Source organism: Ectobacillus ponti, assembly GCF_024294785.1.
GTDB lineage: Bacteria > Bacillota > Bacilli > Bacillales > Bacillaceae_G > Ectobacillus > Ectobacillus ponti.
Genome location: NZ_JANCLT010000011.1, coordinates 55,711 through 113,381, shown reverse-complemented (window position 1 = coordinate 113,381; position 57,671 = coordinate 55,711). Strand labels below are relative to the sequence as shown.

51 protein-coding genes, 5 tRNA genes, 1 other RNA gene, 3 pseudogenes and 1 riboswitch (2 of these 61 only partly in view) are annotated in these 57,671 nt (G+C 52.7%); of the genes and pseudogenes, 11 read left to right on the top strand and 49 right to left on the bottom strand.

Annotated elements, in window-relative coordinates; translation table 11 throughout:
- From NK662_RS18130 to NK662_RS18100, 7 genes are all read right to left on the bottom strand, one after another.
- On the bottom strand, positions 1 to 884 hold the 5' portion of the coding sequence (locus NK662_RS18130; protein ID WP_254760356.1) for a Cj0069 family protein. Its footprint begins 166 nt before the window's first position; 884 of the gene's 1,050 nt are visible here — the first part of the coding sequence; its start codon is at positions 882 to 884; the stop codon falls past the left edge of the window.
- A 206-nt stretch (positions 885 to 1,090) separates the two neighbouring features.
- Entirely contained in the window at positions 1,091 to 1,765 is a 675-nt protein-coding gene (locus NK662_RS18125; protein WP_254760355.1) for an ABC transporter ATP-binding protein, read from the bottom strand.
- Entirely contained in the window at positions 1,762 to 2,823 is a 1,062-nt protein-coding gene (locus tag NK662_RS18120; protein WP_254760354.1) for an FtsX-like permease family protein, read from the bottom strand. Before NK662_RS18120 ends, NK662_RS18125 begins: the two co-directional genes overlap by 4 nt.
- A gap of 92 nt (positions 2,824 to 2,915) precedes the next feature.
- The gene (locus tag NK662_RS18115) at positions 2,916 to 4,295 is read right to left on the bottom strand and encodes a sensor histidine kinase (RefSeq protein ID WP_254760353.1); all 1,380 of its coding nucleotides are present in this window, start codon (positions 4,293 to 4,295) and stop codon (positions 2,916 to 2,918) included.
- Positions 4,292 to 4,966, bottom strand: a complete 675-nt coding sequence (locus NK662_RS18110) for a response regulator transcription factor (protein ID WP_254760352.1) — start codon at positions 4,964 to 4,966, stop codon at positions 4,292 to 4,294. Before NK662_RS18110 ends, NK662_RS18115 begins: the two co-directional genes overlap by 4 nt.
- A gap of 115 nt (positions 4,967 to 5,081) precedes the next feature.
- Positions 5,082 to 5,822, bottom strand: coding sequence for a hypothetical protein (locus NK662_RS18105; protein WP_254760351.1), 741 nt, complete (start codon positions 5,820 to 5,822; stop codon positions 5,082 to 5,084).
- Positions 5,823 to 6,194: 372 nt separating this feature from the next.
- A complete protein-coding gene (locus NK662_RS18100) occupies positions 6,195 to 6,608 on the bottom strand; it encodes a VOC family protein (protein WP_254760350.1) in 414 nt (137 codons plus the stop codon).
- Positions 6,609 to 7,079: 471 nt separating this feature from the next.
- Here NK662_RS18100 and katG point away from each other — a divergent pair, with 471 nt between their 5' ends.
- The 3 genes from katG to NK662_RS18085 all read left to right on the top strand — a co-directional run bounded on the left by katG (position 7,080) and on the right by NK662_RS18085 (position 12,531).
- A complete protein-coding gene (gene katG, locus NK662_RS18095) occupies positions 7,080 to 9,263 on the top strand; it encodes a catalase/peroxidase HPI (protein WP_279665095.1) in 2,184 nt (727 codons plus the stop codon).
- 779 nt (positions 9,264 to 10,042) lie between these two features.
- A riboswitch (Lysine riboswitch) is annotated at positions 10,043 to 10,232 on the top strand.
- A 101-nt stretch (positions 10,233 to 10,333) separates the two neighbouring features.
- Positions 10,334 to 11,791, top strand: a complete 1,458-nt coding sequence (locus NK662_RS18090; RefSeq protein WP_254760349.1) for an amino acid permease — start codon at positions 10,334 to 10,336, stop codon at positions 11,789 to 11,791.
- A gap of 176 nt (positions 11,792 to 11,967) precedes the next feature.
- Positions 11,968 to 12,531: an FAD-dependent oxidoreductase gene (locus tag NK662_RS18085; RefSeq protein WP_254760348.1), complete on the top strand. Its 564-nt coding sequence runs from the start codon at positions 11,968 to 11,970 to the stop codon at positions 12,529 to 12,531.
- 43 nt (positions 12,532 to 12,574) lie between these two features.
- Here NK662_RS18085 and NK662_RS18080 read toward each other — a convergent pair whose 3' ends face one another.
- Positions 12,575 to 13,624 carry an LLM class flavin-dependent oxidoreductase gene (locus tag NK662_RS18080; protein WP_254760347.1) on the bottom strand — a complete coding sequence of 350 codons (1,050 nt, stop codon included), beginning with the start codon at positions 13,622 to 13,624 and terminating at the stop codon, positions 12,575 to 12,577.
- A gap of 139 nt (positions 13,625 to 13,763) precedes the next feature.
- On the opposite strand from NK662_RS18080, the gene NK662_RS18075 reads away from it, so the two are divergent.
- Positions 13,764 to 13,991, top strand: coding sequence for a hypothetical protein (locus NK662_RS18075; RefSeq protein ID WP_254760346.1), 228 nt, complete (start codon positions 13,764 to 13,766; stop codon positions 13,989 to 13,991).
- Between the two features lie 63 nt (positions 13,992 to 14,054).
- On the opposite strand, the gene NK662_RS18070 is transcribed toward NK662_RS18075, so the two are convergent.
- The gene (locus NK662_RS18070) at positions 14,055 to 15,845 is read right to left on the bottom strand and encodes a M3 family oligoendopeptidase (RefSeq protein ID WP_254760345.1); all 1,791 of its coding nucleotides are present in this window, start codon (positions 15,843 to 15,845) and stop codon (positions 14,055 to 14,057) included.
- A 106-nt stretch (positions 15,846 to 15,951) separates the two neighbouring features.
- Here NK662_RS18070 and NK662_RS18065 point away from each other — a divergent pair, with 106 nt between their 5' ends.
- On the top strand, positions 15,952 to 16,965 hold the full coding sequence (locus NK662_RS18065) for a Gfo/Idh/MocA family protein (RefSeq protein WP_254760344.1): 1,014 nt from the start codon (positions 15,952 to 15,954) through the stop codon (positions 16,963 to 16,965).
- 13 nt (positions 16,966 to 16,978) lie between these two features.
- On the opposite strand, the gene NK662_RS18060 is transcribed toward NK662_RS18065, so the two are convergent.
- The 33 genes and pseudogenes from NK662_RS18060 to eutS form a co-directional block, all read right to left on the bottom strand.
- Positions 16,979 to 17,536 carry a GNAT family N-acetyltransferase gene (locus tag NK662_RS18060; protein ID WP_254760343.1) on the bottom strand — a complete coding sequence of 186 codons (558 nt, stop codon included), beginning with the start codon at positions 17,534 to 17,536 and terminating at the stop codon, positions 16,979 to 16,981.
- 86 nt (positions 17,537 to 17,622) lie between these two features.
- On the bottom strand, positions 17,623 to 18,495 hold the full coding sequence (locus NK662_RS18055; RefSeq protein ID WP_254760342.1) for a DUF1028 domain-containing protein: 873 nt from the start codon (positions 18,493 to 18,495) through the stop codon (positions 17,623 to 17,625).
- A 39-nt stretch (positions 18,496 to 18,534) separates the two neighbouring features.
- On the bottom strand, positions 18,535 to 19,851 hold the full coding sequence (locus NK662_RS18050) for a Na+/H+ antiporter NhaC family protein (RefSeq protein ID WP_254760341.1): 1,317 nt from the start codon (positions 19,849 to 19,851) through the stop codon (positions 18,535 to 18,537).
- 9 nt (positions 19,852 to 19,860) lie between these two features.
- On the bottom strand, positions 19,861 to 20,256 hold the full coding sequence (locus NK662_RS18045; RefSeq protein ID WP_254760340.1) for a DUF2243 domain-containing protein: 396 nt from the start codon (positions 20,254 to 20,256) through the stop codon (positions 19,861 to 19,863).
- A 106-nt stretch (positions 20,257 to 20,362) separates the two neighbouring features.
- A complete protein-coding gene (locus NK662_RS18040; RefSeq protein WP_254760339.1) occupies positions 20,363 to 20,899 on the bottom strand; it encodes a hypothetical protein in 537 nt (178 codons plus the stop codon).
- A gap of 215 nt (positions 20,900 to 21,114) precedes the next feature.
- On the bottom strand, positions 21,115 to 22,830 hold the full coding sequence (gene cysI / locus NK662_RS18035) for an assimilatory sulfite reductase (NADPH) hemoprotein subunit (protein WP_254760338.1): 1,716 nt from the start codon (positions 22,828 to 22,830) through the stop codon (positions 21,115 to 21,117).
- Between the two features lie 26 nt (positions 22,831 to 22,856).
- Entirely contained in the window at positions 22,857 to 24,677 is a 1,821-nt protein-coding gene (locus tag NK662_RS18030) for an assimilatory sulfite reductase (NADPH) flavoprotein subunit (RefSeq protein ID WP_254760337.1), read from the bottom strand.
- A 364-nt stretch (positions 24,678 to 25,041) separates the two neighbouring features.
- Positions 25,042 to 25,866, bottom strand: a complete 825-nt coding sequence (locus NK662_RS18025; protein WP_438503639.1) for a squalene/phytoene synthase family protein — start codon at positions 25,864 to 25,866, stop codon at positions 25,042 to 25,044.
- A 77-nt stretch (positions 25,867 to 25,943) separates the two neighbouring features.
- The gene (locus NK662_RS18020) at positions 25,944 to 26,303 is read right to left on the bottom strand and encodes a VOC family protein (protein ID WP_254760335.1); all 360 of its coding nucleotides are present in this window, start codon (positions 26,301 to 26,303) and stop codon (positions 25,944 to 25,946) included.
- A 496-nt stretch (positions 26,304 to 26,799) separates the two neighbouring features.
- A pseudogene (locus NK662_RS24375) lies at positions 26,800 to 27,186 on the bottom strand (DUF7674 family protein).
- A gap of 754 nt (positions 27,187 to 27,940) precedes the next feature.
- Positions 27,941 to 29,425, bottom strand: coding sequence for a GIY-YIG nuclease family protein (locus NK662_RS18010; RefSeq protein ID WP_254760333.1), 1,485 nt, complete (start codon positions 29,423 to 29,425; stop codon positions 27,941 to 27,943).
- A 609-nt stretch (positions 29,426 to 30,034) separates the two neighbouring features.
- Positions 30,035 to 30,274, bottom strand: a pseudogene (locus tag NK662_RS18005) (nucleotidyltransferase domain-containing protein); the annotation flags it as partial.
- 260 nt (positions 30,275 to 30,534) lie between these two features.
- A tRNA-Ser gene (locus tag NK662_RS18000) sits at positions 30,535 to 30,625 on the bottom strand.
- An 83-nt stretch (positions 30,626 to 30,708) separates the two neighbouring features.
- A tRNA-Gly gene (locus tag NK662_RS17995) sits at positions 30,709 to 30,782 on the bottom strand.
- A gap of 24 nt (positions 30,783 to 30,806) precedes the next feature.
- Positions 30,807 to 30,892, bottom strand: a tRNA-Leu gene (locus tag NK662_RS17990).
- Between the two features lie 50 nt (positions 30,893 to 30,942).
- Positions 30,943 to 31,316: RNase P RNA component class B (gene rnpB / locus NK662_RS17985), an RNA gene on the bottom strand.
- A 19-nt stretch (positions 31,317 to 31,335) separates the two neighbouring features.
- Positions 31,336 to 31,418, bottom strand: a tRNA-Leu gene (locus tag NK662_RS17980).
- Positions 31,419 to 31,423: 5 nt separating this feature from the next.
- A tRNA-Ser gene (locus NK662_RS17975) sits at positions 31,424 to 31,514 on the bottom strand.
- Positions 31,515 to 31,606: 92 nt separating this feature from the next.
- Complete coding sequence (locus NK662_RS17970) at positions 31,607 to 31,753, bottom strand: hypothetical protein (RefSeq protein WP_254760331.1); 147 nt, start codon at positions 31,751 to 31,753, stop codon at positions 31,607 to 31,609.
- A gap of 89 nt (positions 31,754 to 31,842) precedes the next feature.
- Positions 31,843 to 33,435 (bottom strand): long-chain-fatty-acid--CoA ligase, encoded by a 1,593-nt coding sequence (locus tag NK662_RS17965; RefSeq protein ID WP_254760330.1) that lies wholly within the window; start codon positions 33,433 to 33,435, stop codon positions 31,843 to 31,845.
- 149 nt (positions 33,436 to 33,584) lie between these two features.
- Positions 33,585 to 34,523 carry a malate dehydrogenase gene (mdh, locus tag NK662_RS17960; RefSeq protein ID WP_254760329.1) on the bottom strand — a complete coding sequence of 313 codons (939 nt, stop codon included), beginning with the start codon at positions 34,521 to 34,523 and terminating at the stop codon, positions 33,585 to 33,587.
- 15 nt (positions 34,524 to 34,538) lie between these two features.
- Complete coding sequence (locus NK662_RS17955; RefSeq protein WP_254760328.1) at positions 34,539 to 36,134, bottom strand: amino acid permease; 1,596 nt, start codon at positions 36,132 to 36,134, stop codon at positions 34,539 to 34,541.
- A gap of 67 nt (positions 36,135 to 36,201) precedes the next feature.
- A pseudogene (locus tag NK662_RS17950) lies at positions 36,202 to 36,465 on the bottom strand (BMC domain-containing protein); the annotation flags it as partial.
- A 5-nt stretch (positions 36,466 to 36,470) separates the two neighbouring features.
- Positions 36,471 to 36,743 carry a EutN/CcmL family microcompartment protein gene (locus tag NK662_RS17945; RefSeq protein WP_254760327.1) on the bottom strand — a complete coding sequence of 91 codons (273 nt, stop codon included), beginning with the start codon at positions 36,741 to 36,743 and terminating at the stop codon, positions 36,471 to 36,473.
- Between the two features lie 590 nt (positions 36,744 to 37,333).
- Positions 37,334 to 38,038 (bottom strand): phosphate propanoyltransferase, encoded by a 705-nt coding sequence (gene pduL / locus NK662_RS17940; RefSeq protein WP_254760326.1) that lies wholly within the window; start codon positions 38,036 to 38,038, stop codon positions 37,334 to 37,336.
- 10 nt (positions 38,039 to 38,048) lie between these two features.
- Positions 38,049 to 38,336 carry an ethanolamine utilization microcompartment protein EutM gene (gene eutM / locus NK662_RS17935; protein WP_254760325.1) on the bottom strand — a complete coding sequence of 96 codons (288 nt, stop codon included), beginning with the start codon at positions 38,334 to 38,336 and terminating at the stop codon, positions 38,049 to 38,051.
- 17 nt (positions 38,337 to 38,353) lie between these two features.
- Positions 38,354 to 39,859 (bottom strand): aldehyde dehydrogenase family protein, encoded by a 1,506-nt coding sequence (locus tag NK662_RS17930; RefSeq protein ID WP_254760324.1) that lies wholly within the window; start codon positions 39,857 to 39,859, stop codon positions 38,354 to 38,356.
- Positions 39,860 to 39,874: 15 nt separating this feature from the next.
- Complete coding sequence (gene eutL, locus NK662_RS17925; protein WP_254760323.1) at positions 39,875 to 40,525, bottom strand: ethanolamine utilization microcompartment protein EutL; 651 nt, start codon at positions 40,523 to 40,525, stop codon at positions 39,875 to 39,877.
- 16 nt (positions 40,526 to 40,541) lie between these two features.
- Positions 40,542 to 41,420: an ethanolamine ammonia-lyase subunit EutC gene (gene eutC, locus NK662_RS17920; RefSeq protein WP_254760322.1), complete on the bottom strand. Its 879-nt coding sequence runs from the start codon at positions 41,418 to 41,420 to the stop codon at positions 40,542 to 40,544.
- Positions 41,417 to 42,802: an ethanolamine ammonia-lyase subunit EutB gene (locus NK662_RS17915; RefSeq protein WP_254760321.1), complete on the bottom strand. Its 1,386-nt coding sequence runs from the start codon at positions 42,800 to 42,802 to the stop codon at positions 41,417 to 41,419. Before NK662_RS17915 ends, eutC begins: the two co-directional genes overlap by 4 nt.
- A gap of 12 nt (positions 42,803 to 42,814) precedes the next feature.
- Positions 42,815 to 44,218, bottom strand: a complete 1,404-nt coding sequence (locus NK662_RS17910; protein ID WP_254760320.1) for an ethanolamine ammonia-lyase reactivating factor EutA — start codon at positions 44,216 to 44,218, stop codon at positions 42,815 to 42,817.
- Between the two features lie 73 nt (positions 44,219 to 44,291).
- Entirely contained in the window at positions 44,292 to 44,789 is a 498-nt protein-coding gene (locus NK662_RS17905; protein ID WP_254760319.1) for a EutP/PduV family microcompartment system protein, read from the bottom strand.
- Between the two features lie 11 nt (positions 44,790 to 44,800).
- Positions 44,801 to 45,142: an ethanolamine utilization microcompartment protein EutS gene (gene eutS, locus NK662_RS17900; RefSeq protein WP_254760318.1), complete on the bottom strand. Its 342-nt coding sequence runs from the start codon at positions 45,140 to 45,142 to the stop codon at positions 44,801 to 44,803.
- A gap of 240 nt (positions 45,143 to 45,382) precedes the next feature.
- On the opposite strand from eutS, the gene NK662_RS17895 reads away from it, so the two are divergent.
- Together NK662_RS17895 and NK662_RS17890 are read left to right on the top strand one after the other, a co-directional pair.
- Positions 45,383 to 46,003, top strand: coding sequence for a P-loop nucleotide/nucleoside kinase family protein (locus NK662_RS17895; RefSeq protein WP_254760317.1), 621 nt, complete (start codon positions 45,383 to 45,385; stop codon positions 46,001 to 46,003).
- A gap of 63 nt (positions 46,004 to 46,066) precedes the next feature.
- Positions 46,067 to 47,578 carry an HD domain-containing phosphohydrolase gene (locus NK662_RS17890; protein WP_254760316.1) on the top strand — a complete coding sequence of 504 codons (1,512 nt, stop codon included), beginning with the start codon at positions 46,067 to 46,069 and terminating at the stop codon, positions 47,576 to 47,578.
- Between the two features lie 18 nt (positions 47,579 to 47,596).
- Here the strand turns inward: NK662_RS17890 and NK662_RS17885 are convergent, their stop codons facing one another.
- Positions 47,597 to 48,841, bottom strand: a complete 1,245-nt coding sequence (locus NK662_RS17885; RefSeq protein WP_254760315.1) for an aminopeptidase P family protein — start codon at positions 48,839 to 48,841, stop codon at positions 47,597 to 47,599.
- 365 nt (positions 48,842 to 49,206) lie between these two features.
- Between NK662_RS17885 and NK662_RS17880 the strand changes: the two genes are divergently transcribed.
- Positions 49,207 to 50,283: a phosphodiester glycosidase family protein gene (locus tag NK662_RS17880; RefSeq protein ID WP_254760314.1), complete on the top strand. Its 1,077-nt coding sequence runs from the start codon at positions 49,207 to 49,209 to the stop codon at positions 50,281 to 50,283.
- Between the two features lie 43 nt (positions 50,284 to 50,326).
- On the opposite strand, the gene NK662_RS17875 is transcribed toward NK662_RS17880, so the two are convergent.
- Both NK662_RS17875 and NK662_RS17870 read right to left on the bottom strand, forming a co-directional pair.
- On the bottom strand, positions 50,327 to 51,304 hold the full coding sequence (locus NK662_RS17875; protein ID WP_254760382.1) for an aldo/keto reductase: 978 nt from the start codon (positions 51,302 to 51,304) through the stop codon (positions 50,327 to 50,329).
- 79 nt (positions 51,305 to 51,383) lie between these two features.
- Positions 51,384 to 52,025 carry a peptidylprolyl isomerase gene (locus NK662_RS17870; protein ID WP_254760313.1) on the bottom strand — a complete coding sequence of 214 codons (642 nt, stop codon included), beginning with the start codon at positions 52,023 to 52,025 and terminating at the stop codon, positions 51,384 to 51,386.
- 127 nt (positions 52,026 to 52,152) lie between these two features.
- On the opposite strand from NK662_RS17870, the gene NK662_RS17865 reads away from it, so the two are divergent.
- Positions 52,153 to 52,929 carry a formate/nitrite transporter family protein gene (locus NK662_RS17865; protein ID WP_254760312.1) on the top strand — a complete coding sequence of 259 codons (777 nt, stop codon included), beginning with the start codon at positions 52,153 to 52,155 and terminating at the stop codon, positions 52,927 to 52,929.
- A gap of 33 nt (positions 52,930 to 52,962) precedes the next feature.
- On the opposite strand, the gene NK662_RS17860 is transcribed toward NK662_RS17865, so the two are convergent.
- Both NK662_RS17860 and NK662_RS17855 read right to left on the bottom strand, forming a co-directional pair.
- On the bottom strand, positions 52,963 to 53,409 hold the full coding sequence (locus NK662_RS17860; RefSeq protein WP_254760311.1) for a DUF6376 family protein: 447 nt from the start codon (positions 53,407 to 53,409) through the stop codon (positions 52,963 to 52,965).
- A gap of 200 nt (positions 53,410 to 53,609) precedes the next feature.
- Positions 53,610 to 54,281, bottom strand: coding sequence for a phosphatase PAP2 family protein (locus tag NK662_RS17855; protein WP_254760310.1), 672 nt, complete (start codon positions 54,279 to 54,281; stop codon positions 53,610 to 53,612).
- Positions 54,282 to 54,450: 169 nt separating this feature from the next.
- Between NK662_RS17855 and NK662_RS17850 the strand changes: the two genes are divergently transcribed.
- Positions 54,451 to 55,458 carry an LLM class flavin-dependent oxidoreductase gene (locus tag NK662_RS17850; RefSeq protein WP_254760309.1) on the top strand — a complete coding sequence of 336 codons (1,008 nt, stop codon included), beginning with the start codon at positions 54,451 to 54,453 and terminating at the stop codon, positions 55,456 to 55,458.
- A 32-nt stretch (positions 55,459 to 55,490) separates the two neighbouring features.
- Here NK662_RS17850 and NK662_RS17845 read toward each other — a convergent pair whose 3' ends face one another.
- Entirely contained in the window at positions 55,491 to 55,961 is a 471-nt protein-coding gene (locus NK662_RS17845) for a GNAT family N-acetyltransferase (RefSeq protein WP_254760308.1), read from the bottom strand.
- A 104-nt stretch (positions 55,962 to 56,065) separates the two neighbouring features.
- Here NK662_RS17845 and pepT point away from each other — a divergent pair, with 104 nt between their 5' ends.
- A complete protein-coding gene (gene pepT, locus NK662_RS17840; RefSeq protein WP_254760307.1) occupies positions 56,066 to 57,298 on the top strand; it encodes a peptidase T in 1,233 nt (410 codons plus the stop codon).
- Positions 57,299 to 57,338: 40 nt separating this feature from the next.
- On the opposite strand, the gene NK662_RS17835 is transcribed toward pepT, so the two are convergent.
- Positions 57,339 to 57,671, bottom strand: partial view of an alpha/beta fold hydrolase gene (locus tag NK662_RS17835; RefSeq protein ID WP_254760306.1) — the end only. 546 nt of this gene lie beyond the right edge of the window; 333 of the gene's 879 nt are visible here — the last part of the coding sequence; its start codon lies off the right edge, out of view; its stop codon occupies positions 57,339 to 57,341.

The following is a 57,671-nucleotide window of genomic DNA, read 5'->3' as shown; positions in this document are numbered from 1 at the left end:
CAGATCAACGGCAGGTCGTAGCCGCCAAGCTGGGCTGTAACCGCGGGCAGTGCCGCCAAGAAGGATTGTACGAGGTCACTCCACTCTTCCGGGGAATCATACCGGTATTGCGCACCGGAAAACAGGGTGGCGGAAAAGGCGTCAGCGCTGTCCGCCGGCTTCTTATGGACTACGTTTACCGGCTTGTCATGAATCATGAAGATGCGGATTTCCCCCTCTTTGATCCGCGGCAAAAAGCGCATATCCACCAGCATGCCGTTCGCGCCGGTCACATATTGGGTGCAAAACTCCAGAAACCCGCCAAGGGTGTGCTCCTCTGTATGGTTATCCTTCGCCTCTGTGCATCGGATGCGGGCATCCGGACGCACTTTGCCGGTTTCATCAACAGCCTCTGTATCCAGCAGCTGCACGCGCCAAATTCCTTCCCCCGTCGAGCCGCGGTTTTGCTTCAGCACCCGTTCCCCGGCCGCCAGCGATTTCGGGAATTGCTCCTGCAGCTCCTGCACATTGTAATAGGCATATGTGTCAGCCGGCACCAGCGGCGTGTTCCGCAGCTTCACCAAGGCATCCTTTGCCCCGTAGTTAATCATTACATCCGGGTGGGCCATGCCGATGACACCCTTGTCGCTCAGCCTGCGGAGCATGTCGAAATACATTGCCTCCTCCTTCAGGTTGCCGGGGTTAATCCGGCTGATATAGGCATCGGCTGTATCTGCCACCTTTTCGTAGATGCTGTCCCGCTGCTCATCTGTATAAAAAATAACCTCTGCACTCCAACCGCGTGCCTCCAAGGAACGAACCATCGGCAGTGTATCCGGCCGATAGCCATCCGGCCCTTTGTCCGTGCCTTCTCTTACCTCAAACAAAACAACATGCTTCTTCATTCCGCCACCTCTTTGCCTTTTTATGGAATATCCTCATATCCTCATTTTAAGCCTCGAACGCCATGTAAGCTGAGGCAGGTGTGAAGGTTCTTTGAGCAAATGATGAACGAATTGCGTCAAGCCATGCTGTATTGGGGCGGCCAGTATCATGGGCCTATAGCAAAGAAAATCAAAAAACGGAAGAGGACCACCTCTCCCGTTTCTGCTCATCCGTACAGCGTTCCATCCTTCAGTGTGACAATCCGGTCAAACAAATCCAGCACGCGTTCATCATGCGTGACCACGACAGCCGATTTCCCCCGCTCCCGCACTTCCTTCGCCAGCAGGTTCACGACATCCCGGCCCCGCTTGGAATCCAGGCTGGCGGTTGGTTCATCCGCCAGGATCATCTGCGGGTCATTCATGAACGCCCGGGCAATTGCCACACGCTGCCGCTGCCCGCCGGAAAGCTGCTCCGGGTAGTGCTGCTGTCTTCCGGCCAGGCCGAGGTCCCAGAGCAACGCTTCCGCTTTTTCCTCCGCCTGCTGCCCCTTTGTGCCGGCCAGACGGTTCACCAGCAGAAGCTGATCCCGGACCGTTAAATAAGGAACGAGATTGGAGGATTGAAAAATGAAGCCCATTTGCTCTAATCGAATTTTGGTTAATTCCTTTTCCGGCATCTGCGAGAGATCCCGGCCATTCAGCAGAATCCGCCCGCTTGTCGGCGACAGCAGGGCACCGGCGATGGACAAAAAGGTGCTTTTGCCGGACCCCGACGGACCGACAACCGCAACAAGCTCGCCAGTTCCTACAGACAAGGAAACGTCATGCAGTGCCGTGACTGCCGCTTCTCCCGTTCCGTACACCTTACTGATGTTTTCCAGTACCAATGTTTCCATCATGCAGCCCTCCCAATAGCCTCGATTGCATCAATGCGGGCAATCTGCAGCAGTGATAATGATGTACCAAGTCCGGATACAAGCAGCAGCAGGGATGCGTATTGCCCAATTGCGGTGCTGCTGAGAACAAATGGCATGCCCGCCGGAAGCAGTTCCTGTGCGCCGAATGTGAGCAGAAGCGCAATTACCAAAGCGGCTATAGCCAACAGCAGCGCCTGCCCGACAACGCTTTTGGCAAGATAAGAGGTTGTCGCACCGATTGCTTTCAGGACGCCGAACTGGCCCGTTTTTTGCAGGGTCAGCACATAGAAGAAGCCGGCCTGCACGAAAGCGGCAATGACAACAAGAAACAGCGTCATCATGGTCAACGAGCCCTGCTCTTCCTTATATCCCGGAATGTGCCGTACAAGCTCGTCCTTGCTGAAGAGCGCCGTACCGGCTGGCTTCTCCAGCTTGTCCGTCGTCAGCGCGATTGCCTGCATCGACTTTGTTCCATTCGGCAAGAGCTTCTGCAGCTGCTCCAAGCTGACATACACAACCGGAGTATGGCTGAACATCCTTTTGTCTGTAAACCCTGTTATGACGAAGGTTTGCTTGAAATCCTTGCTCTCCAATACATCTCCTATGCGGATTCCCTTCTCCTCAAACGCTTGGCTTACCACAACTTCATTCTCCTTGGCGGGACGGCTTCCTTTTACAAGATTCGGGGCCAAAAAGCCCGTGTTGTCAATTCCAAAGAGCGTCACATCCATCTTTGCGCTTCCTTTCTCCAAAGAAAGCATCATATAGGAAAACGGCGTTGCCTGTTCTCTGCCCACCTGCTGTTGTACATCAGCGAGCAGATCTTCCGATAAAACAGAGCGTCCGATTTTTCCTTCCGCATCCTGCTGCAGGAGGAAAGCGCGCCCCTCCATGGTTTGCACGGCTGAAGCATTATCTGCCGCCAAGCCATTTGCCAGGCCCGACACCATGAATGTCAGCCAGGCAACTAAAATCATAATAGCCGCAATGAGGGTATAGCGCAGCTTGGCATGCCGCAATTCACGCAGTGCGAGAAACATAATATCCTCTCCCTTTTCTTCTTTTTCATATCTGCCTTCCTTGGCACACCCTTATCGTACAGGGGAAATATGAACAGAAGATGAACAGCAGATTACAGCTGCGGCAGGATGACGGTGAACCTTGTGCCTTCGCCCGGTTTACTTTGCACCGTGATGCTTCCGCCGTGCAAAGCAATAATTTTCTGTGTAATGGCAAGCCCCAGGCCGCTTCCTCCCTTTGCCCGATTGCGCGATGCATCCGCCTTATAGTACGGCTCAAAAATCCGCTTCAAATCCTCCTCCGCAATCCCAATTCCGGTATCCGAAAACTCCAATTGCACTTCCCTGTGCCCCGCAACCGCGCAGATGGAAATGCTACCGCCCGGCTCCGTGAACTTGATGCTGTTTATCAGCAGGTTTGTCCAAGCCTGATGCAGCAGCTCCTTATTTCCACGCAGCAGCACCGGCGCCGCATCCAGCTCGATGGCCAGTTCCTTTTCCCGCCACTGCCATTCCGTCGCCCTTACAATGCCCTGCAGCTGCTCCGCCAAATGAAACGGCTGCTGATCCACGATATGCTCTTCCTGATCCAGCGAGGCCAACAGAAGCATTTGCTTGCTTAAGAGTGACATGCGTCTGCTTTCCTCCTCAATGATATGCAGATACTGCTGTTGCTGCCCGTGAGATACGGGCTGTGACCGCAGCACCTGCGCATAGCCCTGAATGGAGGTCAGCGGCGACTGAATTTCATGAGAAACATTGGATATGAATTCCTGGCGCATTTGCTCCAGCCGGTTCAGCGCCTCCGCCATATGCGAGAAATGGCGGGCCAGTTCGCCAATTTCGTCCCGGCGGTTCACCGCCAGTTCAATATCATATTCGCCGGATGCAATTTTCTTTGTTGCCTTCGTAAAAATCCGTATCGGTTTCACAATATACCGGGTGCTGATGGTGACAAGCAGCATGCTGAGCAGCACAGTCCCGGCGAGCAAGATGGAAAAGAAAATGCGCATTTCCCAAAACTGCTTTTCAATGTCCGGCCGCAGGAACAGGGCATAGGTGGTTCCTTCGATGGTCACAGGAACGCCAATGGTATTGGCCAAGCTGTCTTCAAAGAAGCCGGTAACAAACCAGCGCTCGGAAAATTGGCGGATGCCGTGATACACTTGTCCGTGTTTCACCTGCTCCACAACACGGGAGCTGATGTGCTGTTCGCGGAACGGCGAGCCGTAAAAGTGACGGTCCGCTCCTTTGCCTTCTATGTACAGCTGATACCCTAAAGCGGCAACCTGCCGGAAATGGGCTTCCGCCTGCTGCCGGGGCAAGGCTTCCATGTATGCTTGCACATGCAGGGCCATGTCCGTAATTTTCCGGTCATTATAGGGCTTCAAATATGTTTGATAGAAGAGGTTGCCGAGCAGAAAAGCAAAGATGCTGCTGAGCACCATAATTCCAAGAGTGACAGCGACAAATCGGATATACAGCGTCCTCATCCCTTTGTCTCCAGCTTATAGCCCACACCGCGCACGGTGGAAATGGAAAAATCATCTGTCCGTTTGGCAAACCGGTCTCGCAGCCGTTTGATATGCACATCGACGGTCCGCTCGTCTCCTTCAAAGTCAAGCCCCCACACGAGTTCAATGAGCTGTCCGCGTGAAAAGCTGCGCCCGGGATAGCTGGCAAGCTGAAACAGAAGCTCGAATTCCTTCAGCGGCAGAAACAGCACCTGCCCCTGGCAGCGGACCTCGTAGCTTTTCCGGTCAATGACAGTTTGCCCGAGTGTAATGACGTCAGAGCTCGCCGTCTGATAGCGCCGCAGCAGCGCCTTTACCCGAAACAGCAGCTCCCTTGGCTCAAACGGCTTCACCAGGTAATCGTCCGTGCCGGCCGCAAAGCCTTTTTCTTTATCTGCCAGTGCCTCCTTTGCCGTCAGTAACAGGATTGGGATATCGTACTGGCGGCGGATGTCCCGGCATACTTCATAGCCATCCTTATGCGGCATGACAATGTCCACAATTGCCATATGAACCGGCTGCGCTTCCAGAAGGTTCATGGCTGCTTCCCCGTCTGCCGCTTCCTGCACCTGATAGCCTCCCAGCTGCAAATGGTGCCGGACAAGCCCGCGAATATACGGGTCATCGTCAGCGACTAAAATCGAAATCATATATGTATGCCTCCCTCAAGCTCTAAATACAAACCATTATACAGAAGAAGGCATTTTTCCGTAAATGCCCGTTGCACAGGAAGAGGGGGCCCTGTTCTTCAATGATGCCTTTGTGCTATCGTGAGCGCCGCACATATCCGCGTTCAAGCTCATAGTCGTGTTGGCGTTCCCGTTTTCTGCCGAGCGTCTGCATAGGCTTCCCGCGCCCACCCTCCTCTTCTGTTGGATGCTGTAGGTGCTGCAACGCACATATAAAGGTATTTCTGATTTCCCGTTCTATTGTCTCCATTGCCAAAATGTCCTGAACAGACAGCGTTCGCCCTGCCAACAGCCTTTTGATTTTCACGGCAGCCGGGATTGTCAGTATGCCATTTCCGAAAAGGTCTGGATATTGCGCTGCCACTTCCCGATACGCAGCGTGGCCAAATGCTTTCCTGGCATGGCGCAAAATTGCATACTCCCCCCTCTTTTGTTCATACCGCTGCTGCTCCCCTCTCATCTCTTCCTCATATCGGGCTTCAAACTCAGCAAGCGGGAAGAGATAACCAGCTTGCCTCAGCTGCGACTGCAAGTCAGCAATCCAGCGTTTGAGCGTGCTTTTCTTCCTAAAATGAAAAACCCCCGTTTGTTCAAGCTCCTGCTCCGCCTGATTGATGCGTCGTACGATGCCCTTCCATACACCCCCAGTGGCGTCATGGAGGCTATGATGCGGAATCCACTTTTCCTGTTGCTCCTCCAGCAGTGCCAGTGTGACCTGGCAGCCCAACAGCCGGTCCGCTTGTTGTACGGCTTCCATCTCAGGTTTTGTCAGGCACTGCCGCTCCATAGCAATTTGTGCATCATCTGTTTGTTTCATTTTCTTCCCCTCCTCATACCCATCCATATGATGATGAAATATGAGATATTCCGCTGATGCACGACAACATTCTCCAGGCGAAGAAACAGCACACCGAACAGCACATGTGCCAGCGCTTGTTTGGTGTGCTGATTTCGACACGGAATTGCCGCAATTCCTTGGATTTGTATTAAGAAATTCGCAAGAAATCTCTTTTATAATGAATATCAGGCGAGATGGCATGCGTGGCCATCACAGGCATCAAGCGCAGGCGGGGCTGATGCCAACAGGACGGACCAAAACAAAAGGGTCATATAGTCCATCTAACATGCGAAAGCTTGTATTTTTCAGTTTTTGATTGTACACAAGCTCTGATTGGCTTCATAAGCCATCTTAGCTCCTCGGCATTTTGCTCATATCCATATACAATGCGTTCCACCGGTGGCCGTCTAAATCAGTAAAGCCGCAGCCGTACATCCATCCTTGTATCTCTGAAGGAGCACCATAGATTGTGCCGCCAGCTTCTGCTGCATGTTTTGCTATTGTATCTACTTCTTCTCTGCTTTCCGCATCAAAGGACAGCAAGACTTCCGTGGCTTGCTTTGTATTTACAATTTCATGTCTGGTAAAGCTCCGGAAGATAGACTCGGAAAAAAGCATGACAGTGGTATGATGATCCCCGATGCTCAATTGAACCTGATGGCTGTTGCCATGCTGCTCATTCACCAAAAATCCAATCTTGCTGTAAAATTCTTTTGATTTGTTGAGGTCTTTTACCGGCAAGTTAATCCAAAATTGTTTTGGCATTGTAATTTCCCCCTTTTTTCATAGTAATCCGATTTGCATGGCTGCCCGGATATTCCTAATTGATATATCCATTGCTTATGTACCGCTCTAAGATGAATTGTAATGATACTACATGACATAACACACATACATGAGCATGTCCAGCCGAATTGCATTCAAGCTTTAACCGTTCCGGCAGTTCGTGCGAAGCTCTGTATAATTGCAGGACATAAAATATGCATGTATTTGCCGGAGCCCCATACTCTTCAAATGAAGGGCCATTTTTCTCCATTATACCTGCTTTGAAGCAGGAACAAAGGCCTGCCCCGGCGAACATATTTTTAGTTGTATGATTTGAAGCATAATTCTTTCTTTTTAATCAATACTTTATTATAGTGATAATAAAGTAATAATTGTTTTCGTCAGCATGTATATTCCTGCGGCTGATTGAACAATTGTTGGTTTAATTTCATAGATGGGGGAGAACCGCACATGGATCTGAAAAACCTAGGTAACATTGATAAGTGCCCGGTTATGCATGGCAGCTTAACCAAAAACCAGTCCGTTGCCACGACAAACAAAGACTGGTGGCCGAACCAGCTGAACTTAAGTATCCTGCATCAGCACGACAAGAAATCCAACCCGATGGGCGAAGAATTTGACTATGCAGAGGAATTTAAAAAGTTAGATTATCAAGCTTTGAAGCAAGATTTATATAATCTGATGACAGACAGCCAGGACTGGTGGCCTGCCGATTACGGCCACTACGGCCCATTCTTCATCCGCATGGCTTGGCATTCTGCCGGTACATATCGTACAGGAGACGGCCGCGGCGGTGCCGGATCCGGCACACAGCGCTTTGCTCCGCTGAACAGCTGGCCTGACAACGGCAACCTGGACAAGGCGCGCCGTCTGCTTTGGCCGATCAAGCAAAAGTACGGCAACAAAATTTCTTGGGCTGACCTGTTCATCCTGGCAGGCAATGCTGCGATTGAATCCATGGGCGGCAAAACAGCCGGCTTCGGCGGCGGACGTGCAGACGTTTGGCATCCGGAAGAAGACATCTACTGGGGCAAGGAAACAGAATGGCTGGGCGACAATCGCTACACCGGTGACCGCGACCTGGAGAACCCGCTTGCTGCGGTGCAAATGGGCCTCATTTATGTAAACCCGGAAGGTCCTAACGGCAATCCGGATCCGCTTGCCAGTGCGCGCGATATCCGTGAGACATTCGCCCGCATGGGAATGAATGATGAGGAAACCGTTGCCTTGACAGCCGGCGGCCATACGTTCGGCAAGGCGCACGGCGCAGGCGATGCAGCGCATGTCGGCCCGGAGCCGGAGCGCGCTCCTCTTGAGGCAATGGGCTTGGGCTGGCTGAGCACACACGGCTCCGGCAAAGGCCGCGACACGATTACAAGCGGGATTGAAGGTGCTTGGACTGCGAACCCAACACAGTGGGATAACGGCTATTTCGACCTGCTGTTCGGCTATGAGTGGGAGCTGACAAAGAGCCCGGCCGGCGCACATCAGTGGGTTCCGGTAAACCCTGCCCAGGAGCATCTGGCACCAGATGCAGAGGATGCATCTGTCCGTGTTACAACCATGATGACAACTGCAGACATGGCCATGCGCGTGGATCCAGTCTATGAAAAGATTTCCCGCCGCTTCCATGAGAACCCGGAAGAGTTTGCGGATGCCTTCGCACGCGCGTGGTTCAAGCTGACACACCGCGATATGGGTCCGGTTACGCGCTACCTGGGTCCTGAGGTTCCAGCTGAAGCGTTCATCTGGCAGGATCCGATTCCGGCTGCCGGCTATGAGCTGACAAAGGAAGAAGCAGAAAAGATGAAGGCATTAATTCTGGACTCCGGTCTGACAATCAGCGAGCTTGTGACAACTGCCTGGGCTTCTGCAAGCACATTCCGCGGCTCTGATAAGCGCGGCGGCGCAAACGGTGCCCGTATCCGCCTGGCTCCGCAGAAGGATTGGGAAGCGAACCAGCCTGAGCAGCTCGCAAAGGTTCTGGACGTACTGGAGAGCATTCAAGGCCACCTGGAAAAGAAAGTGAGCCTGGCTGACCTGATCGTGCTCGGCGGCACAGCTGCGGTTGAACAAGCTGCCCGCGACGCCGGCTTTAACGTGACAGTTCCGTTTGTTGGCGGACGCGGCGATGCCACACAAGAGCAAACAGACATTGACAGCTTTGCAGTGCTGGAGCCGATTGCTGATGGTTTCCGCAATTATCAAAAGAAGCAATACACGGTAGCGGCAGAAGAGCTGCTGGTGGACAAAGCGCAGCTGCTTGGCCTGACCGCACCGGAAATGACTGTGCTTGTTGGCGGTCTGCGTGTTCTCGGCGCAAACCACGGTGGCACAAAGCATGGCGTATTCACAGACCGTGTGGGCACACTGACAAACGATTTCTTCGTGAACCTGGTGGATATGAACACAGCATGGGCTCCTGCAGGTGATGGCGTATATGAAGGTCACAACCGCAAGACAGGCGAAGTTGTGCGCACGGCAACTCGCGTTGATCTTGTATTCGGCTCCAACTCCGTTCTGCGTGCTATCACGGAAGTATATGCACAGGACGATAACAAAGAGAAGTTTGTGCGTGATTTCATCGCAGCTTGGGTGAAGGTCATGAACGCAGACCGTTTCGACCTGAAATAATCAATGCGGTAATATAGAAGGACAGATGACAGCAGGTATTTCCTCTTGTGCATCTGTCCTTCTTTTACATGCTCTGCTTCTGTATATTGGTCATTCTTTCATCTTGCCGCTACCATCACTCTCTGTTATTCTAATTATGTAAATATTATGGAATCAATTGAGAAAAGGAGCATCAGCATGGACTTCCTTTATTTCTTTCAGCACTCCTCCACCTCCTATGTCCATCCATATTCTCAAGCATACATGCACCTGCAGGAGCGGGCTGGCATGATGTCCTTGTTCATTTTGCCAATGCTTCTGTTCATCGGGGGGATGGCTCACAAATGGTACGACCACCAACAAGAACATAAAGGAGAGAAGCACCTATGATGAAAGAGCTTTTGTTGTCTGTTGAAGCACTATTCCGCCTATCGCTTGTCGGCATGCTTGAGGCGTGGGGATGGGTGAAGGATCATGTTTAGGAAAACAAGAAAGCGCTAACATACACATGGCTGCACAGAAGAGCAAGCATGCTTCCTGTGCAGCCATGGTCCTGCCTTATTGTTTTTCCGGAATACTGATGGATGCCTGAAAAGAAGACGATAACAGCCGCGGAAACATGAATGTATATCTCCCCTTATATATAAAATCGCTTACTGTTCCAATCATGGAAATATTTTATAAGGAACGCATTTATTACCTCAATACTCTCCCAAATAAATATATTGCGAAAATTTATGACATTCTTTATAATTCATTGTAACCTATAAAATTTTATACAAGATAAATCCTCATCCATCCGATGAGGTAGAGGTCGCGGCTTTTATGAGTAAGACGGACGAGATGCAGTGTACATCCCTGACTCTGCCCAAAAGGAAAAGCCGCCGAAGTCCATCTTCTTCCCTGAGAGTATGGGCTGGGGCTGTCTCCGAACAGGAACAGAACTGTCACATCTGCAGAATCCAGCAGATGTGGTGTGCTATCTTACGGAAGTGATGCGGGAGATATGGAACAGCCATCGATCTCTTCGATGGCTGTTTGTGTTTTCCGTCCCCCTTCCGCTACAATTTATAAACAGGAGTGTTATTGGTATGGGACATGCAGTACACAAAGCATCAGAGCCGGCTTTGGCTGAGAATGAACTGAAGCGGCAATTGAAGCCGCGGCACCTCACTATGATTTCCCTCGGGGGGACGATTGGAACCGGGCTTTTCCTTGCCAGCGGAGGCGCCATCCACACAGCAGGACCCGGTGGAACGCTTGTATCTTATATTGCCATTGGCGTTATGGTATATTTCCTGATGACCAGCCTTGCAGAAATGGCATCCTTTATGCCTGTAGCAGGTTCCTTCAGCACATATGCCACGAAATTTATTGATCCGGCGCTTGGCTTTGCGCTTGGCTGGAACTATTGGTACAACTGGGCGATCACCATTGCGGCTGAATTATCAGCGGTCACCATGGTAATGAAATTTTGGTTCCCAAACAGTTCTTCCCTGCTGTGGAGCGTCCTGTTCCTGCTGATTATGTTCGGCTTGAACTACTTGTCGGTACAAGGATTCGGGGAAGCGGAATACTGGTTTTCCCTGGTGAAGGTTGTAACCGTGATTATCTTTTTGATTGCAGGAGCTCTTATGATTTTTGGCATTATCGGAGGACATGCAGTCGGCTTTACTAATTTCACAGTCGGTGATGCCCCCTTCCATGGCGGGCTGATGGCAACACTTGGCGTCTTCATGGCTGCCGGCTTCTCGTTCCAAGGAACGGAGCTTCTGGGTGTTGCCGCGGGTGAGACAGATGACCCGCGCCGCAGCATTCCGCGTGCGGTCCGTCAGGTGTTCTGGCGCATTCTGTTATTCTATGTGCTGGCCATTCTCGTAATTTCTCTGTTGATTCCGTACACGAATGAAAACCTCGCGAACAGCGACATTACAGTCAGCCCGTTCACGCTTGTCTTTAGTAAGATGGGCGTTGCGTTTGCCGCGTCTGTCATGAATGCCGTCATTCTGACAGCCGTTCTCTCTGCGGGCAACTCCGGCATGTACGCATCCACGCGTATGCTGTGGGATTTGGCGCGTGAAGGCAAAGCGCCGCGCTTCCTGGCAAAGCTCGACAAACGCGGCATTCCGTTGAATGCGCTGGTTGTCACGGCTTTAGTCGGCGCACTGGCATTTCTGGCTTCCCTCTTTGGCGACGGCGCTGTGTACAACTGGCTGCTGAATGCATCCGGCATGTCCGGCTTCATCGCATGGCTTGGCATCGCCATCAGCCACTACCGCTTCCGTAAAGCGTATGTGGCCCAAGGATATGACCTGAAAGACCTTCCGTATCGGGCAGCCTGGTTCCCGTTCGGTCCCATTTTCGCATTCGTCCTTTGTACGGTTGTTGTCTTTGGGCAAAACTATGCTGCTTTCATCGGCGATACAATTGACTGGAAGAGCGTGCTTGTGTCCTATATCGGCCTGCCTGTGTTTCTTGTCACCTGGCTCGGCTATAAAATCATAAAGAAAACAAAGGTGCTTCCACTTGAAGAGTGTGAGCTGCAATAATAAAAAAGTCCCGAACCTTCGGGATTTTTTTATTTGGATTCCACAGGCAAGCTGTATACATTGACTGTGGAAATCTGTGGCAATACAATAAGGATAGGAAGATGCTATAGCAATCCTATACATCTCATAGTTGATATAGCAACATTTCTGAACATCATAAAAGGGGGTTTTATAAGATGTATGACGTCATGATTGTAGGAGCAGGTCCTGCCGGTGCAAGTGCTGCACTGTTCACGGCGAAAGCGGGCAAGAAAACGCTTGTCATCGACAGCGGCAAAAGCTTGACGAAGCGGGCATGGGTGGAAAATCATTACGGTGTAAAGGAAATTACCGGACCGGAGCTGCTGGATTTGGGGAAAGAGCAGGCTGCCAAGTTTGGAGCGGAAATTGTACAAGCACAAGCTTTGGATGTCAGCAAAACGGAAGAGGGCTTTCAGGTTGCATACGAAGGCGGAACCGCAGCAGCCAAGCATGTAATCCTGGCAACCGGACTCGGATTGGATCTCGCTGAAAAGCTCGGTGTTCAAACAAAGCCGGGCACAGAGCCGCGCATTCAAACCGTGATTGCCGCGGATGCGGAGGGCAAAACAAATGTAGACGGCGTTTGGGCAGCGGGAACGGTTGCCGGCGTCAGTGTCCACACGATTATTACCGCAGGCCATGGCGCAGCTGTCGCCATTAATGTCATTAGTGCCTTAAACGGCGCACGCTACGTCGACCATGATGTACTGAAGGGATAAAGAAAACAGGTGACAGTCCACTGGGACTTGTCACCTGTTTTCTTTACTGCGTCGCTTCCCACTTCGCCACTTCTTCGCGGACACGCGGCGCTACTTCTCTCCCTAATAGTTCAATGGCACTCATCACCTCTTCGTGCGGCATGGTGCCCACCGGTACGTGCAGCATGAAGCGCGTAATGCCGACATTCTTGCGCAGATGAATAATTTTCTGGGCAACTGTCTCAGGGTCCCCTACATACAAGGCTCCTTCAAAGCTGCGGGCGGCGTCATAAGAGGCACGGCTGTAATGGCCCCAGCCCCGCTCCCGTCCGAGCACATTCATCACCTGCTGCGTCGGCAGGAAGAACTTATCGGCCGCGGTTTCCGTATCCTTGGCGATGAAGCCGTGGGAATGGGAAGCAACCGGCAGCTTGGATACGTCATGGCCAGCCTTTGCTGCGGCACGCTTATACAATTGCACGAGCGGCGCAAATTGGGTTGGGCGTCCGCCGATAATGGCCAATACGAGCGGCAACCCGAGTGCACCGGCACGAATCACAGACTGTGTGTTGCCCCCGCTGCCGATCCAGATGGGCAGCGGATATTGTACCGGCCGCGGATAAATGCCCCGGTTGTGGATGGCCGGACGATGCTTTCCGCTCCATGTCACTTTTTCGGATTTTTGCAGCGTCAGCAGCAAGTCCAGCTTTTCATCAAACAGCTCCTCATAGTCCTGCAGGTTGTAGCCAAACAAGGGAAAGGACTCGATGAAGGATCCGCGTCCGGCCATAATTTCGGCGCGCCCGTTTGAAATACCGTCAAGCGTTGCGAAATCCTGGAACACACGGACCGGGTCAGCGGAAGACAGAACCGTTACCGCACTTGTCAGGCGGATATGCTTTGTCTGCGGCGCAGCCGCGGCCAATACAACCGCCGGAGATGAAGCGGCAAAGTCCTCGCGGTGATGCTCCCCGACTCCAAACACGTCCAAACCGACCTGATCGGCCAAAATGATTTCCTCCACCACCTCGCGCAGCCGTTGTGCATGGCTGATGACTTCGCCGGTATGCGGGTCCGGTGTTGTTTCCACAAATGTGCTGATGCCAATTTCCATATGTGTATCCTCCTCTTAGTCTCAGTCTTTTTACTATACCTTCTGTATGTATGAAACTACAAATATTCCGCTTTTCCCGCATATAAAAAATGCGGACAATAGGCTGTATATTCCTGTATGCTAGAGAGGAAGAGAGTTTTTGCGTGGATACAAGGATTCCTCCATTCTGCACAGCTGGCTGCTGCCGATGCTCTTTGCCATCGGAACAGCGATACCGGTCATCCTGCTGCTTGTACTGATGGCCTATCTTGGATTTGGCGGCATGCTGCTGAAGAAAAGCCGCAGAATCGGAAAAGCAGTGCAACTGGCCGCAGGTGTGTTTCTCTTCCTGCTGGGAATCTACGACTCTGCCATGTATTGGTCATAAGAAAAGCACCCCTCATTGCCGGGGTGCTCTGCATCTCAATTGTTTACATAATATAATTATCGCTTAACTCTTCTGCTGTACACGTTGCTCCGTCAACAGCAGGAATTCCTCCACATCCTTCAAGCACATCGCAACGGCGCTTTCCCAGAAGTCTGTCCCGGTCAAATCAACGCCCAGGTGCTTGGCCGCCAAATCCTCCACAGTCATGGAGCCTGTATCCTCCAGCAGGTTCATGTACTTCGCTTCAAACACAGCCCCTTCCTCCAGAGCACGTGCATAGATGCCAAGCGAGAACAGGTAGCCGAAGGTATACGGGAAGTTATAGAACGGAACGCCCGTAATAAAGAAATGCAGCTTGGAAGCCCAAAACAGCGGGTGATACTCAGCAAGACCATCGCCGTAGGCTTCCTGCTGCGCCGCTTGCATCAGCTCGTTCAAGCGATTTAGGCTGACGATGCCGTTCAAGCGCTCCTCGTAAAATCTTGTTTCAAAGAGGAAGCGGGCATGGATGTTCATCAGCAGCGCCACACTTCTTTGCACCTTATCCTCCAAGAGCGCCAGACGCTCCTCGTCTGTCTTCGCCTGCTTCACGCTCGCGTCCGCAACAATCATTTCAGCAAAGGTGGAGGCTGTTTCCGCCACATTCATCGCATAGTTGCGGTTTAACGGGTGTGTTTCCTTCAGCGCATAGGAATGGAATGCGTGCCCCAGTTCATGCGCCAGTGTGGATACATTGGACGGCGTGCCGGAATAGGTCATGAAAATACGGGATTGCCCGCTTTCCGGAAATGAGGTGCAAAAGCCGCCCGGCGCCTTATATGCCCGGTCCTCCGCTTCAATCCAACGGTCGGCAAAGGCTTTCTTTGTAAAAGCAGCCAGTTCCGGGCCGAATTTTTCAAACTGCTGGATAATAAACTCCGCTCCCTGCTGATAGCTCATCGTTTCTGTCGCTGCGGAAACAGGTGCATCCAAGTCGTACCAGGTCAGCTTGTCAACTCCCAAAAGCTGCGCCTTCCGTTCCATATACCGCACGAGCAGGTCCTTCTGGCTGCTGATGATGCGCCACATGCTGTCGAGTGTTTTCTTTTGCATGCGGTTGATATCGAGCGGCTCCTTCAGCACATCCTCCCAGCCCCGCTTGTCATAGACACTGAGACGGAAGCCGGCCAGGTGATTCAAGGTTCTGGCGAACAACGGCGCTTTTTCGCCCCATGCCTTTTCCCAGGCGCGGAAGGCTTCCTCCCGGACAGCCCGGTCTGCGTGGGACAGCAGGTTTTGTGCCTGTCCTACAGAGTACGAGCTCCCGCCCACCTCGATCTGAATGGAAGCAACGAGGTCATCATACATTTGCCCCCATCCCTGATAGCCATCCACAGACAACTGATTGAGCAGTGCCTCCTGCTCTGCCGGCAGCAGCTCCTGCGCCCGTTCTCTCCGTTCGCGGATGACGAACTCCAGCTGCCCAAGCTCTTCATTTGCAAATAAGGCTTCAAATGCCGCTTCATCGAGCAAAAGCAGCTTTTCATTCAGCTGCGCAAGCACGTTTTGAATGGAGGCGCTCATGCCGTTTACAACAGCCCGCAGTTCTCCCGCCTTCTGGTCCCGTGTATCCTGTGCCCGCAAGCAGCTGACAAACGCGCCTGCCTGGCGCAGCTTTGCGGTGGAGTGGGCAAATACACGATAAATATGTACGAGCTCCTCCTGCTCCGTGCTCCAGGCGGCAACAGCTTGATTCAGCTCTTCAATGCTTGTCTTTGTTTCCTCCAGATGCTGACGGAAGGCTTCCGACTCGCTCCCCCCTGCAAAAAATACTTCCAAATCCCATGTGTCCCGGTAAGATACTGACAAATACAACCCCTCCCTTTCGTGTAGACTTCTCCATTGTAAAGGAGATTTCCTTGTTTTTCTAGATACAGGCTTGTACGATAAGAGCATATACAGAAAGCAAAGGAGAATGAGTATGGTACATTTGGCATTGCTTGGTGCTTGGCATGTCCACACAGAGGGCTTTGTAGAGGAGGCACTGGCAACGGGATTGGCAGAGCTGTGTGTTGTTTGGGATGAAGATGAGGGCCGCGGCAAAGCCTTTGCCAAGCGGTTTGGTGTACCGTTTGAGGGCAGTCTCGATAAGGCCCTCCATGATTATCATGCGGAGGCGGTTATGGTGGAGTGCGCAACCACCAGACATACAGAGGTCATTCTGCAGGCTGCGGCAGCCGGGAAACACATTTTCACGGATAAAGCGCTCGCACTGACGGTTGCGGAATGTCTGCAGATTCAGGAAGCTGTTGAAGCCAACAACGTGAAATTTGCTGTTTCGCTGGAATCAAAAGGAATCGGGGCGTATCGCTACGCCAAACAGCTTGTAGATGAAGGAAAGCTTGGGACCGTTACCTCTGCCTACTTCCGGCGCGTGCACCAGGCGGCATTGGACCGGAATATGCTGCCGGCCTATTGGTTTCATACAGACGAAACCGGAGGCGGTGTTACCTTGGACTTAGGCTGCCATGGCCTGTATCTGCTTCCCTATTTCTGCGGCCAGCCCAAGCAGGTGACCTGTATCATGAACGAGCTGTACGGGACCGGGGGCGACGAAAATTCGACCACTGTCATGGAATTTGAAACAGGAGCCATTGGTACATCCCACACGTCCTTTGTGGCCTATAGGCTGGATAATTTGCTCGAGATTGTCGGTACGGAAGGCATTCTCGTCATTTCCGGCACAAGCGACTCCGGCTTTCGGGTTCTGCTGCAATCTAAGCATGTTCCTGGCCATGAAGAGCTGCAGCCTGTTTCGTCCACTTCTCTTCTGCCGGATGAAGACATGCCCAGTGCCCAATTTATCAAGTGGGTGGCTTCCCAGACAGAAGACAGCTTGCCTGATTTTGATATAGAGGCGGCCATCGGACTGACCCGGCTGATTCGGTGCGCCTATCAATCCGCAAGGGAGCAGCGGACTGTGCCATACGAATGAACAGCCATCCGCCTCACTCAACAAGAAACTCCTGATACAGCCTGTTCTTGTCATGGATGCGCACCCTCATCCTGCCGGGCGGAGCAGGCTCCAGAAGACGCAGGTACATGGCGGGGCGTTCAGGCGAAGGGCTGTGCACAGGGTCGATACGAAAGTCAAACCGATGCCAAAACGCAACCGCCTGCCCGCTCCCCGCTTCAAGCACCACTTTGCCGATGCCCATTTCCCGCAGCCGCATCAGAAGGTGCCGCACGAGGGCTGACCCGATTCCCTGTCCTTGTGCGGACACAAATATGTCTGTAATCCGGATAGCTTCCTCTTGCCGGATATAGCTTCCTGTCTGTACATCCTTATAGGAAATGGCATCCTGCAGCTGCAGGAGAAAGCGGACATAGCCGTCATCCTTTTGTCCATGTATAGAAATATAGTGAGCTTCGTCGCTGAACTTTGCTTCAAAATGGTAGCCGGTTAACTCGGAAAATTCCGCTGCCAGCCGCTGAAACAGCTTCCGGCCGAGTCTGTGCGACAAACCGGAAGCTCTGCTTAAGTCCGGCCAAATGATTGTCTTCATCTCCATCGCCCCCTTCTATATGTATACAAGCTTGTACAGAATACTTGCCGGTTTGCCAAAAGAAAAAAGGGAGCGATGCCCCCTTTTTACCGAAGTTCTCCCTTTCTCATATACATCAGCACTTCCGCATCAATCACCGGTTCTTCATGCCAGCGGTCATCGAAGTTCTCACGCATGGCATAGGCATGGAAGGCCTGCTTCATTTGCGGCGTGTATGCCGGCTCACTGTCGCGGCCCAGCAAATTTTCTTCTATTAAATACTGGCGCAGCTCCGCCAATACCTCTCCTTGGATCGGCAGCAGGGTGGCCTCTTCGGTCGGGAAGTACAGCTTGTGCAGACCATACAGCCGTTGCAGCTCCTGGATCGGCTCCGGATGGTCATCTACACGCAAGTCCAAGGCCACATCGTTGTAGCCGCCGTAGCCGCCGCGTTCCTTCACAATGTAAATGGCGGCAGATTGCTTGCCGCGCGAATCGCCGCCTGCTGCCTGGGCGCTGTCCAATGCGCCGATCAGCCGCTGTGCCAGCGCGCCTTCAGAGGAAAGGAAGGAATCTGCCATACTCTCTACTGTCTTGCTGCTGACCAGAATGTTGCCCTGGCAGGAATAGTTTTGACCGTTCACATGCCCGGCCCATGAGAAGCAGCCCTTTCCTGTATAGGCCGCTGTGTTCCCTTGCGCATCCAGAATCGCAAATTGCCGCAGGTCGCGGTTTTCATCATGGCGCACGAGAAATTCCACAACCTCTTCCGGATGATAGCCTTCCTGCAGCAGAGACAAGCCCTTTGGCCCAAAGCTTGTATTGGCCCAGGATTGCGTGGCGATGCCGCCTACATTGGCTCTGGCCCATGGCACAACAGAGCCGACAGCCAGAAATTTCGATTGTACTGCGATGCCAATTTCCTTCGTTGCCGGGTCAAAACCGACGATGGAGAAGGTGGCTACTAATGGGTCTCTCATATGTAAAATCTCCTCTCAGTATGCAACTCTCCTATTCATTCAACATGCTTGCTGGTTTTTCCTGTCGTTTTCTGCAGATTTCCGCAGCATTGCGGCACATACAGTCAGCAGCGGCAGCAGCCAAAGAAAGATGGCATGCGGCACGTACTGCCAGAGCGGGACGCCCAAAACGGTGCTGCACATCACTGCCAGCACACTCCATGGAATCATGCCGGGAAACAGCATCGCTGAATTTGCCATCACTTCCGCCAAGCGCTGCTTGCCGTAGGATGCCTCCCACTGCTGCAAAAAGGACCGGCCTGTCAAAATAATCGGCAGGGTCTGATTGGCAGCCAATAGGGAAATGCCAAGGGCCGCCATCATGGTTCTCCAGGTGCTGCCAAACAGCGAGCGCGATCCTCTCATCCAGCGCTCCAGCAGCGGCTGGACGATGCGGTGCTTTTCCAACAGTTCATTATAGGCACCGGCCAATGCTAAAAACAAGAGCAGCCCGTACATATGCTGCAAGCCGCCGGCCCCCTCCGTCCCGAACAGAAAAGCACGTCCCAGCTGCATCGGCGATATTCCATTTCCAAAGGCAATGCAGGCTGCCGAGAGGATACTGATGAGAAACGCATAGACAATGCTGAACCGGAGCAGGACAGCCCCGAGCAGCAGTGCCGGCGGCAGAAAGGCAAGCAGTGACAGCTTTCCTGCCGTATGGCCGGGTAGAAGCGGCACGTGCACCTGCCCCATGTCAGCCCATCCATAATAGAGCATGGCAGCCATCACTCCTGCTGCGGTTGTTGGAAGCAGCGCGCGCCATTGCTTGCCGGCCGGAAGCTGCAGGGTGTTCGACAGCAGCTGATAGGCGCTGGAAAACGGCGAGGTGCGGTCCCCGACAAACGCACCGGAAACGAGGGCTCCGGCTGCCAGCTCCAACGGGATATGAAGAGCGGCGGCACTGCTGATGATGGGAATCCCGACCGTGCTCAGCGTGCCGACACAAGTGCCCAACAGCAGCGAAACAACCATCGCGATGCAGAACGCGCTCAGCAGGAAATGCTCCGGCGTCAGGATGTTTAAAGAAATCTGCACCATTTGCGCAATCGTCCCGGACAGCTTCCAGGAAGGAAGAAGGAAGCTGACGAGAAACAAAATGAGAATGACAATTTTGGCGCGGCCTATCCCTTCTTTACTCGTACGCCATATGTCCCGCAGCCCCTGTCCGGTTCGTTTTACTAAGAATACGAGATACAGGAAGCCCGGCAGAAATCCGATGACAAGCTGGATTGCCAAAAAGACGGATGCGAGAATGCCCGCCAATGTAATCAGCAGCAATACAGCCCGTTGAGAACCACTTACATGATTTTGCATTCTGTCACCTCAGGCTGAGACATGTGCGGAAGACTTGAAATTTCGCTCCCGCCAAATGCCGTATACAAGCAAAGCAATGCCGAAGACCACAAAAATCGGCTCCAGCCAGTCTGCTTCCGGCCCGTTCGTAATGCGGTGCAGGTGAAAGAACCAATGAAATACAACAATATCAAAGCTGAGAAACAGCCCGGAGGCCACTATAAATCCATGGAAAAAGGACGCGGAAAAGAAGTATTTGAACACCACTAAGAATCCGAACAGCAGCACAAGTCCTGAACAAACAGCTCCAATCCGCTCTCCCGCTGTTTCAAGCTGCACCCCCATTGCATAGGCCTTTATGCTATGAAAATAAAAGTCTGCCAGTCCATATCCGGCAAACAAGCCAAGAAATCTTGATTTACTCATTTGCTTCCCCCTCTATGTATGTCCTACCCATTATACTACAATGGGGTACATAGTAGAGAATGATAAAAAACTGCCCCTCCTGATTGAGCGGCAGTCTTACATCCTACTATAGTTCGCGGCTTCCGTTCTCTTTCTTTTTCCATTCTTGATAAAACGATTCGAAGGCGATCCGGTTTGATACCTCCTCCGCCAGCATTCGGAAGAACAGGTCAGGTATTTGCCCGGCCTCCTGTACCTTATGCTCCAGCCAGCGATATTCCTGTTCTGTGTAGCCTTGCTTTTCCGGGCGCTGCAGCACACGGGTGTAATATTTGTTGCGGACAGACATGTCCAGTGAAGATTGTCGGGAAAGGGAATGCCGGGCGGAGAAGCGGACAATCCGGGAATCCAGAAGGGTGATGGCGTTCTCTTTGTACATCTTGAGCACCTTTTCCATGGATGACAAGCGGGAAAAGGTGCGGTTTGCCAGGCAGCGCCAGCGCATTTCAATGGACAGGCCATCTCTTGGATAGACATGGGTGGAGAGCATCTCCTGCCCCCGTTTGTATTGCGTGTAGACAATATGCTGGGGAAATTCCTGCAGATAACGGAACATCTCCTCAGACTGATACGGGCGATCCAACTCATAAATCGGGTAATTCATCAGGCGCACCTCCATTTTACGCTCTTGTGCTTCTACATATATGCAGCAGACAACGGGCGCATGAGGGGGAGCATAATAAATAAACACCAGAAGGCTTCTGATGTCTACAGTTTGCTCAACGAGTATCTTATTAGGACTGTAAAAGAGCATTCTTCCTGACATTTCCTGATTTCTATAAAAAAGAGCCCCCTTTTTGCAGGGAGCTCCCGTATACATTATTCGTGGAAGTTTGTTCCATCCGTTGTTGCTTGAATGATGCCGGCGCGGATGACGAAGTCACCGAAGTGCTCGCCTTCCTGGCGCTCGACCGCATAGCGGGACAACAGTGTACGCAGTTCGCTTAGAATGTCCGCTTCGCCGATGTTCTCACGGTACATCTTACTGAGGCGGCTGCCGTCAAAGGCAGCACCGAGGTACATATTGTACTTGCCAGGCGCTTTTCCGATAAAGCCGATTTCCGCCAGGGCGTGGCGGGCGCAGCCGTTCGGGCAGCCTGTCATACGGATGGTAATCTCTTGATTCCGCAAACCGTTTTCGTCCACAATTTCTTCAATCTTGTTCATCAGAACCGGCAGATAGCGCTCAGCCTCAGCCATTGCCAGGCCGCATGTCGGCAGCGCCACGCATGCAAGAGAGCTGCGGCGAATCGCAGAATGATGCTTGCCGTCCGTCAGGCCGTGCTGCTCCATCAGCCTGCTGATTTCTTCCTTCGTTTCAGGAGAGACGTTGGCAATGACAAGGTTTTGGTTTGCTGTCAAACGGAAATCCCCTGTATGGATTTTTGCGATTTCACGCAAGCCTGTCATTAATTTGTAGTCCTCATAATCCGTTACACGTCCACCTTCCACAAACAGCGTGAAGTGGGATGTTCCTTGCACACCTTCCACCCAGCCGTAGCGGTCGCCGTTATGCTCGAAGCGGTACGGCTTTGCTTCCTCCAGCTTCCAGCCGAGGCGGTTCTCCAGCTCTTCCTTGACAACGCCAAGGCCCAGGCGGTCCACTGTGTACTTGAAGCGTGCGTTTTTCCGGGCGGAGCGGTTGCCGTAGTCGCGCTGAATGGTAATAATCTTTTCCGCCAGCTCCTGAATTTGCTCCGGCTTGCAGAAGCCGATGACCTTTGCCACCTGCGGGTAAGTTGCCTTATCGCCATGGGACATTCCCATGCCACCGCCGATTGCCACGTTGAAGCCGACAAGCTTATCGTCTTCCACAATGGCAATGAGGCCGAGGTCCTGGGAGAAGACATCAATATCATTGGACGGCGGAACCGCGATCCCGATTTTGAATTTACGCGGCAGGTACAGCGGGCCGTACATCGGCTCGGTTTCCACATCCGGCGTGCCGGCTACGCGCTCTTCGTCAAGCCACAGCTCATGGTACGCTCTTGTGCGCGGCAGCAGATAATCGCTCAGCTGCTTGGACCACTCAAACACTTCTGTATGAATTTCAGATTGATATGGATTCGGATTGCACATTACGTTACGGTTTACATCGCCGCATGCCGCAATGGTATCCAGCATGGAAGCATGAATGCTTTGAATCGTCTTTTTCATGTTCCACTTTAAAATGCCGTGCATCTGGAAGGCTTGGCGCGTTGTCAGCTTCAGCGTGCCGTTGCCGTATTTTTGCGCCAGGTCATCCATGACCAGCCACTGCTCCGGCGTTGAAACACCGCCTGGCGTGCGGACACGCAGCATGAATTGATACGCAGGCTCCAATTTCTGCTTTTGGCGCTCATTGCGCAGGTCACGGTCATCCTGCAGATAGCTGCCGTGGAATTTCATCAGACGGTTATCGTCATCGGAAATGCCGGAGCTGAGCGGCTCCAGCATGGATTCCTTCAGGGTGCCGCGCAGGTATTCGCTCTCTTCCTTAATGCGTTCTACATCGCTTGGCGGTCCTTCCGGGGCTGTCAAAATTTGTTTCAGCATATGCAAAGACTCCCTTCACTCCAAAATCAATATACGTCACGCTGATAGCGTTTTTGCTTTTTCATATCGGACAGGTACGCTTCTGCCGCTTCACGGCTCATGCCGCCTTCCGTTTCCAGAATGGAAATCAGCGTTTCATGCACATCGTGCGCCATGCGCTTGGCATCGCCGCAGATGTAGAAATACGCGCCCTCCTGCAGCCATGCATACAGCTCCTTGCGGTTGGCCTGCATGCGGTGCTGCACATATACCTTCTCCTCTGTATCGCGGGAGAATGCCACGTCCATTTTGGTCAGGACGCCGTCCTGCATCCACTTTTGCCATTCTGTCTGATACAGGAAGTCTGTCACGAAATGCTGATCGCCAAAGAACATCCATGCTTTTCCTTCTGCACCTGTTTCTTCACGCTCCTGCATAAAGGAACGGAACGGCGCAACGCCTGTGCCAGGACCCACCATGATGATTGGTGTTTCCGGATTTTCCGGCAGCTTGAAGTGGTTGTTCGGCTGAATGAAAATCGGCAGTGTATCGCCTTCCTGCAGACGCTCTGCACAAAGAACGGAGCATACACCCTTGCGCTCACGGCCATGAGCATCGTAGCGGACGGCGCCGATGGTCAAATGCACTTCATCCGGGTTCGCAGCCAGGCTGCTCGCGATGGAATACAAGCGCGGCGGCAGCTTGCGGAGCAGACCCAGCAGCTCCTGCGGCTTCACGTTCCAAGGTCCGAACTCGCGGACCACATCCAGCAGGTCGCGGCCTGCTGTGTAGGCTTTCACAGCTTCTCTGTCGGAAGCCACAAGCTCCTTCAAGGCTTCGCTGCCTGTCAGGCCGGCAATTTTATCAAGCAATGCTTTTGTGATAACGGTAATTTCAAAGTCTAAGAGCAGCGCCTCGCGAAGTGGGCGGACGTCGCCTTCCTTATTCACCGTAACCTGTTCCTCCGGATTCCATTTCAGCTCTGTCAGCAGGGCATCCACCAATTCCGGATCGTTTTCCGGGAAGATGCCAAGTGCGTCGCCCGGCTGGAATGTCAAGCCGGATCCTTCCAGGGACAGCTCCAAATGACGCGTTTCCTTGCTGGAGCCGCGGCCGTTCAGATTGAAGTTGGCCAATACCTCCGCGCGGAACGGGTTCTTGCGGGAATATACCGGCTCTGCTGTTTGTACAGGAGTGGCTTGCGTTGCAGCGGCAACAAGAGCGGCTGTCTCGGCTTGCGCTTCGCTCAGGCTGCTGATGACGCCGTTCAGCCAGGCTGCAGCCGGCTCTTCGAAGTCAAGGTCGCAGTCCACACGAGGCTGCAGGCGTGTTGCGCCAAGCTCTGCCAGACGCACATCAAACTCCTTGCCCGTTTGGCAGAAGAACTCATAGGAGCTGTCGCCAAGGGACAGTACGGAGTAGCGAAGCTCTTCCAGCTTCGGCGCACGCTTGCTGTGCAGGAACTCATGGAAGGAGAGCGCATTGTCCGGCGGCTCGCCTTCGCCATGCGTGCTCGCTACAATCAAAAGATTTTGCACTTTCTTTAAGCTGTTTGGCTTAAAGCTGCTCATGGAAGACACGGTAACCTGGAAGCCTTGCGCCTCCAATGTTTTCGCCGCCTTCTCTGATAGACGCTGGGCATTGCCTGTCTGGGAACCATACAGAATGGTTACTTCTTTGGAAACAGGCGCAGCCTGCGGAGCGGCTGGTGCCTGAGCCGGAGCGGCTGCACCGGCGGCCAGGGATGCACCTGCTGCCAGATATCCACTCAGCCATACCTTTTGTACATCCGTCAAGGTCGGGAGAAGACGGTTAAGGAGCTCTGTTTGCTCCTGATTAAACGGGCTGTTCATGACCTGAAGTTGCAACGATATCCACCTCACATATTTCTAATCATTTCGACAAGTTTCTTTGTCTTTCATAAAAATTCACTAATCTCATCGTATACCCATTATTCCAATGGGTCAAATTATTTTTCATGATTTCAATCATTATAAATACTTATAATCGCACATAACAAAATTCAGTTCCCAATGGACTGCCTTCCAATCCATTCAGCGCAGCAGCGGAGAATTTCCGGATGAAAAAAGCGGTGCATGCCACACCCCGCACAGTCTGCTCTCTGTCGGGGCGCGGCATGCACCGCTTTACATACTGAAAGATATTGTGTTGCACCTATCCACGGCTGCTCCTCACTCCATCTGAGCAGGAAACATGCGGAGGATGCGCCATTCAGCGCGACTCCCCCAAAACTTGATTGACAACCTCGTGCACAGCTGCACGGCTCATCTTTTCCTTCCCTGCCACGAGCGCATCCAAAGTGGCGTGCGCAAGAGCCAATGGGATTTGGCAGAAGTGCAGAACAGGCCCCGGTTGTAAGTCTTCTATGTATAAATCCGCCAGTGACAGGTTATGCCGGGCATATTGCAGCATGTCATCATACTCCCAGCCTTCTGGAAAGAAAGTCACCCCGCGCTCACTGTCTTCCTTGCTGTTGCGCAGGATATTGACGGCCTGCAGTCCCCGTCCAAATGCCACTGCCAGCAATTGGTCCGTCTTCGTGCCATCATACCATGCCCAGATGTCGGAAAGCATCAACCCGACCAGGCCTGCCACGTAGAACGTATACTGATTGAGGTCTTCTTCGGTTTGAATCTGCCAGCCTTTCAAAGACCAATCCGCCATTCCCCCGGCCATGAGCGCTGTGGCCTCAAGCACCTGCGGCAGCACCGGCTGCGGACACAGTTCAATCCAATCGTACAAGCGCACTGTAACCTCTGGGAGAAGCTGTTTCCACGGCTCGATGACAGACAGAAACTCTTCCCTGCCGGAGTTCATGCGCAGCTGCGAACGAATGGCTTGCAGCACATCATGCTTCACTTGAGGCTGCAAGTAAGGATGGTCTTCAATTTCATCAATTGCCCGCATGCACAAATAGGCTGCTGCGACAGTCTCTTGCAGCCCGGCTGGCAAGTAGCTGATGGGGATGAAGAAGGTTCGGCTTGTTTCTTGTAATACTCGCATTGCATCTCTGTACAGTTCAGGCTGTGCCTTCATATATACTCCACATCCTTTTTACCATAATGTAACCTTTCCTCTTTCCTGCCATTCTGCACCAAGGATGGACTTCAGTCTTATTTTCCCACCAAAACAAAGACATTTCCATCCGGTGCCTGCATGACAGCGGCATGGCCACCCAAAGCATTCGGGAACGGAGGACGAATCCAATGAACTGCAGCATGGGAGCTCAGCGCTTTGTAAGTCTCCCGAACATCTTCCACAACAATCTCAGTCTCGGCAAAATTCAAATGTGGATTATTCTTTAATACCAGCTCTGAGCTGCCATCCGGAAACCTCATTCCAATCAGCTTCCACTGTTCTTCTTCGTCCTGAAAGGCCTCCCAAGACCTTGCCAGCCCAAGTGATTCATAGAACCTTGCCGCTTCCTCAATGTTCTCTGTATAAATTGCCACGCATTCTATTCTTCTCCACACCGGCCGCTCCCCCCTTTTTTCAGCAGGATGCTTTCATAAAAGCTGTATGTCCCTCGCTTTGGCTGGCTTCACCACAGCCTCTTCCCCGCATTCTTCCACACGAGTTGTATGGCATGTCCCATCCTTTCCATCTCAACGTTGCCTCTATCCCCTGTCACTGGGCATGCTGCACTGAGACAAGAAGAATGGTACGGCAGCCAAACATGAGAGTCCTTCCTGCTTTGTCATCCCGGCCTGCTTTATAGTTTACACGATTTTGGCATAGGCTGTCATAAATTCCTCGTAAATAAAGCTTCGGCGCCATCCTTTTTCCCGTAAACATACAAAAAGCCCTGAACAGGGCTTCTGATTGGGGTGCTGCCTATGGCAAAATGCAGGTACACCTCCCAGAAGGACGACTTGCATTCTTGGTTTGATAAGAAAAATGAATTCAAGTGGGGCGGTTTCAATTAACATAACATTCGTTCTGGGAAGTTGAACCGCAAGCGAAATACTCTCACTTTCTTTTCTTTTGTTTTTTTGCAAGTGAGTTCCAAAAATCAATAAGTGCTTCCCACTGCTTCAAACTCTCGGGTTCAAGAAGACAAACAAACTCTTCCAGTTTAATGTTTTTCTGTAATGCTGCATTTTGTATATCCTCTAACAAACCAACCGTTGCGGCTTCTTTTACAAATTCATCTCCATCAACATGCAGTCACTCAATTATGTCAAACACGGCGGGCAACTCTTGAATCTGCCTTATTGCATACAATTCGACAATATGGCTTGCAAAATCACACAAATCTATATAAAGTAGTTGCTCTTCGCCGTAAGAATAATTCTCTTTCAGATACCTATCCCATCGTTCTTTGTAGGAAGGACAGGCTGATAATAACAAGCCCATGACTTCTTGTTTTTGGATCATCGACTTATCACCTTCCGATAGCCCTCTATTTTGAAATGAACAGCAAACCCCTCCCAAACAGAGGGGAAGCGTTGCTTATCTGGAAAACCACTTCATGATGCGTTTAAAAGCGAGGAACAGCAGAAGAACAAATATAATTAGAATCACAATGCCAATCGGATTGATATTGAGCATCCCTTCATCCCCCTTCAAAATGAACAGCAAACCCCTCCTGTTTGGAGAGGCTACCTTACGAATTTCCGAACCAAAAGACCGCTGACAAGCGTTATTGCTACAACAATAGCGACTTTTACAAGAAGGCGATAATCCGATTCAGGCACTACATAGTCTGCGATAACAGTCGTTACCCCTGCAATAGCGGCTACGATAATGGCTTGCGTAGAAGTACGTCTCTCCCTCATTTGTACCATTCCCTTCGACATGCCTTTTCCTTATTGTACCATCCCAAGAAAGCGATGTGTTGTTCTTTTTGGCTGTATATTCCATTCATGGTTAGTTGACATAACGCAACATTATCAGCATTGAATTCTCCCTCAAAATGCAATAACGGCAGGGATTAAGGATTCCTGCCGTTATTATCATCTATACACCTTTTGATACACACTTAATATCACTGCGTCTGGCAGCAAAGACTATTTCTGCAACATGCATAGAACCCTGCATACCTTTTGTGTTCACAGGACCTGTATTGCTACCTCTGCACCTAGTTGCCGCAATGTCGGTATAGGCCTTTTTATGCAATTTGTATTAGGCTAAGGCTTTGACGGTATTCTCCAGCCATCATTGTGGTGGTGAATTCTACCGCAGGGTCAATGTCCTGCACCACCTGCTGCAATTCCTCCACGTCGATTGCAAAGAATTCCTTGCGGAGGTTGATTTTGTTTACGCGCCGGTCTTCAAGAATCTCGTGCAGCTTCTGTTCCAGCCCCACCGCGTCTTCACTGAAAATCATCGCGTGGACATCAAACTTAAACGGCACAGAGGCATCGCCCAGCTCATCTACCCGGTCTTGGGGGTTAAGTCGTCGGGTCATGCCGACTTTAAACATCTGTTCGCCAAAGGAACCCAAGTTGGAGATCACATACACGTAGCCGGCTTTGCCGTTGGCACGTTTGACAATCTCTTCTTTTTTGCTCTCAAGTTGCTGGACCTGCCGGTTGAGTTCAGCCAGTTTCGCCTCCAATGCAGCAACTTTGCTGCTGTCGCTTTCATTTCGTAAGAGTTCCTCATTTTTCTGAATCTCGTTGAGGTACTTTTCTTCTTCTTTTTCAATCTTCTTGCGTTCCTGCTCCAGAATGCGCTGCTCTTCCTGCTCTTGACGAATTTGCTCGCGAATTCGTCGCTGCTCTTCCTTCTCAAGTTCCTTTTGCACATAATAGCTGTATTCGATTTGTACTGCATTCAGGAACAATGGCTCCAATTCGGTCAGGAAGCGTGTTACGGTTGGCAGAATGCTAGCGTTGCCAGCTGCGCAAATCGCCGTGTACTTGGCAATTAAGGCTTTCGCCTGCTCCACAGCCTTGTCGACGTTCGTATAGTTCAGCGTGTAGAGCAAGTTCTGGAGCTCCGCTTGCAGCGCGATGACCATGAGCTGATAAATGGCCTTGTTGGCTTTTGTGGTATACCGCGTCTCATAGGTTTCCAAGAGCTTCTTCAGTTCCTTTTGATTTGCAGTCATATCCTTTTTCAACTGCTTGGAATCTTTGTGATGAAGGTGCAATTCTGTTAGAAGACCCAGCACACCATCACCCAGTGATTCTTCCAGTACAGCAAGTTCTTTCTCAATCAAACTATAATTCACCGCCTCTGGGAAGCGCACCAAGAGTGTTTTAATGCCAACAGCCTCTGTTTTCCATTTGTTGGCATCCTTCTCAAGCTTTTTCAGTTCTTTGGCCGTCTTTTCTACGGCACGCTCCAGTTCCTCATGCACCCGCACAAGTTCGCCATGCTGAGATAGGAGTGTTTCCGCTTTGTGCTGTGCCTCGCGAATGATGGTGTCCGCTTGCTGTTTTGCGTCCGCCAATGCTGTGTCTCCTTCGCGCTTAGCTGCTTCCAACACCTCATCACGTTCTCCTTGCAGTGATAGTCGGGCATCCTGCACTGTATTGTCATACAGCGCCTGCAGATCGGCTGTTTTCTGTTCTAGTGCTGTTAGTTCTCCCTGCTTGCGGCGCAGTGTTTCCTCAACCCTCAGCAGTTCTTTAATTCGCTTAAACATGTAACCCTCTCCCTATTTCAGATATTACACTTTGTTTATTATATCACGGAACGTTACTCCTAAATATGAGAAAAAAAGGAATATCCAGAGAAGTTTCTCTGTTTAAATTAGAAAAAACAGCGGGAATACAGCCTGTTGCTAGCGGCTAAACTTTTCGAAAATCCTCCGAATAATTGTAATATTAATACAATCATTTCACGTTGTTGAAAAATAAAGTTGTCCATAAAAAACCCTAAAAGTTCGGTGGATTTGAGTCAATAAGCTGGACACGACAACGTACATGGGAAGATGCTGTTTACGATTTTTGCTGGGATTGCTTAGTTTGAAATGGATTTAACTTCCAAGCGGACAAAAGAGGGAATTGAAGCTGCCCAAGAGACGTGGGAAGTACCCTGACCAGCCGACAAATGAAGAGAAAACTTAGTATGCGTGTATCTCATTGAGCTAGGAATGAGCCAAGCGGATGCTGCGGAGAAAATGGGAACCTCTAGGATGACACTGTAGACAAACACGACAAAAAATGCTGAAATAGCTAAATGCGAGATGGTTCATCCAGCTTTGCATCTAGCTACAACAACGTTGGCATTGCCTCGTGGCAGAAAGAGTTCTCTAGCATCTGCTGTAAGTCACCTTGCCTACCGTATCAATATGCTCCACTAGCTTGGGGTTTTCGATGTCATGATAATTCAAGACATCAAAGAAGTAAGGAAGGGGATACTCTTCATCCAAAAGATCATGCAGACCATATAGTGTGCTCTTTGTAATTCCCTTGCCAACGAGGGTAAGGTCTACATCAGAACCATTCTTATAATTTCCCATAGCCCTGCTTCCAAAGATGATAGCAGCTTGTACGTCTTTTTGTAAGTCTCAAATCCTTGCCTCCATCTTACATCCTTCAGCGGATCCATACAATTGTTTCCTTTCACCCGTCAAAGCTTGTGTACGTCTACAGGGTTTACGCCACAAAACGCAAACGAACCATGTTCAGGACTTTGTAGACAGAAAGTGCCCTCTGCAGCTATGCAAGCAGCTTGAAGTGTATGCGCATAGGTTTGCTGCAGTTTACTCACTCTATACCTTCCCATGGAAGCTTCTTTCTCATATATGTATGGCAGAGAAGAAGGGATTCGAACCCTCGCGCCGGTATCCCGACCTACTCCCTTAGCAGGGGAGCCCCTTGAGCCGCTTGGGTACTTCTCTGTGTGGCTCCGCAGATAGGATTCGAAGCTACTCTCGGTTAACAAATGATTGCTCTACCGCTGAGCTATCGCGGAATAAATTGTTGGAGCGGGTGATGGGAATCGAACCCACGACCAGAGCTTGGGAAGCTCTTGTTTTACCACTAAACTACACCCGCATGATGAGCTGCACCGCCATGAACTGGTGCGGATGAAGGGACTCGAACCCCCACGGTGTTGCCACCACTAGCACCTGAAGCTAGCGCGTCTGCCATTCCGCCACATCCGCATACACCTACCTGTATATTTCTTGCTATTATATCACAACCCAATCAGCTTTCGTAAGCCGCGTTCTGTTCATCCTGTGCTGCAAATGGACGTATCCTCGCACAATGGATGGAGAATCATCTATCTCATGGCGTCTGCCATGGCGCCGGTGCGGTTCTGTTTCCCTGCCGGCGCTTCCCTGACCAATATTTAGGTTTCTCGCTCGTGGGGTTTACCTCGTTCCACCTCCGCCGTTTCCAGCAGAGCTTCGTCACTGTGGCACTTTCAGGGTATTCGAGCCATATCCCAAGGGACGTAGGCTGTTTCCCCGCCGTCAGCCAAAGGCTGCCCCGGCTTTCACCGGGCACGAACACTACAAGCATCACAGCTTGTGCGAGCACGGACTTTCCTCACGGAGCAAGGGCTCCGCGCGATTCTCTCGGGCTGATTGAGGTTGGATACAAATGCGGCTGAGAGGACTCGAACCTCCACGGTCGTGAAACCGCCAGCCCCTCAAGCTGGTGCGTCTGCCATTCCGCCACAACCGCATGTCTGGCGGAGAGCGAGGGATTCGAACCCTCGATACGCTTGTGACGTATACACGATTTCCAATCGTGCTCCTTCGGCCTCTCGGACAGCTCTCCATTGTGTATGTGCCTTCCCTGCGTACTGCAACAGCAGTTCGTCTCACACATTCTTATCATACATCTCAAATCGCATTTTTTAAATATACATTTTATGGAAGAAAAGGTACAGCATTGGTTACAAGCTGCCGCACCCATCCCAAAACAGCCGTGCCAGGGTATGCCTCCACAAGCAGGATTGAAATCAGCTGCGGGTTAGCAGCCGGGTGCTCTGTTTTGCCATTGCGTAACAGGAGCATGATGTGCCTAGCTCGACATAAACCGTGAGCCTCACAAAAAAGACCTGATGCATGCTGCTTCATCAGGTCTCTTGCCGCCATGCGCCCGTTTAGTTCACCAGGCGTCCGGTCATCCCTTGCTCCTGCCAGTACTCATTGCGCAGATGCACCTTTTGAATTTTGCCCGAAGCCGTTTTTGGCAGCTCTTCAATGAAGGTGACTCCGGTCACCGCCTTGAAGTGGGCGAGCTTTTCTCGTGAAAAGGCAATGATTTCTTCTTCGGTTACGGTTTGGTTCTCCCGCAGCACGACATAGGCATGCGGCGTTTCGCCCCATTTTTCATGCGGCACCGCAATCACGGCAGCCTCCAGTACAGCCGGGTGCTCGTACAGGGAACCCTCTACCTCAATAGAAGAAATGTTTTCGCCGCCGCTGATGATGATGTCCTTCTTGCGGTCAACGATGTCAATATAGCCGTCCTCATCGATGGTTCCCATGTCCCCTGTATGCAGCCAGCCGTCCCGTATGGCATCCATCGTGGATTCAGGATTTTTCCAGTATCCGAGCATCACGCCGTGGCTGCGTGTGACAACTTCGCCGATGTCTTTGCCGTTATGGGCCACTTCTTCCCCGTTTTCATCCACAACCCGCACGTCACAGCCGATCAGCGGATAGCCGGCTTTTGCCTTGATGCGTGCCTGGTCGGCTGCCGGCAGGTCTGCAAACTGGGACCGGACAGTGGAAACGAGGCTGAGAGGTGTGGACTCCGTCATGCCGTACACCTGGATGAATTCCCATCCCAGCTCCTCCTCTACCCGTGTGACAAAGCTGGCCGGCGGCGCGGAGCCCGCGATGACAACCCGGACAGGCTGTCCGAGCAGCGGGTGGTGCTTCTCGTGATATTGCAGCAGTGTGTTGAGCACAGTCGGCGCCATATGCAAAACGGTGACACCATGCCTTTGCATCGCATGGAAAATGGACGCTGGCGTCGCTTTGCGCAGACACACATGCGACGCGCCGTTGGCGGTGTAATAAAACGGCGACCCCCAGCCGTTGACATGGAACATTGGCAGTACATGCAAATATACATCCCGATCATTGACACGCAGGTGATGCATGGCGCTCATGGCATGCAGATAATTATTTCGGTGCGTCAGCATGACACCTTTTGGGTTTCCTGTTGTGCCGCTTGTGTACAGCAGGCTGCATACATCATTTTCATCCAAGTCGGCGCGGTCGAATGCCGTGTACGGATAACCGGCAAGCCAGCTGTTGTAATCGGTTTCATTTGTTTCCTCACTGCAGTAGTGCACAAGGATATGCTGCACTGTCTTCAGCTTGTCTTTCACAGGCTGGATCAAGTGGTACAAATCCTCGTCCACCAGCAGCACCTTCGATTCGCTGTGATTCAGGATAAACACATAGTCATCCGGCTTTAAGCGGATGTTGAGCGGCACCATTACGGCACCAAGCTGAAATACGCCATAGAAGCCTTCCAGCATCTCAACCGTATTGGGCGCCAAATAAGCTACACGGTCGCCCTTTTGCACGCCAAGATCCCGCAGGCCATAGGAAAGGCGGTTCACCCGTTCGTTCAGCTCGCGGTAGGTGAACATCCGCTCCTCATCATAGACGGCCGGCTTATCTCCATACAGCGCAACAGCCCGATCCAAAAATTGCGGCAACACTAAAGGTACGTTCATGAAATCCCCTCCAGATTCACGATAGAATGTGTTGAATATTGCATATATTCTTGTCGAGATATGGAAGTTCCTCTGTGAAGTGAAGAAATATATGTGAAAACTGAATATGTATGCAAAAGGGATGCCCCGTACCAGGCATCCCTTTTGCTTCAATTCACAAGCCGCAGCACGTCCCGGACAGACTGTGCCGAACGGTGCAGCGCTTCTTGTTCTGCTTCTGTCAGCGGCAGCTCCAAAATCTTTTCAATGCCGTTTCCGCCCAGAATGGTTGGCACCCCCATATACAAGCCAGAAAGCCCGTATTCCCCCTCTAGATATGCGATAGCCGGCAAAATCCGTTTTTTATCTTTCAGGATTGCTTCTGCCATTTCCACAAGCGCGGCAGCCGGCGCGTAATAGGCGCTGCCATTGCCCAGCAGGCTGACGATTTCGCCGCCGCCCTTGCGTGTCCGTTCGACAATGGCCTGCAGCCGCGCCGGCTGCAGCAGCTTTTCCAGCGGAATGCCGCCCGCATAGGAATAGCGGATGAGCGGCACCATTTCATCACCATGCCCGCCCAGGACAAATCCGGAGATATCCTCCACCGCCACGCCGAGCTCTTCCGCGACAAAGGTGTTGAAGCGCGCCGTGTCCAATACGCCGGACTGCCCCATGACACGGTGCTTGGGAAATCCCGTTTTGCGAAAGCAGACATAGGTCATGGCGTCGACGGGATTGCTGAGTACGAGGATGCAGCTATCCGGGGCAAACGTGCTAACCTGCTTGGCGACAGATTCCATAATCGCGGCGTTGGTGCTGACCAGATCGTCCCGGCTCATCCCGGGCTTGCGGGCCACCCCGGCCGTGATGAGCACCATGTCGGCCCCCTTGATATCCTCATAGCGTGCTGTTCCCGTGATACGGGCATGAAAGTGCCCAAGAGGCGCTGTCTGCTGCAGGTCGAGCGCTTTTCCCTTTGCCGGGTTTTCCAATTCAGGAATATCCAGCAGTACGATGTCTCCCAATTCCTTTTGCGCCAGCAGCAGCGCAGCGGTGGCGCCGGTGTGCCCGGCGCCGATGACCGCAATCTTTCTACGCGTAAACATCATGACATCCCCCTGCTTTCAGCTTGATGCCCCGCTTTTTCCAGTCAGCCGTTCGTTGATTTCCTTGTAGGTGCCGAGATGCGGGCCGGCAAACGTGTGGCGGGCGCGGACCAAGTACAGAATGACGAACAAAATTGTTACGGTGACAAACGCTTTTCCGGTCGTATAGGTCAGTGTATAGGAATCCGTCAGCTGCACATCGCTTGGCGCAATGATGAGCAGCACATCAAGGAACACAATCCAGGCAGCAGCCACGAGGTTGACAAACATGCTCCAGCCTCCGAGCGACCACGGCCCATCGTCCTCCTTCGTCCAAATTTTGCGGAACTGTGCCCGCAACTTCAGGACAATTGGAATGAGATAAGAGGTATGCAGCCCCATGACGCTCAGCGAAGTTACAACTGCGTATACATTGTTGAAAATGCCGCACAGAAACGCCAGTACGACGGTGATCCAAATCGCATACGCCGGTGTGCGGAATTTTTCATGCACCTTGCCCCACAGCCGGGACAATGGCAGGCCGCCGTCACGGGCAAACGCATAAATCATCCGGGATGCGGAGGTGACGCCGGAGAGGCCGCAGAACCACATGGCGAAGGTCACCATCCAGAGAATGACCTTGCCGAAGGTGCCGCCGACTGCCTGCTCCATCACGACAATGAAGGCATTTCCCTGGCCGTCTGCTACGGCATTCGCATCCGTAATGGACATGGTCGCCAACGCCAGCAATACAAAGCCAAAAATACCAGAAATGGCGACGGACAGATATACGCCCCAAGGCGCCCGTACCTTGGCATCAATCGTCTCCTCGCTCGTATGGGCAGAGGCATCGTAGCCGGTAATGGTCCATTGCGCCTGCAGCAGGCCGAGCAGAAAAGCAAACCAATAAGGGGTCGTGCTGTTTGTTGCCGTGGAAAAGCTCGTATCAAACAAATAATCTACACTGTGGTTCGGCCCGTAGTACACGAGCACCCCAATAATGAAGCCGACGCCGAGCATATGATAGATGGCGGATACCTGTGTCAGACGGGAAACAAGATGAATGCCGAAATGATTCAAAAGTGCATGACTTGCGAGGATGACTGCGTACACAGTGAGAAGCTCTGTCTTTGTCGGATTTTCAAACAAGAGAGAAGAAGCAAAGCCGGCGCAGCCAAAGTCAATGCCGGCCACAATCGTAATTTGCCCCACCATATTGAACCAGGCGGAGAACCAGCCCGCCCCTTTGCCGCCAAGAATAGACGCCCAGTGGTAAATGGCTCCTGAAGTCGGGATGGCGGATGTCAGCTCTGCAATGGCAGCGGACAGAAACAAGCAAAAAATAATGACAAGCGGCCAGCCCATGCCGATGATGGCCGGTCCGCCCTGATTGAAGCCGAAGCCATACAGCGTGACACCGCCTGTTAAAATGGAAATCACCGAAAAGGAAATGGCGAAGTTCGAGAACCCGCCCATATCCCGCAGCAGCTCCTGCTTATAGCCGAAGGAGGCCAGGTCATGCTCCGGCCCGGCATGCTTTTCCAGCCGGTATTGCCGGACGCTGCGGTTTGCTTTCAACAGAATCGCCGCCATCACAAACAGGCAGACAACCAGAATGAGAATTCCCAATGCCATGTTCTCACGCTCCTACTCTCTCAAATGCCAGGCATATTTCCATAGACTCCCATTCATCTTATTGTTTGGACAAAACACGGTGGACGTCACTGTCCGGCCGCGGAATGACATGGGAGGACAACAGTTCGCCAACCCGCTTTGCCGCTTCCCGGCCTGCTTCCACTGCCGCCTGCACCGCCCCCACATCACCTTCCACCAGCACGGTCACCAGTGCGGCATCTACCTTTTCCTGGCGGAGCAGCCGGACATCCGCTGCCTTCAGCATGGCGTCTGCCGCTTCAATCGAACCGATCAGCCCCCGTGTTTCAATCATGCCAATGGCCTCTCCCACATTCCTCACCCCCTTTCATGCTCGATGCTGTCAACAATGCCAATAATGACTGCATCGACAGGTGTTTGCTGAAAATCGTATACAACACGTGCCCCGCTGCCGCAGGTGATGATGACTTTATCACCCACGCCCGCACCAATCCGGTCAGCGGCAATCAAAGGCGACGCCAGTGCTGCTCCCTCCGTATCCTCGGGCTGCACAAAGAGAAACTTTAATCCGGTTAATCCCTCCTCCTTGCGTGTGGCCCACACCTTTCCAATCACGGTTCCCAGCTGCATGGCATCACCCTCCGTTTCCTTCTGTTTGCAGCACAATTCCTTTGCTCCGGGCCGCTTCGCGCGCCAGCGGCGTCACAATTGTGCCCGGCTGCAGGAGAAGGCTCGTGGATGTTATATGCTGAATATCCGCTTCTGTGACAAGCTTGCCAGGGAAAGCGGCAGGACCAGCTGCAGCGGGAGCCGTCAGAAGCTCCACCAGTCCAGGTGCAGCCAACACGGAAACGCCAAAGCGCTCCAGCTGCTCCTTTTGCTGCCGGATATACAGCTGATACGGAGACCATGGCCCATTGCCGACAACCCAGCGCAGGGAGGGCGACAGAGAAAGAGTAACCGGAACGGCTTGCAGGAGCGCCTGCGCAAGCAGGTGGCTGGTGCGTGTATCCGTCAATCCGAGAGCGCCGCGCACCAGCAAATCCTGCTGCACCTCCCAAAACAGAACATGGTGGACCTCCTCGCCCAGCGTGTGAACAGCATGGGCGGCCGCTGTTTGCACCTGCCACTCCCCCTGCAGCTCCGTGGTTTGCCGTTCCGCTTCCTCTTCGGTCATATGTGACGGATACACAAACAGGAGAGACGGCCTGGGCGGCGGACTATTTTCCCCCGCCAGCTGCTGCATAATCGAGAGAACAATCTGTGTAATCAGCTCTTGATTCAGCGGGTCCACCCCCTTTCCTGCGGAGGATGCCGCGGCCGGTTCCGGCGACGCCGGCCGCGTTCGCCTCGTCAGTATCAATATGCATCTCCAGCTGATACCGCGGCGAGACGCGCACTCTTACATGCTGAAACAGCAGCGGCCGTTCACCCTGCACCTCCACCTGCACCAATTCCCCATTTTGAACTTGGAAAGTCTGTGCATCCTGCGGTGACATATGAATGTGCCGCTGCGCCACGATACATCCTTCCTTGATGAACAAGCTGCCGGCCGGGCCAATGATGGTAACAGCTGCAGAGCCCTTGGTGTCTCCGGATTCCCGGACGGGCGGGGCAACCCCCAGCCGCAGCGCATCCGTCCGGCTGATTTCCACCTGTGTCTCCCTCCGGCAAGGGCCGAGCACCCTTACCCGTTCGATGCAGCCGCGCGGCCCGGCCAGCAGCACCGTTTCCGCCGCGGCAAACTGTCCGGGCTGCGACAGCTCCCGCTTCTTCTTCAGCTCATGGCCGCTGCCAAATAAGATGGACAGATGCTGCTGCGACAGATGAACATGGCGGGCGGAGACAGCGATGGGGATGGTGTGCGTCTGCAGCCGCAGCAGCACTTCACGAACGATTTGCTCCGTAATGGGAGGCTTTTGCATGTCGCATCACCTACGATTCGATTTTGGGCAGAATGCTTTCCAGCTCGTTGTGCGGCCGCGGAATGACGTGCACCGACAGCAGCTCCCCCACCCGCTGGGCTGCTGCAGCCCCGGCTTCTGTCGCAGCCTTGACTGCGCCGACATCCCCGCGCACCAGCACGGTCACAAGGCCGCCCCCAACATGGACTTTGCCCACCAGATGCACATTCGCCGCTTTCACCATGGCATCCGCAGCCTCCACAGAGGCGACTAATCCCCGCGTTTCAATCATACCGAGTGCGGTCAGCTCTCTTGACATACATACTCCCCCTTATGTTAGTTCGATTGGACAGCCGCAAGTGCCTGCGCAACAAGACGGCTTACATGTTCATGGTCTAATCGCTCAAGTCCGGCAGCTTGTTTCAGCACCTGCTGGACAATCTCTTCCACTTTCACTTCAGGTAAGGCGGCTTGTTGCTCTTCAGCCCCAATTGAAAGCTCCTTCATGCCATACGCCAGCCGTTTGATGTTTAAGAGATGATGGCTCGACAGGTTATCTGAAGTCATATTGCCGCCGAAGGTACCGCAGCCAAGCGTGAATGACGGCTTTAATCCGGTTGTTGCCCCGACAGCCCCCAAAGCCGACGGCGTGTTTACGACAATCCGGGAGACCGGACACTGCTGCGCAAACTCCCGGGCTACGCGTTCGTCGCTTGTATGAAGCGCAAGGGTGTGGCCATTCCCGCCGTGATGCAGCAGCATTTTGCTGAGCTCCAGCGCCTCCTCCCAGCCATTTACTGTGTAAAAAGCGAGAATGGGAGACAGCTTTTCCAGCGAAAATGGATACTCCTTGCCGACCATGCTTTCTTCAGCAAGCAAGAGACGTGTCCCAGCAGGAACAGCGATTTGCGCGAGTGCCGCAATATCCCGGGCGCTTTTGCCGACAATGGCCGGATTGAGCTTGCCGGGAGCCGGCGAGATGACACGGGCAAGCCGTTGCTTCTCCTCGGCATTCACAAAATAAGCGCACTGCTGCTTGAATGCATGGATGACTTGCTCCTGTATATACCGATCCACAATGACTGCCTGCTCGGATGCGCAGATGGTGCCATGGTCAAAGGTTTTGCTCATCACAATGCGCTCTACCGCCGGGCCTGGCTGGGCGGTGCGGTCGATGTAGACAGGAACATTGCCCGGGCCGACGCCATAAGCCGGCTTGCCGGAGCTGTAGGCCGCACGGACAAGCGCGCTGCCGCCGGTGGCCACCACGAGATGGACGTCAGGATGCTTCATGAGCCCCTCGGCGGCAATCATGGTCGGCTTGGAAATCCAGCTGATCAGCCCTTCCGGCGCACCGGCAGCCACGGCAGCTTCCGCGCAGATTTCTGCGGCACGCACCGTGCAGCGGGCCGCATTCGGATGCGGGCTGATGACGATGCTGTTTTGCGCTTTCAGCGCAATCATGCTTTTGAAAATAGCCGTAGAGGTGGGATTGGTTGTCGGCACCATTGCCGCAATGACGCCAAACGGGCTGCCGTATTCCATCACCTTGGCATGTTTGTCCTCCCGCAGCAGGCCGACGGTGCGTTCATGGCGGATGGATTCGTAGACATCCCGGGCGGCCACCTCATTTTTCAAGGCTTTATGGGCCACTACCCCCATGCCTGTTTCCTCTACGGCCAGCACAGCCAGCTCCTGTGCCGCCTGCAGGGCCGCTTCGGATATAGCCCGCACCACTTCATCCACCCGCTGCTGCGAGAAGGTCTGAAACGTCTCCTGCGCCGCCTTTGCCTGCCGCACGGCATCACGCATCTCCTGCAGCGATTGCAAATCAAAATCCATGGCAGTCTCTCCCTTCTAGTACACGATTGGGTTTTGTGCCAGCCGGCATATGGTATCGCGGAAGGCATCCGCCGCCGCCCGGCAAGCCGCCTGTGTCCCTGTCAGGAGCCCTCCGCCAAAGTTTGTTTCAGACGGCGGCCCGAAAAACTGCACCAACTGGACATCTGCTGCTTTCAGCGCAGCATCCAATCCATATATGGACTCAAGCGGCGGGGCAATCAAGTATGCCAGAGGCTCGCCTTCCGGAATACCGGCCGTTTGTGATAAATAGCTGCCGGTGCGGGCGACCACATGAGCGTACAGTGCATGGGAACCGTCCGGCACGATGGCTTCAAAATAGGCATTCTGTTCAATGGTTCGGCAGGCAGCCGCAAGGCCGCTTTTCACCTCGTCAGGCGTCGGTCCGGCCAATATACCGATGCACTCGCCTGATAAGGGTCCGGAGGCATGGGCTGCTCCAGCATAGAAGGAGCGGGCATAGACAACCTCCACTTCCGCTTGCTTTGTTGCTTCGTCGAAGGCCGTGTAGCCTACATCGTCAATCGTGGTGGTCAGTATGCCAAGGCTCCGCTGATGAGGCTTCAACTCCAGCTTGGCAGCCAAGGCTGCGTCCACATTGGGGATGACCCGCACTGCCAGCACCTGGGCACGAATCGGCTGCAGCATGTCTCCTCCCTCCTTTCTACTTTGTCAGATGCACCCCGCTCGCCTGCTGCAGCAGGATGCGCTGCACCACAGTCCCTAAATACGCGCCGGCCTCGACAGGCGGAATGCCGCCGGCGTGAATATTGGACACCACCATCCGGTCGGCCTCAATCGTCCCTTTTCTTGGCCGATAGCACAGATAGGCGCTCAGTGATTCCGCAGAGACAAGGCCGGGACGCTCACCAATGAAGTAGACGACAACCTCAGGCTCCAGCAAATCGCCGACTTGGTCCATGACAGCCACGCGGCCGCGATGGATGAAAAAGGGTGTTCCGCTTTGCAGCCCCAAATGCGCCAGAGATTGCCTGAAGGCCAGATACACATCCTCGAGGTTGCTTTCCACCGCAGCGGCGCTCAGCCCGTCGGAAGCAATGATTTGCACCTGCGGCCGGTTCCGGCAGCGCGTCCGCAGCAAAGCCGCGTCCTCTTCCTGCAGCAAGCGCCCCAAGTCCGGCCTGAGAATGTAGGTTTCCTTATCCGTTACCCGCGTCCGTACAGTGAACAGCTCCAGGCGCTCCAGCAGTTCCCGTGACACCTCACTGTACACCGCATCCACAGCAGCTGCATGATCCAGCCGAAATTGCAGCCATGCATCCGTTTTGGGGCGATAGCCGCTTCTGCCAACCGCGATGCGGGCCGGTGTGGACGAAAGCATATCAGAAAGAATGGTTTTGCCATCAGCAACAGAAGCATGGTGTGCCGGCTTCGGCAGCGCTTCTGCTTCTCTCGTGTCCGGCTGTGCCAGTGGAGGAGACGGGCGGTCATGCTCCCAAATGCGGACCATGTCTGCCTGCGGCGGCTCCTGCAGCTGCCGCAGCACTTCTGCTGTGATTGCGGAGACAAGCTCTGTTTTCATAGGGCCCCTCCTGTTGCAGATTTTGTAAAGAAGGATGGATCGCCGGCATACCGGCTGAGACGGCCGTTTTCAAAAATGCCGATCTCCTCCAGCCACTCCTGAAAGCACGGGGCCGGTTTGCGGCCGAGCGTCTCACGCAGGGCGGCCACATCGTGATAGCTGAGAGATTGATAGTTCAGCATGCAGTCATCTCCCATCGGGGTGGCGATGACGAAATTGACGCCGGCTGCCGCCAGCAGCACCCCCAAATCCTCAATATCATTCTGATCTGCGGCAATATGGTTGGTATAGCACACATCGACCCCCATTGGGATGCCGTGCATTTTCCCCATGAAATGATCTTCCAGGCCGGCCCGGATGACCTGCTTGCCGTTATACAGATATTCCGGCCCTATGAAGCCTACAACCGTGTTTAAGATGAAGGGGTTGTACCGCTTCGCAAAGCCATAGTTCCGTGACTCCAGCGTTACCTGGTCGATGCCGTGATGGGCCTCCGCTGAGAGCTCCGAGCCCTGTCCCGTTTCGAAATAGAGGCAGTGCGGACCGGTTCCGGTGCCGAGCTTTTTGGCCATATCGTATGCCTCATCAAGTAAAGCCGCGTTAATACCGAAGGACCGGTTGGCGGCTTCGGTTCCAGCAATGCTTTGGAAAATAAGATCAGCCGGCGCTCCCTGCTCAATGGCTTTCATCTGGGTTGTGACATGCGCCAGCACACAGTTTTGCGTCGGAATCCGCCACTCCTGAATAAAATCATGTGTCGCATGCAGGAGCCGCTTCACGCTTTCAACAGAGTCATCCACGGGGTTGATGCCGATGACCGCATCGCCAATTCCGTAGGACAGGCCTTCCTGCAAAGACGCCAGCATGCCGGCCACACTGTCTGTCGGATGATTGGGCTGCAGGCGCGAAGCGAGTACCCCTTTTTGGCCAATTGTGATGTTGCAGTGGGACAAAACCTCGATTTTGTTGGCTGCGTGCACCAAATCCAGATTAGACATAATCTTGGTGACCGCCGCGATCATCTCGCTCGTGAGTCCGCGTCCCAGCCGCTGCAGATCCGCTCCGGTTGTTTTGTCATCCAGTATGTACTCCCGAAGCTCCGCTACGGACCAGTTTTGCACGCTTTGATACATCGGCTCATTGACGGCGTCCTCAATCAGACGGGAGACTTCGTCTTCCTCCGGCGGCAGGAGCGGATGATTGCGGATATCCCGCAGCAGCACCTGGCTCAGCACCTGCTTTGCCGCAATCCGCTCCTGAACCGTAGCCGCCACAAGACCGGCCAGCCGATCCCCGGACTTTTCTTCATTCGCCTTGGCAAATACTTCCTTAAGATGGCGGAATGCATAGGATTGCCCCAGCAGCCGCGTTTGCAATATCATGTGCCGCACCTCCTATGTGTGAAAAGCAAGTGTTTTCACGATGACAGGAACCACCCCGGATTGCAGCTCGTGTCCGATATCGATATAATCGCCGTGTTCCACCTGAATTTGGTCAATACAAACAAACCTCCAGTCCGGGCGCTTCAGCTGCAAGGTCTGCCCCATGACCTTCGCCAGGTCGCTGCTGAGTACAATCACAACAGGAACAGACTGCCGAAAGGAAAGACAGCAGCTCTGTACAATCCAGCCGGCAAGCTGCTGCACCTCCGAAAACCGGAGCCGCGGCAAGCCTTGCATACAGAGGGCAAATGGCTGTCCCGCCCCTTCCGGATCATATAAAGCGAGGGCGTGCCCTGCAGCCTGCTTCAGCCGGTTTTCCCCATCGGCCAAGCTGCCGTTCCAATTCAGCTGATACACTGGAACATTCCGCAGCGGCAAACAGCCAGCCTGCACTTGAATTGTAGCGCCGCTGATTTCTGTTGCCTGCATGCCGGCGCCCATAACGGTCGCTCTGGCGGTTTCAAGGGGCTGGACCCACGTCCAGCGCTGCAGCTCCGCGCTCTCCCGCAGTGCCTGTGCCAAAGCTAAGCCGATGTCCTGATAGGGCGCCTGCTGTTCAGGGTGATAGAGGCAGGCACCGACTCCGCCGGAAAACATAATCTCTTCAATACAATCTCCCCAGCCCGGCGGATGTCCCAGAAGCAGCACTTCATCTCCAGGCCTTACACGGGCCTCCAGAACACGCACCAGAATTTGCACCATCCGCTGCAGGGCAGCGGATGCCATATCCGCTTCCGGCACCGGCTCCTGCGCCAGCAATGCCTGCACAGGAGGAGCGATATATGAAATGCGGTCTTCTGTGTATTCCACAAGGCGGCCGCCAATATGCAGCGTGCAGGTCCCAAGCAGCTCCGCACCCCGGTATACAGCGATGTTTGCCGTGCCGCCGCCGATATCAATGTTTGCGACCGTTTTTCCGGTGTGTTTTGCGTAGGCATACGCACCGGACCCCTTCGCTGCCAGAATCCCCTCCAAATCCGGACCGGCAGTGGCCACCAGGAACTCCCCGGCTTCGGCGGAGAGCATATGCACAAGCTCCCTGGCATTTTGTTTGGTCGCCGTCTCCCCTGTAATAATGACGGCACCGGTTTGAATGTGCGCCGGCGAAATGCCGGCCTTCTCATATTCATTTCTGATAATCTGCAGGACTTCCGGCATATCAATGCGTTCACGGGAACGAAGCGGTGTCCGGTACAGGGGGCTGGCGTGGATCATTTGCTTTTCAGTAATCTCAATCCGCGGCACATGGCTTGAAGCAGCGGTATTGGACAGCGTGAACCGGCTGATAACCAGCTTTGTTGTACTGGTGCCAATATCAATGCCGGCGCTGAGTATGGTTTCCTTGGTCGGTGGCATCACAGCATTCCTCCATACGGGTTTGCTTCAATGTATGAGGGCCTGTACAGTTTTATTATAAATTCTGAATATTTTAGAAGGAATTCAGGAAAATCAAGCCCTTGCTGCTGCAATATTGCTGCATGGCAGCCATGGAAGCGCATGCCACCAAATCGCGGATTTCCTGCAAGCCCTGTCCAGTCCGGGCGGAAGAAATGACAATCGACCCCCGCGTCATGGCCCGTTGCAGCAGTGCTACAGCTTGTTCTGTATTTGCCTCTGCAGCGTCTGCTTTTGTCACAACGCCAATCGGCAGCTTCGGAATGCCGGAAGCAAAGCCTGGCGGAAAGCTGCTGCCGGCACGCGTGGCATCTTGCAGGAACAGAACATGCGTGACTTCCAGGGCTGTGGCCATAATGCTCCGATAATACAGCGGGTTCTCAGTGTATTCACCCGGCGTATCCACAATCCAGTTCTCGTACATGAGCGTCTGTGTCTTCACAGGCATTTCATCCTTGCCAAGCAACGCCTTGGTCAGGCTGGATTTCCCGGCGCCAATGGCGCCGATCAGCATTGCGCGGGGCTTGCGCATATCATCAGCTCCTACGATTTCGTAATTCTCGCACTGGTATAGCCAAGCTGTCCTGCCAGAAATTCATTAATATGACCGAGTGCCATCTCCACCTCTGATACACTGCCGACAAGCACAAGGCTCCCGGTAAAGCGGTCGAGAAACCCAATGGAGACGTGTGCAGCCTTCGTGGCCAAATCACCGGCAATAATGACCGTTTCGCTCGGGGTCAGTGTCAGAATGCCGATGGCGCCGGTCTGCTGCAGCCCAAGCTTATCAAACATATCGACATCCGGATTGGCAATGATATGGCTCAAGGTCACCTGTTTCCCAGGCACAAACTCTTGAATAAAGCGCTTTTTTTCTTCCGTCATGCTCCCTCTCCTTATCCGGCTCTCTATTACCTACTATATGATGCAGAGATGGGACTAGTACGAGTTGTCCGTACCCGGCTGTAAAAACAACACATACAAGCAGGTGAGGCGCCTCTCCACTTTCCTTCTTGCTAATCCCTCCTCTTCTTATGTATACTTACTCACATACTTACTTGTTTAAAGTATTTTATTTTTATATTCGAATTCATATAGTATAATAACATTTGAGGTGAGTACATCATGCAAAAGCTAGTATTTTTTGTGGGAATTGCGGGTACCGGAAAATCTACAATTGCGGAAGCACTGTCGAAGGAAATTCCAAATGCGTACATTGACCGCGACGTTGTCGGCGGACGATTTGTGGAGCGTATGTTGGAGTTGAACAATCTAGATAAAAATGACCGCGATTCCGACTTTTATAAAAAGCACCTGCGGGATTTGGAGTATGATACAGCCCGAGATATCTGCATTCAAAATTTGCGCTTGGGCCAGCATGTGTTCATGGTGTCCCCGTTCACTGCGGAGCTGAAGGATGCAGACTGGATTGAGGAGGTGCTTCGCGAAGCCGGCAAGACAAGGCAGGAGGTTGACGTGAAAGTTATTGTCGTCACACTGCAGGATCTGGAGCTGCAGCGCAAGCGCGTGATGGCCAGACAGACAACAAGAGACGAATGGAAGCTGAATAACTGGGAACAATACGTCCAAAACCTGCAGCAGGTTCCGGAAATTAACTGGGACATTCCGGCCTCTTCCATTTTGATTTACGATAACAGCCAAGCGCTGACAGAGACGCAAATCGAAGGGATTAAGGAATTTATTCTACAACAGCCGGAGCCGGCATGGATCAAATCAGCTCTATGACCCTGCGACAGGGTGGTTTGGGCAGCCCGCGGCACAAGGCGCACATGTCAGGGAGAGGATAGCTTGAGAATCTGGTCAGACTTTCAAAAACAAATCCTGAAGAACTATATAGCCGGCTCGCTCATCGCGGTGTTCGGCGTCGGCGGGGTTCTGGTGTTTCATACGCTGTATGTGTCGGGACGGGAGGTATACATCCTGCTGCTGATTATGCTCCTATCCTGCATCTGCATGTTCACAAGCGAGTGGTTTGTATACCGGGAGCACATCCGGCCGATTCAGGCTGCCTTTCTCATGGAGAAACCGGCGCTTTCTGTGCTGCAGGATGCTTACACAGCCGCGCTGCGCTTCCCTCTTGCCACAATAAGGCGGATCCTGGGGCCGCATTTATTGGGGTTATCCGTTCCGGCGGCCTCGTTGGCCGCGCTGGCTATTGAACAAGAGCTGTTGCACATTCCCTATTACTACATTGCCTTGGCCGCAGCCGGGGCGGTGCTGGTGGCTGCTGTCCATGGGCTCATCGAATTCTTCCTGACGTATGCTTCCGTCGAGCCCTTAATTCAAAGTGTATTGGAGCGGGCGGAGCAGCTGTACAACGTACGGCTTGAGCCCAATCAGCGCCATCTTGTCAGCATGAAGAAGAAGCTGCTGCTCAGCTCCACCTTTATTGCCGTATTCCCAATCTTATTGTTCAGCCTTGCTTTTGAAATTCATCTCAACCAAGGGCCTTCCGGTACAAACTATTGGGAATGGTCACTGCTGATTTTGCTGATGGTTGTCCTGTTGGCCTCCTTTGGCAGCCGATTGCTGTATCAGCATATCAGCCGTCCCATTGAGGCATTGGAGACGAGTATGGTACAGGTGCAAAACGGTCTGTTCATCCCGCTTGGGAACGTATACTCGGACGAGTTCGCACATCTTGTGACCGGCTTTAATCATATGATGACAGGGATTCAAGCGCGTGATGAAGAAAATGAAAGGCTCATCGAAAGCTTTTTTACCGTCTTCGCGGCCACGTTGGATGCCCGCGACCCTTACACGGCCGGGCACTCCATAAGGGTGGCTGACTATAGTGTCCGGATTGCCGAGGAAGCGGGCCTGCCCCCGGAGCAGGTTGACTTGCTCAGAAAGTCGGCCCTGCTGCATGATATAGGGAAAATCGGTGTCCGGGATGATGTGTTGCTGAAGGAAGGGAAATTGACAGACGAGGAATTTGCCCAAATTAAGCAGCATCCATCCATCGGCACACGCATCCTCGAAATGGTGGACCTCCCGGAAGGCCTGCAGCCCGTGCTGCCAGGTGTACGCCATCATCATGAGCGGTTTGATGGAAAAGGGTATCCGGACGGACTGCAGGGCTTGGAAATTCCTCTGTTCGGGCGGATTATGGCGGTTGCGGACGCCTATGATGCGATGACATCAGATCGTCCGTACCGAAAGGGTATGCCGGTACAGCGGGCATTATCTATTCTGTACGAAGGAAAAGGAACGCAATGGGACCCTGCGTACGTGGATATATGGATTCGTCTTATGACGATGGAAACAGCTGAACAAGAACAGACCTCACTAGCGCACTAAGGAGGTCTATTCTTGCATTTACCGCTTCATGAAAGCTTCGATGTCCTCTACGGAACGGATCATATCTTTTGATAAAACCTCGTGCCCATCCTCTGTTACGAGCACATCATCCTCGATCCGGATCCCGATCGTTTCTTCTTCAATGTACAAGCCCGGTTCGATTGTAATGACCATGCCCGGCTGTAAAATCAGATCCTTGTAATTGCCGACGTCATGTGTATCCAGACCAAGGAAATGGCTGACGCCATGATAGTAATACTTGCTGATTTCACTCTCTTCTTGAATCAGCCCCGTTTTCAGGCATTCCTCAGCCAGCACCTTCTTCGCATGCTCGTTCAGCGTGGCAAACGGCAAACCCGGCTGAACCAGGGCTGTTGTTTCGCGCAGCGCCTTCAGTACGATATTGTAATATGTTTCTTGTGCTTCCGTGAAAGTTCCGTTCACAGGGAAGGTGTAGCTGATATCAGCGCTGTAGTAGCCGACCTGCGCACCCAAGTCCAGCAGGACCAGGCTGCCGTCCTCGGCCACCGCGTTGTTTTTGTCGTAATGTAGAATCGTGCCATTTTTGCCGCTCGCGACAATCGTATTGAATGCATAATCCCGTACTCCATTCGACTTCAGCGTAAAGTCGAAATATGCCTCCAGTTCATACTCCCTCATCCCGGCTTTGGCATGGCTCATCAGATGCAAAATGCCTTGCTGTGTGATGGCAATGGCCTTTTGGATTTCCGCAATTTCCTCAGGTTTTTTATAAACGCGCAATTCGCAAATGATCGGGTAAGCATTTTGAACCTGCAGGAACGGATAGTTCGTCTGCATTCTTGCGGCAAACTGCTGTGCTTTCGTAGCCGTTGTATCCCATTCCCGTCTTTCCAAATCCAAGTACAGATGAGAAACGGGCGCACTCAGCAGCAGCCGGGACAGAAAGGAATCGAAGCCGTCCACATACTGGATTTGATTGATGCCGGACACGTCAATTGCTTCCTCTTTTGCAATCGTTTTACCAACCCATTTTTCCATGACCGGGTCAGATTCTCCAATAAACAAATACTCTTCCACCCGTTGCCCCGTATGATGGGCCAAGAACACCACATTCGGCTCGTCAATGCCGGTCAAATAGTAAAAATTCCGGTTCGGCACAAATCGATAGGCTTCATCCGCAGACTTCTGCGGTGCTTGGCCTGCAAACAGCAGCAGCAGCGAGTTTTTCTCCAGTTTTTCATATAAAGCTTCCCGGTTTCCACTAAAAAATTTTTTCTCCATACTTCCCCCTCTTTCCTGCTACATATGTATGTCTTGCTCTGTCATTATATCGAAGCCCATCTGTTTTCACAAACCATTCTCCTCTGGCAATCTGCTGTTCATGTCTTTTTCATCCTCAATTTATTGTCTTTTTTCAGATTTTTTCAGGACAATATGAAATGGATATGATAATATGTTACATAATTTCGAGTTTTCACGCGCCGCTTCCTTATGAATGACGTCTCTCGATCCAGGTGGCTATTCCTTATTTTTCCATTAAATCCAATAACCTTCACCAGCTTCGTATGCCACAGCATATTTTTATTTTATATCTATATAGTAAAATATTAAAAGGGATTGTATTCCATGAGAAGGGAACATACAGAATGAGAAGATGGGTCAAACGCATAACGAAAATATTTGTCATCCTTTTTCTCCTTGGCAGTGCACTTGCATCTGCCATTTTATTCGGCACATCGTACGGCCACCAACTGCGTGTCATTGCAGCAGAAAGCATTTTAACATCACAGCATCGGCAATGGGCGAAATATACACTTTTATCAGAAAAGGAACTGAAGGATATTCTGGAGAATATCACAAACCCCAAATGGGTGGATAGCGGCAAAGCGGTGAATCTGACTCTCTCGCAACGGGAGCTGAAAAGACGGGAACCGTTGGCCATCACCATTACTACGATCAGCAGAACGTACAGCGACCACTATTTCGAAGGAAAGCTTATGACCGTAAGCAACCCGCTGAACGTCAAGCTTGTGATGCAGCAGGGCGCCCAAGGAGCGGAAAGCGGCGAACAGATTGATGTCATGGCCAAGCGGAACCATGCTCTTGCGGCGGTAAACGCAAGCGGCTTTGACGATGAAACCGGACACGGAAGCGGAAAGACCCCGATTGGAACCGTCATTGCAAACGGACAAGTGATGAATGCCGAGGAAGGACGGGACACGCCTTCTCTCATTTCCGGCCTGACAGCGGACGGTGATATGATCACCGGCAACTACTCGCCAAATCAGCTGCTGCAGCAGGGCGTCGTTTCGGCTGCCGGCTTCATTCCGCAGCTCATTGTCAAAGGCGAAAAAATGATCACCAAGGGAAATGGCGGCTGGGGCTATGGCCCGCGGACCATCATGGCGCAAAAGAAGGATGGCACCATGATATTCCTGGTCATTGACGGACGGCAGAAGCACAGCATCGGTGCTTCCTTAAAGGATTGCCAGGATATTCTATATGATATGGGCGCGTACAATGCCATGGCGATGGACGGCGGGTCCTCGGCAAGCATCTATGCGATGGACCAGCTGTTGAACATCCCTTCCACGCTGTCGCATCAAGCGCGCCACCTGCCGAACTGTTGGGTTGTCACAGCGCGCTCCGGTCAAAAGGTTGAGATAACCATTGACGGACAGCCTGCCTCTTCAAGAGAAATTTCTAATATAATCGGTTCCTGAACCTTTCGGCCATAATAAAAAAGAGTCTCGCGACTCTTTTTTATTATGGCATTTTTCTTCCGCGCGAAGCTACGTACAAGGAATACCACTCTTCCCGCGTCATCTGCTCCGCAATGCGGATTGCGTCAACACTGCTGCGGATGCGCTCCGGTTTTGTCGTGCCGATCACAGGCTGAATCATGGCAGGATGGCGCATCAGCCAGCCAAGGACAATGGCTTCCGCCGATGTTTCTTTCTCTGCAGCCATGCGATGCACCAGTTTCTTTGTTTGCAGCACGGATTCTGGCTGACCCGAAAGTTCGCGGCCGCTGTACAATCCCCCAGCCAACGGCGCCCACGCCTGAATTTGGATGTTCTCCAGCTGGCAGTGCGCCAGCAGCGATTCCGGAAAGCTGAAGGAAGTACCCGCCTGCTGATTCACCAGCACGCCCTCCTCCAGCCAGCCGATATGATGCAGATTCATTTGCAGCTGATTGACAACAAGCGGATCAGGCAAATAATGCTGCAGCAGCTTGATTTGGGAAGCGTTCATGTTTGATACCCCGAAATGCCGGACTTTTCCAGATTCCTTCAGCTTGGCGAATGCCTCCGCCACCTCTTCCGGCTCCATGAGCGGGTCTGGACGATGCAGCAGCAAAATGTCCAGATATTCCATGCCCAGACGGGACAGAATGCCGTCCACGGAGGACAGGATGTGCTCCTTTGAGAAATCATAGCGGCCCGGCATTTCTCCCTCCGCAAAGCGGATGCCGCATTTGCTTTGGATTACGAGCTGCTCGCGTATGTAGGGACGGTTCTTCAGGGCTTGGCCAAATACGATTTCCGCCTTGCCCATTTTGTAAATATCTGCATGGTCAAACATCCTGATGCCGCTTTCCAGCGCTGCATCAATAGCACGCTCCGCTTCGAGCACCTGCTCGTTTGTCTCCGGGCTGTTGTCCCACGTGCCGCCAAGGCCCATGCAGCCAAGGACGATCCGGTCGGCCGCAATGCCCCGCTTTTGTAATGGTGTTTGCTTCATCATTTCCACCTCTTTTTTTACAGCTTCCTTCCTATTATAGGCGTGTCCCGCCCGGCGGGCAACGCTGAAGCACTCTCTGTCACTTCTGTGTCACAGGCGGATCGTACTTCTCCCCGAAGGTCTCCACCGTCACCTGCTTCATTTTCTGCTCCACTTCCGGCTTATCCAGACTGTTGCGCTTCACGCTGACAATGTCCTGCACAACATCCATGCCGGAAGTCACCTTTCCAAAAGCCGCATACTTGCCGTCCAAGTGTGTGGCCTTATCAACCATAATAAAAAATTGTGATCCAGCTGAATTGGGATCGTTTGAGCGGGCCATGGACAGAACGCCGGCTTCATGCTTCAGCTTGTTCGGAAAGCCATTCTCGGCAAACTCGCCGAAAATCGTATGTCCCGGGCCGCCAGTCCCATCGCCCTTCGGATCTCCTCCTTGAATCATAAAACCGGGGATGACGCGGTGAAAGGTCAGCCCATTGTAGAACCCTTTCTGTATCAATGAAATGAAATTCAGCACAGTGTTGGGGGCAATGTCAGGATACAACTCAGCCTGAATCTGTTTGCCGTTCTCCATTTCTATGGTCACCACAGGATTCTTCTCCACATGAATCGCCTTTACAGGCGCTGCTTCCTTCTTTGCTCCTGTACCGGATCCGCAGCCTGCCAGCAGCCACACAGCCGCAAACAAGACGGATGCCCTGGATAAAAACATACGCTTCATCTTATTGTCTCCTTCTTCTATATCTGATTCGCTTGTATCTTACCATTTTCTTCCCCTCATGTACACCGCGCTTCCTTTCATGCATCTCCTGAAAAATGGGCACGATAAGAGCGGATGGTGATATAAAATGGAAGCAAAACCATTATTGGAAGTGGAGCAGCTGGCGTTAAAAAAGCTGAAGGTATTCCGGCACAGCCGGCTGATGTATGTATCACGTGCCATGCTGGCGAGCATGTTCATCGGCTTTGGCGTTATTGTTGCCTTTAAAACGGGCAATTTCTTTTACGTAGTGCACTCCCCCCTGGCCTATCCGATGGCAGCCTTGACCTTCGGTGGCGCTATTATCCTGATTGCTTACGGCGGGGGCGATTTGTTTACCGGCAACACCTTTTATTTTACATTTGCGGCGCTGCGCAAGAAAATGCGCTGGCGCGACGTCGCCACGATGTGGGGCTATGGCTACCTCGGCAACATCCTTGGGGCGCTCACCTTTGCCTTTCTCATCTATGCGACAGGCTTGTTTTCAGATCCGTCTGTCAACGGATTTTTGCTTACGGTGGCGGCGAAGAAAATTCACGTTTCCACCTTTGAATTATTTTTCCGGGGCATTCTCTGTAACTGGCTTGTCTGCATGGCCTTCTTTATTCCAATGGCACTGCAGGGCGACGGACCAAAGCTGTTTACGATGGTGCTGTTCGTATTCTGCTTCTTCATATCGGGATATGAGCACAGCATCGCCAACATGTGCACCTTTGCCGTATCGCTTGTGCTGCAGCATCCAACATCTGTAACAGTGGGCGGCATCATCCATAACCTCATTCCGGTCACGCTCGGTAATCTCGTTGGCGGCACCTTGCTGATGGCCTGGATGTACTATTATGTAAACCGGCCGTTTATGGAGTAACTGGAACAAGCACGAGAAGCCTCGTGCTTGTTTCTATTGGCCCAGCTTTTTGATTTGCTCAATCAGACTTGATACCTCTTGGATGGTCTGCAGCAGCTCCGGATTTTGGGCCAAAGCCGGGTCAAGCAGCCCATCCTTGAAGCCTTTGAGATAGAGCTCAATGCCAGCGTTGAGTTTTTCATTCTGTGTGACCACCTGCTGATGCAGATCAGCTGCCACATCCGGCGCCTTCAGCTGATTAAAGTCCTTCAGCTCCTGCTGAAATTTCTGCAGCTTTGTTTGCAGTTCCTTCGCCGCCGTTTTGTCAGTTACAGCCTGCTGCACCAAGTCAGACACCTCCTGCGCAAGGGCGCCGGCATCGTTGATATATCCTGTAGCTTCATTTACATAAGTTAAGGTGCTGTTGGCCTCCTGCAACAAGGAGCATCCCCCCATCAGCAGCAGGGAACCAAGCGTGGCGCCTGCCAGCCATTTCTTCATATACAACTCTCCTTTTTGTGATAAACCGTTCTCCACAGAAAAACACCTCTGCCGGCGGCAAAGGTGTTATGACAAAGAGAAGCCTTTACCAACGAGCTTGGCGAAGTGGCTACTCCCCTTTGAAGATATGCGATTCATCTATAATAGCATCAGCATACCACGAAAGTAAAAAAATGTAAATTAAAATTCAATTCTCTTTGCTAAGCGGAGGTATCCCGCTTCCGTATAGATGTATACAACGCATGACGCGATTGATACGCAAGCATATTGAGAGACAGCCATGCAGCTCCCATTGCAAATCCGGCAATCACATCACTCGGGTAATGCACTCCCAAATACACGCGGCTCAGCCCGATCAGCAGAACCAGCACCATGCCGCCTGTCCAAATGCCGATACGGAAAGCAGCATATCTGCGGGCCAAAAGAAATGCCAGGGCTCCATAAAAGGATGCAGCTCCCATCGCATGGCCGCTTGGAAAGCTGTAGCTGTTTGCCGCCACAAGCCGAAATGCCTCATCAGGGCGCACCCGGGCAAACCATTCCTTCAGCCCATCATTCAGCAGCCAGACTCCTGCCAAATTCACAAGCAACAGCGCAGCAGCGCTCCACTGTTTTCTCCATACGAAAAGCAGTGCGGCAGCAGTGCAGACGATCCCTTCAAATAAACCGGCCCCCATATGGGTAATGCCTATAGCGAGAACGGTGACGGCGTGACTCCGCAGTGTGTAGGCGAGCTGCATCCCAGCGTGGTCCAAGGTGTAGGTGGCACCCTCATACATGAGATAGGCAATGCCGGCAAAAATAATGAAGCAGCCGATACACTGCATCCAGAGGATGGATAAGCCTGACTTTTGGTTTTGTTGTTGCGACATATGTTCGCCTCCTGATTGTGCGGTTGTATTTCATTATATACCTGACGGGTTTTCAGATACAATTGCGGGCCATAAGCACAATGCTTTGCGCATATGGCCATTGTTGCTACAATAAGGAGACAGAAAAGCCGCTTGGCTTGTATTCTTGCTACAGAAAGAAGAGGAAAATATGGCAAAACACCTGCAGGATATTCCAGTTTCCGTGCTGGATTTATCGCCGATTACAGAAGGAAGCACCGCAGCACAGGCGCTGCAGCATACATTAGATTTAGCAAAACATGCGGAGAAATGGGGCTATCACCGCTATTGGCTGGCGGAGCACCATAATATGCCGGGTATCGCCAGTTCCGCTACATCCGTGGTCATCGGACATGTTGCCGCAGGCACTTCCGCTATCCGTGTCGGCTCCGGCGGCATTATGCTGCCGAATCACGCGCCGCTTATGATTGCCGAGCAATTCGGCACCTTGGAATCCCTGTTCCCGGGACGCATCGATCTCGGGCTGGGACGGGCTCCGGGCACAGACCAGCTGACAGCGCACGCCCTTCGCCGCGGCGGCCGCAGCGACGGACATGATTTTCCGGAGCAGCTGGCTGAATTGCGCAGCTACTTCAATCCGGAATTATACGGACGCAATCCGATAAGAGCAACGCCAGGGGAAGGTCTCAATATCCCGATTTGGCTGCTTGGCTCCAGCGGCTTCAGCGCGCAGCTCGCAGCACAGCTTGGTCTGCCGTTTGCCTTTGCCAGCCATTTCTCGCCGGAAAGCACCATTCCAGCGCTGCAGCTCTACTACCGGCAATTCCGCCCGTCTGAGGTGCTGAGTGAGCCGTACGCCATGGTTTGTGTGAATGTGATTGCGGCAGATACAGATGACGAAGCAGCCCATTTGGCTACATCCCTTCAGCAGCTGTTCCTCAATCTCGTACGCAACCGCCCGGGCAAACTGCAGCCGCCGGTGGACAATATCCACGAGGTGTCCAGCGAATATGAGCTGTCTCTCCTGCAGAAGCAGCTTGGCACCTCCATTGTCGGAAGCCCGCAGACGGTGGAAAGCAAGCTGCAGCGCTTTCTGGCTGAAACCGGCGTACAAGAAATCATGGTGGCAGGCAGCATCTATGACCATCAGGCGCGGCTCCGTTCCTATGAAATTGTCGCGGAGATCATGTCCCGTTAATCAACAAGAGGCTGTCTGCGGACAGCCTTTCGTTATGCCTCTTGTATCATGACGTGAAACACTGTGTCCCCCCGCGAAAAGACATGCTGCGGGCGGAAGCCAAACGCTTCGTACAGTCTGATGGCCCGCCCGTTGAAGGCGGCAACTGTCAAACGCAGCGGCTGCCCGGGAAAGCGGTCCTGCACCTGGTCCAGTACAAATGAAAAGAAGGCTTGGCCCCTCCCCTGCCCGGTCAAGTCAGGGCGCATACCGATGCCAAGATCCAGCCGGTCTTCTTCATATAATCCTAAGGCTGCGCCAACCGGAACCTGTGCCGCCCACCCGGTGCAGAAATATCCGATGATGTGCTCTCCTTCATAAACCACCCGATACTTATTTTCCAGCATTTCCTCCTGCAGCACCGCGCTGCCGTCTCCGCTGTACAAATCATAGGGAGGTTCATATGTCCACTGTGAAATTTGCTGTGCTGCTTGTTCGTCAATCTGTTGAGCCTTCCAAACCATCCTCTATCCCTCCTTTTCTCAGTATAACTGAGCTTGGAAACACATCCCAACCCTTTTTTCTGTGCTACAATAGAGAATGTACATATGAAAAGGAGTTGAGTTGGATGAAAGAGGAAATCATGAAACGCTTTACCTCCTATGTCCAGGTGGATACACAGTCCGATGCCGACAGTGAGACTTGCCCATCTACACCGGGACAGTGGAATCTCGCCCATATGCTCGTCGAGGAGCTGAAGGAAATCGGAATGACCGACGTAACAGTGGATGGAAACGGCTATGTCATGGCGACACTGCCCGCCAACACAGACAAGCAGGTGCCGACCATTGGCTTCCTGGCACACTTGGATACCGCGACAGATTTCACCGGCGCCAACGTCAAGCCGAAAATCGTGGAGCATTATGATGGGCAGGATATCGTACTGAATCCAGAATCGAACATCGTCCTGTCGCCAAAGGATTTTCCGGAGTTGGCCAAGTATCAGGGACATACCTTGATTACGACTGACGGCACAACGCTGCTTGGCGCCGATAACAAGGCAGGGATAGCAGAAATTATGACCGCGATGAGCTACTTGATCCAGCACCCTGAGATCAAGCACGGCCGCATCCGTGTTGCCTTCACCCCGGACGAGGAAATTGGCAGAGGGCCGCATAAGTTTGACGTGGCTGCGTTTGATGCGCAATATGCCTATACGGTTGACGGCGGCCCGCTTGGCGAGCTGCAATATGAGAGCTTCAACGCTGCCGGAGCAAAGGTCACGTTCAAAGGGACAAACGTCCATCCTGGCACAGCCAAGGGCAAAATGGTGAACTCCGCGAAGATTGCGATGGAGTTCCAGTCAAAGCTTCCTGCTGAAGAAGCTCCGGAGCTTACAGAAGGCTACGAAGGCTTCTATCACCTGACTTCTGTTCATGGCGATGTCGAGGAAACGAAGCTGCAGTACATTATCCGCGACTTCGACAAAGAGAAATTCGAATCCCGTAAAGCGTATATGGAGACAGTTGCGGCGCAGCTGCGTGAGGTGTATGGGCCGAATCGTGTACAGCTGCAGCTGCAAGACCAGTATTACAACATGCGCGATAAAATTGAACCTGTAAAAGAGATTGTCGACATTGCGTATGAAGCAATGCAAAACCTGGATATCCAGCCGGATGTAAAGCCGATCCGCGGCGGCACGGACGGTTCCCAGCTCTCCTACATGGGGCTGCCGACGCCAAACATCTTCACAGGCGGCGAGAACTTCCATGGCCGCTATGAGTATGCATCCGTGAATCACATGCTGAAATCCGTGCAGGTCATTGTGGAGATTTCCCGTTTGTTTGAAGAAAAGGCATAAGGAAAGCAGGCATGTTCCTTGAGAGCATGCCTGCCTATTTCTAATACCATTGCTGTAGGAAAAGCAGAATTTCCTCATTGATTTCCTTCAGCTGCTGTTCAGCCGGGAAATGGCCCATCTCGTACAAGTGATGCGAGACCAAGTTCGGCAAAACCTCCTTTGCCTTCGCCACTACCCCCTCCCCCGGAAAAAAGATATCCGCTGTCCCGCCCACCACCATGGTCGGAGCTTTGTACGGTTGCAGCTCCTGCTTCTCCGACAGCTTCGGCATATCCTGTTCCAGCTTTGTATGCCGAAAGATATCGCCAATGATTTCTTCATCCTCCGGCTTCATGGTGCCGGTGGACATGGCATCCGCGATACGATGCAGCTG

Coding starts and splice junctions, on each gene's coding strand:
- NK662_RS18120 (WP_254760354.1), bottom strand. CDS start 2,823: ATGTTTCTCGCACTGCGTGAATTGCGGCATGCCAAGCTGCGCTATACC.
- NK662_RS17945 (WP_254760327.1), bottom strand. CDS start 36,743: ATGCAGCTGGGAACCGTGATTGGAAAGGTGTGGGCCACACGCAAGGAG.
- NK662_RS18045 (WP_254760340.1), bottom strand. CDS start 20,256: ATGAGTAAATCAAGATTTCTTGGCTTGTTTGCCGGATATGGACTGGCA.
- katG (WP_279665095.1), top strand. CDS start 7,080: ATGGATCTGAAAAACCTAGGTAACATTGATAAGTGCCCGGTTATGCAT.
- NK662_RS17910 (WP_254760320.1), bottom strand. CDS start 44,218: ATGCCACCGACCAAGGAAACCATACTCAGCGCCGGCATTGATATTGGC.
- NK662_RS18090 (WP_254760349.1), top strand. CDS start 10,334: ATGGGACATGCAGTACACAAAGCATCAGAGCCGGCTTTGGCTGAGAAT.
- pepT (WP_254760307.1), top strand. CDS start 56,066: ATGAAAGAGGAAATCATGAAACGCTTTACCTCCTATGTCCAGGTGGAT.
- NK662_RS18065 (WP_254760344.1), top strand. CDS start 15,952: ATGGTACATTTGGCATTGCTTGGTGCTTGGCATGTCCACACAGAGGGC.
- NK662_RS17965 (WP_254760330.1), bottom strand. CDS start 33,435: ATGAACGTACCTTTAGTGTTGCCGCAATTTTTGGATCGGGCTGTTGCG.
- eutS (WP_254760318.1), bottom strand. CDS start 45,142: ATGACGGAAGAAAAAAAGCGCTTTATTCAAGAGTTTGTGCCTGGGAAA.
- NK662_RS18125 (WP_254760355.1), bottom strand. CDS start 1,765: ATGATGGAAACATTGGTACTGGAAAACATCAGTAAGGTGTACGGAACG.
- NK662_RS17880 (WP_254760314.1), top strand. CDS start 49,207: ATGAGAAGATGGGTCAAACGCATAACGAAAATATTTGTCATCCTTTTT.
- NK662_RS18115 (WP_254760353.1), bottom strand. CDS start 4,295: ATGAGGACGCTGTATATCCGATTTGTCGCTGTCACTCTTGGAATTATG.
- NK662_RS17915 (WP_254760321.1), bottom strand. CDS start 42,802: ATGATATTGCAAACGCGGCTGCTGGGGCAATCCTATGCATTCCGCCAT.
- NK662_RS17870 (WP_254760313.1), bottom strand. CDS start 52,025: ATGAAGCGTATGTTTTTATCCAGGGCATCCGTCTTGTTTGCGGCTGTG.
- pduL (WP_254760326.1), bottom strand. CDS start 38,038: ATGCAAAAGCCTCCCATTACGGAGCAAATCGTTCGTGAAGTGCTGCTG.
- cysI (WP_254760338.1), bottom strand. CDS start 22,830: ATGCTGAAACAAATTTTGACAGCCCCGGAAGGACCGCCAAGCGATGTA.
- NK662_RS18025 (WP_438503639.1), bottom strand. CDS start 25,866: ATGAAGGCACAGCCTGAACTGTACAGAGATGCAATGCGAGTATTACAA.
- NK662_RS18050 (WP_254760341.1), bottom strand. CDS start 19,851: ATGCAAAATCATGTAAGTGGTTCTCAACGGGCTGTATTGCTGCTGATT.
- NK662_RS18055 (WP_254760342.1), bottom strand. CDS start 18,495: ATGAGAGACCCATTAGTAGCCACCTTCTCCATCGTCGGTTTTGACCCG.
- mdh (WP_254760329.1), bottom strand. CDS start 34,523: ATGATGTTTACGCGTAGAAAGATTGCGGTCATCGGCGCCGGGCACACC.
- NK662_RS17860 (WP_254760311.1), bottom strand. CDS start 53,409: ATGAAGAAATGGCTGGCAGGCGCCACGCTTGGTTCCCTGCTGCTGATG.
- NK662_RS17885 (WP_254760315.1), bottom strand. CDS start 48,841: ATGGAGAAAAAATTTTTTAGTGGAAACCGGGAAGCTTTATATGAAAAA.
- NK662_RS17850 (WP_254760309.1), top strand. CDS start 54,451: ATGGCAAAACACCTGCAGGATATTCCAGTTTCCGTGCTGGATTTATCG.
- NK662_RS17865 (WP_254760312.1), top strand. CDS start 52,153: ATGGAAGCAAAACCATTATTGGAAGTGGAGCAGCTGGCGTTAAAAAAG.
- NK662_RS17970 (WP_254760331.1), bottom strand. CDS start 31,753: ATGCTCCTGTTACGCAATGGCAAAACAGAGCACCCGGCTGCTAACCCG.
- NK662_RS17875 (WP_254760382.1), bottom strand. CDS start 51,304: ATGAAGCAAACACCATTACAAAAGCGGGGCATTGCGGCCGACCGGATC.
- NK662_RS18080 (WP_254760347.1), bottom strand. CDS start 13,624: ATGGAAATTGGCATCAGCACATTTGTGGAAACAACACCGGACCCGCAT.
- eutL (WP_254760323.1), bottom strand. CDS start 40,525: ATGCTGCAGCCGATTCGTGCCCAGGTGCTGGCAGTGCGGGTCATCCCC.
- NK662_RS18040 (WP_254760339.1), bottom strand. CDS start 20,899: ATGAATTACCCGATTTATGAGTTGGATCGCCCGTATCAGTCTGAGGAG.
- NK662_RS18085 (WP_254760348.1), top strand. CDS start 11,968: ATGTATGACGTCATGATTGTAGGAGCAGGTCCTGCCGGTGCAAGTGCT.
- NK662_RS18010 (WP_254760333.1), bottom strand. CDS start 29,425: ATGTTTAAGCGAATTAAAGAACTGCTGAGGGTTGAGGAAACACTGCGC.
- NK662_RS17955 (WP_254760328.1), bottom strand. CDS start 36,134: ATGGCATTGGGAATTCTCATTCTGGTTGTCTGCCTGTTTGTGATGGCG.
- eutM (WP_254760325.1), bottom strand. CDS start 38,336: ATGTCAAGAGAGCTGACCGCACTCGGTATGATTGAAACGCGGGGATTA.
- NK662_RS17905 (WP_254760319.1), bottom strand. CDS start 44,789: ATGCGCAAGCCCCGCGCAATGCTGATCGGCGCCATTGGCGCCGGGAAA.
- NK662_RS17930 (WP_254760324.1), bottom strand. CDS start 39,859: ATGGATTTTGATTTGCAATCGCTGCAGGAGATGCGTGATGCCGTGCGG.
- NK662_RS18110 (WP_254760352.1), bottom strand. CDS start 4,966: ATGATTTCGATTTTAGTCGCTGACGATGACCCGTATATTCGCGGGCTT.
- NK662_RS18060 (WP_254760343.1), bottom strand. CDS start 17,536: ATGAAGACAATCATTTGGCCGGACTTAAGCAGAGCTTCCGGTTTGTCG.
- eutC (WP_254760322.1), bottom strand. CDS start 41,420: ATGAAAACAGAGCTTGTCTCCGCAATCACAGCAGAAGTGCTGCGGCAG.
- NK662_RS17845 (WP_254760308.1), bottom strand. CDS start 55,961: ATGGTTTGGAAGGCTCAACAGATTGACGAACAAGCAGCACAGCAAATT.
- NK662_RS18100 (WP_254760350.1), bottom strand. CDS start 6,608: ATGCCAAAACAATTTTGGATTAACTTGCCGGTAAAAGACCTCAACAAA.
- NK662_RS17895 (WP_254760317.1), top strand. CDS start 45,383: ATGCAAAAGCTAGTATTTTTTGTGGGAATTGCGGGTACCGGAAAATCT.
- NK662_RS17855 (WP_254760310.1), bottom strand. CDS start 54,281: ATGTCGCAACAACAAAACCAAAAGTCAGGCTTATCCATCCTCTGGATG.
- NK662_RS18105 (WP_254760351.1), bottom strand. CDS start 5,822: ATGAAACAAACAGATGATGCACAAATTGCTATGGAGCGGCAGTGCCTG.